This is a genomic window from Collimonas sp. OK242, from assembly GCF_900107095.1.
Classification (GTDB): domain Bacteria; phylum Pseudomonadota; class Gammaproteobacteria; order Burkholderiales; family Burkholderiaceae_D; genus Collimonas.
The window spans coordinates 56866-114391 of sequence record NZ_FNOR01000017.1 but is presented as its reverse complement, the minus strand read 5'-3'; the positions used below and the strand labels follow the sequence as shown (position 1 = coordinate 114391).

General features: G+C 56.5%; 53 protein-coding genes, 1 tRNA gene and 1 pseudogene (2 of these 55 running past the window's edge). 21 read left to right on the top strand and 34 right to left on the bottom strand.

Annotated elements, in window-relative coordinates:
* Positions 1-191: the start of an RNA polymerase sigma factor RpoD gene (gene rpoD, locus BLV81_RS18620; protein ID WP_092359034.1), read on the bottom strand. The gene continues 2047 nt to the left of window position 1, outside the view; only the first 191 of its 2238 coding nucleotides appear in the window; it begins with the start codon at positions 189-191; the stop codon falls past the left edge of the window.
* On the opposite strand from rpoD, the gene BLV81_RS18615 reads away from it, so the two are divergent.
* The gene (locus BLV81_RS18615) at positions 181-468 is read left to right on the top strand and encodes a hypothetical protein (RefSeq protein WP_143036374.1); all 288 of its coding nucleotides are present in this window, start codon (positions 181-183) and stop codon (positions 466-468) included. The genes rpoD and BLV81_RS18615 overlap by 11 nt on opposite strands.
* Before the next feature lie 281 nt (positions 469-749).
* Here BLV81_RS18615 and dnaG read toward each other — a convergent pair whose 3' ends face one another.
* The 8 genes from dnaG to ybiB all read right to left on the bottom strand — a co-directional run bounded on the left by dnaG (position 750) and on the right by ybiB (position 9544).
* Positions 750-2546: a DNA primase gene (gene dnaG / locus BLV81_RS18610; RefSeq protein ID WP_092359030.1), complete on the bottom strand. Its 1797-nt coding sequence runs from the start codon at positions 2544-2546 to the stop codon at positions 750-752.
* A gap of 52 nt (positions 2547-2598) precedes the next feature.
* Entirely contained in the window at positions 2599-3048 is a 450-nt protein-coding gene (locus tag BLV81_RS18605) for a GatB/YqeY domain-containing protein (RefSeq protein ID WP_092359028.1), read from the bottom strand.
* A gap of 197 nt (positions 3049-3245) precedes the next feature.
* Positions 3246-3458 (bottom strand): 30S ribosomal protein S21, encoded by a 213-nt coding sequence (rpsU, locus tag BLV81_RS18600; protein WP_005665410.1) that lies wholly within the window; start codon positions 3456-3458, stop codon positions 3246-3248.
* 122 nt (positions 3459-3580) lie between these two features.
* A complete protein-coding gene (locus tag BLV81_RS18595; RefSeq protein ID WP_092359026.1) occupies positions 3581-4459 on the bottom strand; it encodes a Wzz/FepE/Etk N-terminal domain-containing protein in 879 nt (292 codons plus the stop codon).
* 93 nt (positions 4460-4552) lie between these two features.
* Complete coding sequence (locus tag BLV81_RS18590) at positions 4553-5749, bottom strand: BaiN/RdsA family NAD(P)/FAD-dependent oxidoreductase (RefSeq protein ID WP_092359024.1); 1197 nt, start codon at positions 5747-5749, stop codon at positions 4553-4555.
* A 32-nt stretch (positions 5750-5781) separates the two neighbouring features.
* On the bottom strand, positions 5782-6933 hold the full coding sequence (locus BLV81_RS18585; RefSeq protein WP_092359055.1) for a YbdK family carboxylate-amine ligase: 1152 nt from the start codon (positions 6931-6933) through the stop codon (positions 5782-5784).
* Positions 6934-7004: 71 nt separating this feature from the next.
* Positions 7005-8213, bottom strand: a complete 1209-nt coding sequence (locus BLV81_RS18580; protein ID WP_092359022.1) for a cation:proton antiporter — start codon at positions 8211-8213, stop codon at positions 7005-7007.
* 320 nt (positions 8214-8533) lie between these two features.
* Positions 8534-9544 (bottom strand): DNA-binding protein YbiB, encoded by a 1011-nt coding sequence (ybiB, locus tag BLV81_RS18575; protein ID WP_092359020.1) that lies wholly within the window; start codon positions 9542-9544, stop codon positions 8534-8536.
* A gap of 188 nt (positions 9545-9732) precedes the next feature.
* Between ybiB and BLV81_RS18570 the strand changes: the two genes are divergently transcribed.
* The 4 genes from BLV81_RS18570 to BLV81_RS18555 all read left to right on the top strand — a co-directional run bounded on the left by BLV81_RS18570 (position 9733) and on the right by BLV81_RS18555 (position 13477).
* On the top strand, positions 9733-10311 hold the full coding sequence (locus BLV81_RS18570) for a sigma-70 family RNA polymerase sigma factor (RefSeq protein ID WP_092359018.1): 579 nt from the start codon (positions 9733-9735) through the stop codon (positions 10309-10311).
* 127 nt (positions 10312-10438) lie between these two features.
* Complete coding sequence (locus tag BLV81_RS18565) at positions 10439-10630, top strand: zf-HC2 domain-containing protein (RefSeq protein WP_092359016.1); 192 nt, start codon at positions 10439-10441, stop codon at positions 10628-10630.
* Between the two features lie 70 nt (positions 10631-10700).
* Positions 10701-11726 carry a tRNA (adenosine(37)-N6)-threonylcarbamoyltransferase complex transferase subunit TsaD gene (tsaD, locus tag BLV81_RS18560; RefSeq protein ID WP_092359014.1) on the top strand — a complete coding sequence of 342 codons (1026 nt, stop codon included), beginning with the start codon at positions 10701-10703 and terminating at the stop codon, positions 11724-11726.
* A 257-nt stretch (positions 11727-11983) separates the two neighbouring features.
* Positions 11984-13477, top strand: a complete 1494-nt coding sequence (locus BLV81_RS18555; protein WP_092359011.1) for a DEAD/DEAH box helicase — start codon at positions 11984-11986, stop codon at positions 13475-13477.
* 5 nt (positions 13478-13482) lie between these two features.
* On the opposite strand, the gene gluQRS is transcribed toward BLV81_RS18555, so the two are convergent.
* Both gluQRS and BLV81_RS18545 read right to left on the bottom strand, forming a co-directional pair.
* A complete protein-coding gene (gluQRS, locus tag BLV81_RS18550; protein WP_092359009.1) occupies positions 13483-14376 on the bottom strand; it encodes a tRNA glutamyl-Q(34) synthetase GluQRS in 894 nt (297 codons plus the stop codon).
* Positions 14369-15328: a LysR family transcriptional regulator gene (locus BLV81_RS18545; protein ID WP_092359007.1), complete on the bottom strand. Its 960-nt coding sequence runs from the start codon at positions 15326-15328 to the stop codon at positions 14369-14371. The genes gluQRS and BLV81_RS18545 overlap by 8 nt, the downstream gene beginning before the upstream one ends.
* Before the next feature lie 361 nt (positions 15329-15689).
* Here BLV81_RS18545 and BLV81_RS18540 point away from each other — a divergent pair, with 361 nt between their 5' ends.
* Positions 15690-16265, top strand: a complete 576-nt coding sequence (locus tag BLV81_RS18540) for a flavodoxin family protein (RefSeq protein ID WP_092359005.1) — start codon at positions 15690-15692, stop codon at positions 16263-16265.
* Between the two features lie 131 nt (positions 16266-16396).
* On the opposite strand, the gene BLV81_RS18535 is transcribed toward BLV81_RS18540, so the two are convergent.
* Positions 16397-17275 (bottom strand): sulfurtransferase, encoded by an 879-nt coding sequence (locus tag BLV81_RS18535; RefSeq protein ID WP_092359003.1) that lies wholly within the window; start codon positions 17273-17275, stop codon positions 16397-16399.
* A 106-nt stretch (positions 17276-17381) separates the two neighbouring features.
* On the opposite strand from BLV81_RS18535, the gene dnaE reads away from it, so the two are divergent.
* From dnaE to BLV81_RS18520, 3 genes are all read left to right on the top strand, one after another.
* Complete coding sequence (dnaE, locus tag BLV81_RS18530; protein ID WP_092359001.1) at positions 17382-20849, top strand: DNA polymerase III subunit alpha; 3468 nt, start codon at positions 17382-17384, stop codon at positions 20847-20849.
* Between the two features lie 127 nt (positions 20850-20976).
* Positions 20977-22734, top strand: coding sequence for a lipid A export permease/ATP-binding protein MsbA (gene msbA, locus BLV81_RS18525; RefSeq protein ID WP_092358999.1), 1758 nt, complete (start codon positions 20977-20979; stop codon positions 22732-22734).
* Between the two features lie 95 nt (positions 22735-22829).
* Positions 22830-23954 carry a glycosyltransferase family 9 protein gene (locus tag BLV81_RS18520; protein ID WP_092358997.1) on the top strand — a complete coding sequence of 375 codons (1125 nt, stop codon included), beginning with the start codon at positions 22830-22832 and terminating at the stop codon, positions 23952-23954.
* Here the strand turns inward: BLV81_RS18520 and BLV81_RS18515 are convergent.
* The 10 genes from BLV81_RS18515 to BLV81_RS18470 all read right to left on the bottom strand — a co-directional run bounded on the left by BLV81_RS18515 (position 23929) and on the right by BLV81_RS18470 (position 33219).
* Positions 23929-25008 (bottom strand): glycosyltransferase family 9 protein, encoded by a 1080-nt coding sequence (locus BLV81_RS18515; protein WP_092358995.1) that lies wholly within the window; start codon positions 25006-25008, stop codon positions 23929-23931. The genes BLV81_RS18520 and BLV81_RS18515 overlap by 26 nt on opposite strands.
* A 116-nt stretch (positions 25009-25124) precedes the next feature.
* On the bottom strand, positions 25125-26117 hold the full coding sequence (locus BLV81_RS18510; protein WP_092358993.1) for a glycosyltransferase family 8 protein: 993 nt from the start codon (positions 26115-26117) through the stop codon (positions 25125-25127).
* Positions 26118-26124: 7 nt separating this feature from the next.
* The gene (gene rng, locus BLV81_RS18505) at positions 26125-27588 is read right to left on the bottom strand and encodes a ribonuclease G (RefSeq protein ID WP_092358991.1); all 1464 of its coding nucleotides are present in this window, start codon (positions 27586-27588) and stop codon (positions 26125-26127) included.
* Positions 27585-28205 (bottom strand): Maf family protein, encoded by a 621-nt coding sequence (locus BLV81_RS18500; RefSeq protein ID WP_092358988.1) that lies wholly within the window; start codon positions 28203-28205, stop codon positions 27585-27587. Before BLV81_RS18500 ends, rng begins: the two co-directional genes overlap by 4 nt.
* A 103-nt stretch (positions 28206-28308) precedes the next feature.
* Positions 28309-28779: a 23S rRNA (pseudouridine(1915)-N(3))-methyltransferase RlmH gene (rlmH, locus tag BLV81_RS18495; protein WP_092358986.1), complete on the bottom strand. Its 471-nt coding sequence runs from the start codon at positions 28777-28779 to the stop codon at positions 28309-28311.
* A gap of 23 nt (positions 28780-28802) precedes the next feature.
* Entirely contained in the window at positions 28803-29432 is a 630-nt protein-coding gene (gene rsfS / locus BLV81_RS18490; protein WP_092358984.1) for a ribosome silencing factor, read from the bottom strand.
* The gene (locus BLV81_RS18485; RefSeq protein ID WP_092358982.1) at positions 29433-30113 is read right to left on the bottom strand and encodes a nicotinate-nucleotide adenylyltransferase; all 681 of its coding nucleotides are present in this window, start codon (positions 30111-30113) and stop codon (positions 29433-29435) included.
* A gap of 14 nt (positions 30114-30127) precedes the next feature.
* Positions 30128-31066: an oxygen-dependent coproporphyrinogen oxidase gene (gene hemF, locus BLV81_RS18480; RefSeq protein WP_092358980.1), complete on the bottom strand. Its 939-nt coding sequence runs from the start codon at positions 31064-31066 to the stop codon at positions 30128-30130.
* A 141-nt stretch (positions 31067-31207) separates the two neighbouring features.
* A complete protein-coding gene (gene purD / locus BLV81_RS18475) occupies positions 31208-32482 on the bottom strand; it encodes a phosphoribosylamine--glycine ligase (RefSeq protein WP_092358978.1) in 1275 nt (424 codons plus the stop codon).
* Positions 32483-32493: 11 nt separating this feature from the next.
* Positions 32494-33219 carry a YebC/PmpR family DNA-binding transcriptional regulator gene (locus tag BLV81_RS18470; protein ID WP_092358976.1) on the bottom strand — a complete coding sequence of 242 codons (726 nt, stop codon included), beginning with the start codon at positions 33217-33219 and terminating at the stop codon, positions 32494-32496.
* A gap of 416 nt (positions 33220-33635) precedes the next feature.
* Between BLV81_RS18470 and BLV81_RS18465 the strand changes: the two genes are divergently transcribed.
* Positions 33636-34610 (top strand): quinone oxidoreductase family protein, encoded by a 975-nt coding sequence (locus BLV81_RS18465; RefSeq protein ID WP_092358974.1) that lies wholly within the window; start codon positions 33636-33638, stop codon positions 34608-34610.
* 7 nt (positions 34611-34617) lie between these two features.
* Complete coding sequence (locus BLV81_RS18460; RefSeq protein WP_092358972.1) at positions 34618-34797, top strand: hypothetical protein; 180 nt, start codon at positions 34618-34620, stop codon at positions 34795-34797.
* Between the two features lie 109 nt (positions 34798-34906).
* On the opposite strand, the gene BLV81_RS18455 is transcribed toward BLV81_RS18460, so the two are convergent.
* The gene (locus BLV81_RS18455; protein WP_092358970.1) at positions 34907-35539 is read right to left on the bottom strand and encodes a DUF4136 domain-containing protein; all 633 of its coding nucleotides are present in this window, start codon (positions 35537-35539) and stop codon (positions 34907-34909) included.
* A 539-nt stretch (positions 35540-36078) separates the two neighbouring features.
* Between BLV81_RS18455 and pepN the strand changes: the two genes are divergently transcribed.
* From pepN to BLV81_RS18430, 5 genes are all read left to right on the top strand, one after another.
* Complete coding sequence (gene pepN, locus BLV81_RS18450; RefSeq protein WP_092358969.1) at positions 36079-38790, top strand: aminopeptidase N; 2712 nt, start codon at positions 36079-36081, stop codon at positions 38788-38790.
* 94 nt (positions 38791-38884) lie between these two features.
* Entirely contained in the window at positions 38885-39886 is a 1002-nt protein-coding gene (locus BLV81_RS18445; RefSeq protein WP_092358967.1) for a class 1 fructose-bisphosphatase, read from the top strand.
* Positions 39887-40037: 151 nt separating this feature from the next.
* Positions 40038-40322, top strand: coding sequence for a hypothetical protein (locus BLV81_RS18440; protein WP_092437670.1), 285 nt, complete (start codon positions 40038-40040; stop codon positions 40320-40322).
* 297 nt (positions 40323-40619) lie between these two features.
* Complete coding sequence (locus BLV81_RS18435; protein WP_176992890.1) at positions 40620-41177, top strand: DUF2726 domain-containing protein; 558 nt, start codon at positions 40620-40622, stop codon at positions 41175-41177.
* Between the two features lie 250 nt (positions 41178-41427).
* On the top strand, positions 41428-41838 hold the full coding sequence (locus tag BLV81_RS18430) for an SRPBCC family protein (RefSeq protein WP_092358961.1): 411 nt from the start codon (positions 41428-41430) through the stop codon (positions 41836-41838).
* A 254-nt stretch (positions 41839-42092) separates the two neighbouring features.
* Here the strand turns inward: BLV81_RS18430 and BLV81_RS18425 are convergent, their stop codons facing one another.
* Positions 42093-43496, bottom strand: coding sequence for a GGDEF domain-containing protein (locus BLV81_RS18425; protein ID WP_092358959.1), 1404 nt, complete (start codon positions 43494-43496; stop codon positions 42093-42095).
* Positions 43497-43725: 229 nt separating this feature from the next.
* Here BLV81_RS18425 and BLV81_RS18420 point away from each other — a divergent pair, with 229 nt between their 5' ends.
* On the top strand, positions 43726-44100 hold the full coding sequence (locus BLV81_RS18420; protein ID WP_092358957.1) for a nucleotide pyrophosphohydrolase: 375 nt from the start codon (positions 43726-43728) through the stop codon (positions 44098-44100).
* Positions 44101-44124: 24 nt separating this feature from the next.
* On the opposite strand, the gene BLV81_RS18415 is transcribed toward BLV81_RS18420, so the two are convergent.
* Positions 44125-44544, bottom strand: coding sequence for a MerR family transcriptional regulator (locus BLV81_RS18415; protein ID WP_092358955.1), 420 nt, complete (start codon positions 44542-44544; stop codon positions 44125-44127).
* 66 nt (positions 44545-44610) lie between these two features.
* Between BLV81_RS18415 and BLV81_RS18410 the strand changes: the two genes are divergently transcribed.
* On the top strand, positions 44611-45825 hold the full coding sequence (locus tag BLV81_RS18410) for an NADH:flavin oxidoreductase/NADH oxidase family protein (RefSeq protein ID WP_218134294.1): 1215 nt from the start codon (positions 44611-44613) through the stop codon (positions 45823-45825).
* Here the strand turns inward: BLV81_RS18410 and BLV81_RS18405 are convergent.
* A complete protein-coding gene (locus BLV81_RS18405) occupies positions 45812-46675 on the bottom strand; it encodes a PhzF family phenazine biosynthesis protein (RefSeq protein WP_092358953.1) in 864 nt (287 codons plus the stop codon). The two genes, BLV81_RS18410 and BLV81_RS18405, sit on opposite strands and share 14 nt — an antisense overlap.
* A 179-nt stretch (positions 46676-46854) precedes the next feature.
* Here BLV81_RS18405 and BLV81_RS18400 point away from each other — a divergent pair, with 179 nt between their 5' ends.
* Both BLV81_RS18400 and BLV81_RS18395 read left to right on the top strand, forming a co-directional pair.
* Positions 46855-47862, top strand: coding sequence for a M14 family zinc carboxypeptidase (locus BLV81_RS18400; RefSeq protein ID WP_092358951.1), 1008 nt, complete (start codon positions 46855-46857; stop codon positions 47860-47862).
* Entirely contained in the window at positions 47855-48676 is an 822-nt protein-coding gene (locus tag BLV81_RS18395) for an alpha/beta fold hydrolase (RefSeq protein ID WP_092358949.1), read from the top strand. The genes BLV81_RS18400 and BLV81_RS18395 overlap by 8 nt, the downstream gene beginning before the upstream one ends.
* 3 nt (positions 48677-48679) lie before the next feature.
* Here the strand turns inward: BLV81_RS18395 and BLV81_RS18390 are convergent.
* The 8 genes and pseudogenes from BLV81_RS18390 to BLV81_RS18350 form a co-directional block, all read right to left on the bottom strand.
* Positions 48680-48755: transfer RNA gene (locus BLV81_RS18390), tRNA-Thr, on the bottom strand.
* A gap of 145 nt (positions 48756-48900) precedes the next feature.
* Positions 48901-50391 carry a xylulokinase gene (gene xylB, locus BLV81_RS18380; RefSeq protein ID WP_092358945.1) on the bottom strand — a complete coding sequence of 497 codons (1491 nt, stop codon included), beginning with the start codon at positions 50389-50391 and terminating at the stop codon, positions 48901-48903.
* A gap of 97 nt (positions 50392-50488) precedes the next feature.
* A complete protein-coding gene (dalD, locus tag BLV81_RS18375; RefSeq protein WP_092358943.1) occupies positions 50489-51895 on the bottom strand; it encodes a D-arabinitol 4-dehydrogenase in 1407 nt (468 codons plus the stop codon).
* A 51-nt stretch (positions 51896-51946) separates the two neighbouring features.
* On the bottom strand, positions 51947-53101 hold the full coding sequence (gene ugpC / locus BLV81_RS18370; protein WP_092358941.1) for a sn-glycerol-3-phosphate ABC transporter ATP-binding protein UgpC: 1155 nt from the start codon (positions 53099-53101) through the stop codon (positions 51947-51949).
* An 87-nt stretch (positions 53102-53188) separates the two neighbouring features.
* Positions 53189-53878: an HAD-IA family hydrolase gene (locus BLV81_RS18365; RefSeq protein ID WP_092358939.1), complete on the bottom strand. Its 690-nt coding sequence runs from the start codon at positions 53876-53878 to the stop codon at positions 53189-53191.
* 20 nt (positions 53879-53898) lie between these two features.
* Positions 53899-54681, bottom strand: a pseudogene (locus BLV81_RS18360) (carbohydrate ABC transporter permease); the annotation flags it as partial.
* 29 nt (positions 54682-54710) lie between these two features.
* Entirely contained in the window at positions 54711-55640 is a 930-nt protein-coding gene (locus tag BLV81_RS18355; protein ID WP_092358935.1) for a carbohydrate ABC transporter permease, read from the bottom strand.
* Positions 55641-55732: 92 nt separating this feature from the next.
* Positions 55733-57007 (bottom strand): ABC transporter substrate-binding protein, encoded by a 1275-nt coding sequence (locus tag BLV81_RS18350; RefSeq protein WP_176992894.1) that lies wholly within the window; start codon positions 57005-57007, stop codon positions 55733-55735.
* A 413-nt stretch (positions 57008-57420) separates the two neighbouring features.
* On the opposite strand from BLV81_RS18350, the gene BLV81_RS18345 reads away from it, so the two are divergent.
* Positions 57421-57526, top strand: the beginning of a protein-coding gene (locus BLV81_RS18345; RefSeq protein WP_092358931.1) for a sugar-binding transcriptional regulator. It continues 860 nt past the right edge of the window; 106 of the gene's 966 nt are visible here — the first part of the coding sequence; its start codon is at positions 57421-57423; its stop codon lies beyond the right edge, outside the window.

The window sequence follows — 57526 nt, the reverse complement described above, 5'->3', positions numbered from 1 at the left end:
CGACCACGACGTCCCGGTACCTTCACCGACGGCAAGATATAGCCGGAAGTATCAATCGCCGCCAGTGTTGCGGCATCCGTGGTTTGACTTACGCCTGATCCAATCATCACGCTGACGTCGGCTTTTACTGGAGCCGCCGCTGCGTTTTTGGATGATTTGACGACTTTGAGTTGAGGTTTCTTGTTTGTCACAGGGGCTTTCGATTTCACAGATACTGGTTTTGCAACAGCTCTTGATGCATTCGTGGTCGTTGCAGTTGCTTTAGAAACTACCTTCTTGCTAACGGGCTTGACTGCCGTTTTGGGTGCAGCTGCCGTCTTTTTAACGGTGGATTTCGCGCTTGAGGAAGAGCTGCTTGTTTTGGCCTTAGCCGCTGCCGGCTTCGTATCTTTTACAGAAAGTGTCAGGGGTTTCGCTGGTCTCTTCATTGCATTCGCCATGGAATCAAATACCAATTGGTTACACTGATTTGCTTGCAGCAGCTGCCTGTACTCTGTCCGTTGAATTTTGATAAGCCTGAATCGCTGACAGAATCACCTGAGCGCCGGTTCTTTCCTCGTTACGTCCTATCCATCTAAATCAATCTGGTGCTACTATCAATTCAACGCCCAATTTGGCTATGCCTAAGGTGTTGAATCTAAAGCCTTTAATTATAGCATACGGAGGGCCTTTCCTCCAATGGAAGCGGCCGCATTGTGCTGCCGGATTCCCCTCTTTTGCATAGCTCCGCTTATATTTTAAGCAAATTTTTAACGCAAATTCATTTCCGCTTCAGCCTCGCGCCGCAACTGTTCCTGTTTTTGCATCAATTCCCGATAGCGATTGCGCGCTTCTTCATTGCCAAGTCCGGTTGCCGCCAACTGATCGAGTTCGTCTTTCAATATCTTCATTTTAGTCTGGCGAATTGCGCCCGCCAGTTCTAATCGCGCTGCTTCGGTTTCGGATTCCGATTCTGCTGCAATTTCTGCAATCAACGATTCGAAATCCTCGCCGCCTTCGCGTAAATGTTCAGCCAACGTTGCAAAATTGGCTTGTTCGCCCATCGCATGACTTGCGCTGATCAGGCGTGCCAGCATTTCTGCGCGATCCGGCGCAAAGTGCGCCACCGCATCCAGCGCCGCATCATCCAGTTCCGAGGCGAACGCCGGGTGGGCGACCAGCAAACGGATGATTTGCCGTTCCAGCCCGACTGGCGCCGGCCGGTTGCTGCGCGGTGGGGCGCGGCGCGCGGTAGCGATCGGCTTGGCCAGTTCGAACAAGGACTCGATTTCATTGGGCGTCGATTGCGTCAGCTGCGCCAGGCCGCGCACTATCTGCAGCCTCAATGACGAGGGTGGCATCAATTGCAACAATGGCTTGGCGTCGTATTGCGCCCGCGCCCGTCCTTCGGACGTGTTCAAATCGGCTTCGGTCGTGACCTCGTTCAGTAAAAATTGCGATAACGGCATGGCGTCATGAATCTGGCGCTCGAATGCCTCCGCTCCCATTTCCCGCACAAAACTGTCCGGATCGTGTTCCTGCGGCAGAAACAGGAATTTGATGACTTTATTGTCGGTCGCATGGGGCAGGCAGGCATCCAAAGCACGCCGCGCCGCTTTGCGACCGGCGCGATCGCCATCGAAACTGAAGACTACATGATCAGTCTGGCGCAGCAATTTATGCACATGGGTCGGTGTGCAGGCGGTGCCCAATGTGGCCACTGCCTGCGGGAACCCGAGCTGAGCCAACGCCACCACGTCCATATAGCCTTCGGTTACCAGCACGTAACCCGCGTCGCGGATGGCCTGGCGCGCTTCGAACAAACCATATAGCTCGTTACCCTTCTGAAATAAGGGTGTTTCCGGCGAATTCAAGTACTTCGGTTCACCGCCATCCAATACGCGGCCGCCAAAACCGATAACTTGCCCTTTGGTATTGCGTATGGGAAACATGATGCGATCGCGAAAGCGGTCATAGCGCTTGCGATTGTTGCCTTCTTCGTCAGTGCGGTCGATCACCAGGCCGGATTCGACCAAGGCGGTCACTTCATAGTCAGGGAACACCTGGCGTAAGCTATCCCAGTTGTCCGGGGAATAACCTAGCCCGAACTTTGCTGCAACCTCGCCAGTCAGGCCGCGTCGCTTCAAATAGTCGACAGCATGTGGTGCAGTGCGCAAATGCTGCCGATAAAAATCGCAGGCAGCGCTCATTGCATCCGACAGGGCCAGGCTTTTTGCCTGGTATTCGGCGCGTTGTGCCGGCGGGATCTTGTCGTCGTTATCCGGCACCGTCATGCCGACGCCTTGCGCCAGGTCTTTCACTGCTTCCACGAAGCCAAGGCCGGAATATTCGATCAGAAAGCCGATCGCCGTGCCATGCGCGCCGCATCCAAAGCAATGGTAAAACTGTTTGGTCGGACTCACCGTGAAACTAGGCGATTTTTCGTTGTGGAAAGGGCACAGGCCCATCAGGTTTGCGCCGCCTTTTTTCAATTGCACGTACTTGCCCACCACATCGACAATGTCGACGCGGTTGAGCAGGTCTTGAATGAAGGATTGAGGGATCACGTAGACTTGACGGCGGGCGGTCTGTTGGCGTGTTTATCGGACAATCAAGCGATCAGGCTTTAGTCAATGCGACTTTCACCAGCGCCGAGACCGCAGTCATGTCGGCGCGGCCGGCCAGCTTAGGCTTCAAGATGGCCATGACCTTGCCCATGTCCTGCGGGCCGGCGGCGCCGCTGGCCGTGACGGCGGCCGCCACCTCGACCTGGATTTCCGCATCTGTCAGGCCTGCCGGCATGTAGTTGGCGAGGATAAGCAGTTCGGCTTTTTCGATATCGGCCAGATCCTGGCGGCCGCCGGCTTCAAACTGGCTGATCGAGTCTTTGCGTTGCTTGATCATCTTTTCAATGATGGCGAGCACATGGGTGTCGCCCAATTCGATGCGCTCATCGACTTCTTTTTGCTTGATTGCCGCGGTGATCAGGCGGATGGTGCCCAGTTTTGCGGTCTCTTTGGCACGCATCGCGGCCTTCATGTCTTCGGTGATCTGTTCTTTCAAGCCCATGCGGTTCTCCATTCGGTGGTGTTTTCATCTGAAATCAGAAAAACAAAAATACTCGATGACGATGGCGGCCGTGTAACGCTGCCGTTGATGGTGTGAAAAACGGCAAAACCCGCTGCGGAGCAACACCGGAGCGGGTTTGTAACGCGATTCAGTCAGCCGCATCAAGATTTGTATGCGGTGAAGAATTAGTACAAATATTAGTACAGTTTTTTCGGCAATTGCTGGCTGCGAATGCGCTTGTAATGACGTTTTACAGCAGCTGCCAGCTTGCGCTTGCGCTCTGCAGTTGGCTTTTCGTAAAATTCACGTGCACGCAACTCAGTCAGCAGACCTGTTTTTTCAATAGTGCGCTTGAAGCGACGCATCGCAACTTCGAAGGGCTCATTTTCTTTAAGACGAATTGTGGTCATGTAAATTCAAACCAAGTTTGTGTAGGGAAGAACGAGATTATAGCGGGGAAAACCAATAAATGGAAGTCTTATCCCGCGATGTTTTAATCTTGCCGCTTATTTTGCAACATCATTTACAGCGCCTACGGCGATATTTTAGGGCGATTGCGATCTAAAAAGAGGGCAATTGCAGCACCTGCTATCGCTCCAAGAATCAGTCCGATGGCGAGAAATATCGAAAGTTTCGGGAAGTAAGGTTTTACCGGCACGAAAATGGCGTCCACCAACATGGTCGGGAAACTGTCGGTTTTGGTGCGAAGATCCACCAAGGCGGCTTGTTCGCTTGTCAGGGCGCGTATCAACTCATCCTGTTTTGCCAGCACATTAATAGCCACCACACTTGGCTCAAATCTGGCGCCGGCGGAGGAACTTGATGCATTCTTGAGATTGGCTTCCATGCGGGCTTTCTCGGTTGTTGCCTGCAGCATTTCGCGCGTATTGACTCCAAGGCGATCATTCAGGTTTTTCACCATTGGCGTCAAGCGTACGTTATGCGCATTTATCAGTGCTTGTACCGCCGAGTTCAAGTTGTTTTTGGCGTCTGTCGGGGAAAAGCCGGCAACGTTGATATCCACAAAATCGGTGTTTTTCCCGGGAGTAGCTTTAAGTGTTTTGCGGAAAAGACGGGTACGGTCGTCACGGTCTTCATCTAAAGGAAGACCGATCGCAGCCAATGCCTGATCTTGCAGTTGGCGCTGCTTGAAGCGCTCGGCGGCTTGTGCAGTAGGTTCGATCAAGGTCGTCGGATTGACTGGCAATTGACCAATTTGTATGGTCGCCGCTGCCTGCCATTGGGGTTGTACGGCGAATTTGAATGCGATTGCAGCGATCAGGGCGACAATGATGCATCCCAGCAAAACCAGCCAATGGCGTTTGAAGCTGCCCCATATTGCGGCCAGATCAATCTGTTCGGTATCTTCGAGTTGTGTTGCGTCAGTACGGGGCGAAAAATTATTGGGCATGGGAAAGTATTATCTTTAATGGGTTTTATTAACTGTATTGATATTTAGCGGTGATTTTACTGCTTGCGAGGCTCCGGATGTCCATTTTCATGGTTAGATTGTTAATCCTGCCGCAGTAGCCGAGGCCCAGGCCCATTGAAAGTTATAGCCGCCCAGCCATCCGGTGACGTCAACTGCCTCGCCGATGAAATACAAACCGTTGACCTTCTTGGACATCATGTTCTGCTGCGATAGTTCCCTGGTGTCGATGCCACCCAGGGTAACTTCGGCTTTGCGATATCCTTCAGAGCCGTTGGGCAAGATGGTCCAGCGATTGATCGCATCCCCCAAATTTCGCAGCAGGCGGTCCGGCATGTCCGCCAGGCGCGCCGCCGGATCCAGTTGGTTGGCCTCGATGATGCCGTGCGCCAGCCGTGTCGGCAGCCATTGTGCAAAGACGTTGCCAAGATTCTTTTTAACTGAGGTTTTGCCGTCAATTAAAGTGCTGACGACGTCGATTTCAGGCAGAAGATTCAATGACAGGGGGGTGCCAGCCTTCCAAAAGCTGGAAATCTGCAGGATCGCCGGCCCCGATAGCCCGCGATGCGTGAACAGCAAGTCTTCCTTGAATTCGCCGCGGGTTTTCTTAGCGCCGGTTTCCACTTCAACCGGCAAGGCAATGCCGGCCAGCGGCAAAAATGGCTGCCAGGCTGTTGCATCGAAAGTCAGGGGCACCAGGGCGGGCTGAGGTTCGATCACGTCCAAATCAAATTGACGCGCGATGCGATAAGCGAAATCGGTGGCGCCAATTTTGGGAATGGACAAGCCGCCGGTAGCAATGACGACATTGCTCGCAAGTATTTCTCCGGCGCTGCTGTCTATCCGGAACAGATCGCCGCTCTTGCCCACGTTGGCAACGCTGCAAGGCATGCGCCAGCTGACATTGCCCAGATCGCACTCTGCTTTCAGCATGGCGATCACCTGCTCCGAGGAATCGTCGCAGAACAATTGCCCTTTGTGCTTTTCGTGATAGCCAATCCGGTAGCGCTTCATCAAGCCAAGGAAATCCTGCGGCGTGTAGCGCGACAGGGCGCTTTTGCAAAAATGCGGGTTCTGCGACAGAAAATTTTGCGGTCCGGCGTTGATGTTGGTGAAGTTGCAGCGGCCGCCGCCCGAAATGCGGATTTTTTCCGCCAGCTTGGTGGCGTGATCGATGAGGACGACTTTTTTCCCGCGTTGCCCGGCTACTGCAGCGCACATCATGCCCGCGGCGCCGGCGCCGATGACGGCGACATCAAATTGTTTTTGCATCGATTTTTATGGAAATGATATTGAAAACCACGTTACTGGAAATATGGCGGCGGCTCTTGCCCCATCCATAGTTCCGACGACAGGCGCATCATGTCATTGAGCGAACCGCGTTGGGTAAATGTCTGTCTGAGCCAGCTGGCATCGCTGAGACGGTCTTCTGCCATGTGGCGCAAGCGCTTGATGGTCAGTTGCTCCGCTTCGTTCTGAGTATACCGCTGCAAGTCCTGCAGATGGTCCAGCAGATGCTGGTAGATCGGTAATTTTGACGAGTCGGCCGGGTTGTTGCCATGCAATGCCATGGAACCGTTCAGGCCGTAACGGCTGGCTTCGAAGCGATTGTATTGGTACAGCAGATAAAAATCGTTGGTGATGACAAACGGTCGTTCCGTCAAAATCCAGCGCGCCAGCAATTGCGCATAGCATCCCAGGTGTGCAGCGTGCTCTATCGTCAGCGGCGTGTCGCAAACGCGGATTTCAACCGTGCCGTATTCCGGCTTGGGCCGGATGTCCCAGTAAAAATCCTTCATGCTGCCGATGATCCCCATGCGCAGCAATTCATCGTAATACGATTCAAAGTCAGTCCATCGGGTCAGCGTCGGCGCAGTTCCTGACAGCGGAAATGCGCGCACCACGTTGCTGCGCGACGATTCGAATTTGGTGTCCGCACCTTGATAAAACGGCGAGGCCGCCGAGAGCGCAATGAAATGCGGTACGAAGCGCGAAAACGCATGCGTCAGGTAGAGCGCGTCGTCGCCGTTTGGCACGCCGATATGGATATGCTGGCCGAAGACGGTGAACGTCTTTGCCAGATAACCGTATTTTTCATGCAGATGATGGAAGCGCTCGCTAGGAGTAATCCGTTGTTCGTTCCAGTGCTGGAAGGGGTGCGCACCGCCGCCGGAGACATCGATATTCAGATATTGCGCGCCCCGGTTCAGCGCAGCGCGCAGTCCTTTCAGTTCCTCGATCAGATGGTCGACCCGGGTGTGCACGTCTGAATTCAGCTCGATCATGCCTTGCGTCATTTCCAGCTTGATCTGTTTTTGCAGGTCGCGCGGTTCGATCCAGGTCAGCAGATCAACGGCGTCGCTGGCCAGGTTGTAGTTGCGGCGATTTACCAGTTGCAGTTCGAGTTCGATTCCCATCGTGAATGGGTTGGAACTGGTGAAAGGCAGGCTCTCCATTTTTGCTGCTTCGGATTGCCTGTTCCCGTCTTTGGCGCCGCCTTCGGTATTTTCATTCATGGCCTTATCCATCATTCGCGTCCGCTTTCTCCAGATTTGATCAAGGCAAACTGGGTCGCTATCGGTCCCAGCAATTCCAGCACAATCAGGCAACCGGCCAGCAGCGGCAAGACATCTGCAGTGGTGCTCGGATAGAGATAGGCGGCCGTTTGCATCAATCCTAATCCAGCCTCCGTCATGGGTAAGGTTCCCAAGGTAATGAGCGCCGCCTGTTTCCATTTCATCTTGGCAAAATGCGCAAACGCAAAGACCCCGCAAGCCATGGCGAGAAAGCGCGCCGCGATGAGTACGGCAACCGAGGCGCCCACCATCGACAGGTCGGACAAGCGGATCGAAGCGCCTATCGTGATAAACAACATCACGATGAACAATTCATTGGCGACGCCAAACTCAAGCTCCATCAGGTCATACTGATGATCAAGGTTCTTCGACATGATGGCGAAGATCAGCATGGTAAGCAATATAGGCAATTGCAGTGCATGCGCGGCGCCTATCGCCAGCGTAATGACGGCGATCACCAGCACAAACTGACGGCTCGGCTGGCGTCCAAGCAAGCGCGCCAGCGGGATCATCAGGCGATAAGTCAGATACGCCAATATCAGTGAGCCGCACAGTGAATAAAAGGTATGCGCCAGCAGCGTACCGAACGGAGTGGCGCTTTCATGTGCGACTACCGGCAGCAAGGCATAGGCGGCCAGCAGCGCAACAAAATTATTCAGCGCCGTCATGGCGACCAGGCGACGCGTCACCTGGCCTTCCGCCTTGAGGTCGCGCACTACCACCATGACTACCGCAGGCGCAGTGGCAATGGCCAGCACACCGCCCAGCAATGCCAGTACCTTGGAAGTGCCAAACCAGATCAATGCGCCGCTGACGAACCCGAAACACAATACGGCGCTCAGGACGACCGTCGCCAGCAGCCATTTTTCCCGGCGCAGCCAGCCGATATCGACGTAGCGCCCCAGCTGATATACCACCAGCGCCATCGCCATGTCGGCAAAAATATTCGCCAGTTTGAGCACGTCGCCGGACAACAAATCGAGTCCGCCGACGCCTAGCAAAAAGCCGACGATCAAGTAACCGGTGATGCGTGGAAACCAAGGGTTTTTTGTTACGATATGACCGCCCACCAGCCCGAACAGCAGCAAGCTGCCGAACAGTAACAGCGCATTCCATTGAATGGGCTGTGCCAGCGCAAAGGGCGGAAGAGTCCAATCCATGGATCCTCCAGAAAGTTAGTCTTGCAGCAAAGGACGACTGCTGGACAAGTTGCCGTATGGGCAGATGAATGGGGTTGCCGCCGAATTACACGCTTAACAGCCAGGCGCACTCTCCTTGCTTGATTATATTTGCGTTGCGCTATCGAATCTGTTTAAGCTTTAACCTAAGGAATACCCACAATATGAAACGCGTAACGACAACACTTTGAGCGGTCGACTGACTGCCAGATAGTACATGTATCCGCTCTTGGCATTGTCAATCAATGGGTTTGTTCTTCCTCGTAAGAATTAGTTCCCTTGGGGGAATTACTGTTTGTTGCTTACCGCGATTCATTGTATTGCATGTGTAGAGCTTGGGAAACCCTCAAGCATTGTTCGACCTGTTCGGCAATCGGTTTCGGAATCATTTCCTTTCGCACCAGTGCCTGCTGGATCCAGCTAGCGGTAGTAGCGGCGTCGCGCTGCTCAGGCAGGGCCGGGATTTCGTCGGCGATGTTTTGTTTCTCTACCAGCGTGGTTTGGGTGCCGCCATGCAGCCAGTCGATTTTTTGCGCCTTCCTGGCATTGGCTACCGTTTCACCTTCGGTGCCGCGCATTAAAAACACATCTCCGCGTTCAGCCGCCGCGGTAGTCGTGAAATAAGCAGTCAGCATTGTCAGGTATTCCGGATGCGTGTACGAACTCAGGCGCAGGGCAGGAATCACAAACGGTTGCATGATTTTGACCAGCGTGTGCGTTGAGTTACGGACGCCGAGAATCCGCCGCATGGCGAGCAGCCTTGCCATTTTCGGCGCCAGTGCATCAACCGGCATGAAGGCCGGCAGGTGTTTGGCAAAACACTGCTGTGCCCGCTCGATGCTGCTGCAGATCGGCTGGCCCAGCGCTTGAAACACTTCCGCACTGGTGACGCGGCCCGGATCTGTCAAAACCCCATGCAACAGCACCGGCACACCTTCGCGCGCCAGCAACATCGCCAGCAAGGGGGTGAGGTTGGCCATGTGGCGCGCGCCATTGTAGCTGGGGATGACTACCGGCGCGTACTGCCAGGCGCTTGCAGCGTTTGCATCGGCATCGGCCGCTAGCGCTATTTGTGTAAATGACGCTTCCGCTGCTTCCAGAAAGCCGGCGATTTCCTCTACCGATTCACCCTTGATGCGCATCGCCAGCAGGATGCCGCCCAGTTCCAGGTCGGAGACACGGCCGTCCAGCATGGCAGCGTATAAATCATGCGCATCGTTGCGCGACAGGCTGCGCGCGCCATCCTTTCCGCGTCCGATTTCCTTGATGAAGCGAGCGGCGGGGAATGGTTCGGCCGGTGGAATATTTTTCATGTATGGATAACGATCGAGGTTTGCGGGCAATGAATGAAGATGGACACAAGCGGGGCAGATATGCAGCGATTTTACTTTAACAGGCCCTAGTTCATGGCCTTCAGGTAAAATCGTCGCCTGTCGAACAGGCCTGCCAGGAGTTTGACTGATGCTGGTGCTCGTTCCTGACTTCTCCTATCCGGGTTTATATGGCATTTGATCCAAGCCAGCTTGAAACATTGCGGCCGCAACTGCTGCGTTTTGCCGTGCTGCAGTTGCGCAATGACGCCCTGGCCGAAGATGCTGTCTCTGAAACCATCCTCGCGGTGCTTGAGCATCCGGACCGTTTTCAACAGCAGTCTTCATTCAAAACCTATGTCGTCGGCATCCTTAAACACAAATTACTGGATCAGCTGCGACGGGGCAAGCGCGAAGTGCAGCTGAACACACAGCTGGATATCGGCGATGACGGCGACCGTAGCGACGCCGAGATGATCGATGCTTTATTTACATCTACAGGGCATGCAGTGGAAACCGCGCCCAGCTGGGGAAATCCTGACCAGACCCTGGAGCGCAAGGAGTTTTTCGATATTTTGCAATTGTGCATCGACAAATTGCCTGCCAAAACCGGACGCATTTTCATGATGCGGGAATGGCTGGAACTGGATACCGAGGCGATTTGCAAGGAGTTGGATATCACCGCCGCGAATGCATGGGTATTGCTATATCGGGCGCGTGCCCGGCTGCGGGAATGCCTGCAATTGAACTGGTTCGGCGCACAATCTTGACCCGCCTGCGTTCATGCACAATTTAATAACATAATGCGGATAATGCGAGTTTCATTGTAAGTATTGCATCCGTGGCGCGACTATTCATGGATACCGAAGAGTTTGCCGGGTCAGTTAATTTATCTCTATGTCATATAAACGTTTGATTCCCCATTGCCGCGATACGCAACTGCTCCTGTCCCAGGCGCAGGATAGCAATTTATCGCCGTTAACCCGGATTCGGGTGCGCATACATCTGTGGACTTGCACCGCTTGCACCCGATTTTCGCAGCAACTGGCTTTCATGCGCCAGGCGATGCAGCAGCTCGGCAAGGATTAATCGGCGCCTGCAACGGGCGTCGGCCGCGCTTTCCTTTACAATGCGGCATTGTATAAATTTTGCCCCACCCATGATTGTTCTCGGCGTTGAATCTTCCTGTGACGAAACCGGCCTTGCGCTCTACGACACCGAGCAAGGCTTGCTGGCCCATGCCTTGTATTCGCAAGTAGCGATGCATGAGCAATACGGCGGCGTCGTGCCGGAGCTGGCTTCGCGCGACCACATTCGGCGTGCGATCCCTCTGTTGCAGCAGGTGCTGGCCGAAAGCGGCATCGCGCGGCAGGATATCGATGCCATCGCCTATACCCAAGGGCCGGGCCTGGCCGGTGCGCTGCTGGTAGGCGCATCGATTGCTTGCGGCCTTGGACTTGCGCTGGATAAACCCATGCTGGGCGTGCATCACCTGGAAGGGCATTTGTTATCGCCGCTATTGGCTAGCGATCCGCCCAGCTTTCCGTTTGTTGCCTTGCTGGTGTCCGGCGGCCACACGCAATTGATGCGGGTCGACGGTGTCGGGCAATATAGTTTGCTGGGAGAAACACTAGACGATGCTGCCGGCGAAGCCTTCGATAAATCGGCAAAGCTGTTAGGCCTTGGCTATCCTGGCGGCCCCGCGATTTCACGCCTGGCTGAATTCGGCGATCCATCGGTGTATCAGTTGCCGCGGCCGATGCTGCATTCGAAAAATCTGGATTTCAGCTTCTCCGGCCTCAAAACGGCAGTACTGACCCTGGTCAAAAATCATACGACCAATATTTGCGATCAGGACAGAGCCAATATCGCACGTGCCTTTGTCGATGCATTGGTTGAGGTGTTGCTGGCCAAATGCCTGGCCGCTCTCAAGCAGACCGGTCTCAAACGCCTGGTGATTGCGGGCGGAGTGGGCGCCAACCAGCAATTGCGCAGCGCCCTTAATGCGGCAGCTGAGAAGCGGCGCTTCCGGGTGTACTACCCGGAACTGGAATTCTGTACCGACAATGGGGCCATGATCGCCTTTGCCGGCGCGATGCGCTTGCAAATCAATCCGCAGGCGGCGCAGCGTACATATGGATTCAATGTGCGGCCGCGCTGGCCGCTCAACGAACTCGGGATCTGAACCTGAGCAAATTCCCGGCTAGGCGTATAATGCGCGTCTGTGGTATAAAACATGTCGGCAATGATGTCAAAGTAATAATCCGACTTGTCTTGCCTGTTATGGCACATCCACAATCATTTGGCTCGAATGGCGGCGCTGTTGTTGGTCCTGGCAAGGACTGATCGTCGTCAATGAGCCGACACGAAATTCACGCATTCAATTGAGAGCAAATAGTGCCTTTGTTGGAGTGCATATTGCACCGAAGGCCGCCAACTACCATGTCCGACATACAGTCCGAGATTCAAGCTGATCCAGCAGTGCCAACCACGCCCTCCGTCCGTTTTGCAGACTTCGGGTTGTCCCCGGATATCCTGCGCGCGTTGAGCGATCAGGGTTATGTCCATCCAACCCCGATTCAGGCGGAAGCGATTCCGGTGGTATTGCAAGGGCGCGATGTCATGGGCGCGGCACAAACAGGAACCGGCAAGACTGCCGGTTTTTCCTTGCCTATCATTCAGTTGCTGCTGGCGCATGCCAGCAACAGCGCCTCGCCGGCGCGACATCCGGTACGCGCCCTGATCCTGACCCCTACGCGCGAACTGGCCGATCAGGTGGCCGAGAACGTCAAGGCGTATTGCCGCCATACTCCTTTGCGCTCGACCGTGGTGTTCGGCGGTGTCGATATCGCGCCGCAAACTGCCGCTTTACGCTCAGGCATCGAAATCGTGATTGCGACGCCAGGACGCCTGCTGGACCATGTCCAGCAAAAAACGCTGAACCTGTCGCAAACGCAAATCCTGGTGATGGATGAAGCCGATCGCATGCTGGACATGGGTTTCCTACCTGATTTGCAACGCATCATCAACCTGTTGCCGAAAGAGCGGCAGAACCTGATGTTCTCTGCCACGTTCTCCGGCGAAATCAAAAAGCTGGCGTCCACTTTCCTCAGAAATCCCGTGACGATCGAAGTGGCGCGCAGCAACGCCACTGCCGACAACGTGACGCAAACCATGTACCACGTCAATGAGCAAACCAAGGCGGAGGCGGTGTCGTACATTATTCGCGAGCGCAACCTGAAGCAGGTAATCGTTTTTTCAAATACCAAGATCGGCGCATCGAAACTGGCCCGCCATCTGGAAAACGAAGGTGTCAAGGCATCGGCGATTCATGGCGACAAGACGCAGAATGAACGGATGGCGGCGCTGGAAGCGTTCAAGCAAGGCGAGATCGAAGTGCTGGTGGCGACCGATGTCGCCGCGCGTGGGCTGGATATCGCCGAACTGCCATGCGTGATCAATTTTGATTTGCCCTATAACGCAGAGGATTATGTGCATCGGATCGGCCGTACCGGCCGTGCCGGCGCTTCAGGCGATGCTATTTCCTTGTATGCCGACAAGGACGAGCGCTTGCTGGTTGATATCGAAAAGATGATCAAGTACAAATTCGTTCGCGCCGAGCTGACTGGATTCGTGGCCAAGCCGTCGAGCGGCGAGCGCGAGCGTTCCGGGCGCAGTTCCGATGCACGCAGCGATCGTAGCGGCGACGGCCGCGGTGCGCCGTCTGGCCGTAGCTTGCAGCACACACGTAGCGCCTACACTTCGACTCCTTCGCCTGCGCGCAGGGAAAAAATCGATCCATGGTTCCTCAAGCCTTACGAACCGACGCTCGTGGCTGAAGTGGCGGCATCTGACGCAGCGCCGACAGGCGGCGCGATCAAACCGCCAAAAGTGAAATTGGCAGCCTTGCTGGGTGGTTTGCCAAAGCGCCAGTAAATTTTTCAGCTCTGGCGAGTCGTTTCGAGATTCGCCCATGCTGTCGTCGCCAGCGGCCAGAACGCGGCGACGCTGTCTACCTGTCCGACATCCAGTCCCAAGAACCAGGCAGCCTTGCTCAGCGCAAGCAGCGGCTGCTTGATGTCGATAGCTTGCGCACCGTTCTGTTTGGATAGTTTTTCGCCGTCTGCATTGGTGATCACCGGAACGTGCAGGTAACGCGGCGTTGCCAGTTTCAATTGGCGCTGCAGGTAAATCTGGCGTGCGGTCGAGTCCAGCAAATCGGCGCCTCGTACCACGTGCGTAATGCCTTGATCGGCATCGTCGACCACCACCGCTAGTTGGTAGGCCCAAAAACCATCCGCGCGTTTCAGCACGAAATCTCCCACTTCTATCGCCAGGTGCTGCTGCACGCGGCCAAGCCAGCGATCTTCGAAAATAATCAGTTCATCGATATGTCCTGGATCCGGTACCCGCAGGCGGTAAGCGCGTGCCGGCTTGCCAACCGGCAGGCCGTCGCGGCAAGTGCCCGGATAGACCGCTGCACCGTCGGCCGCCACACAGATGCGGGAATCGACAATCTCGCGGCGCGTGCAACCGCATGGATAGGCTAATCGTCCGAGCCGATCGAATGCCGCTTCATACAATCCCGTACGCTGGCTTTGAAACACTACTTCGCCATCCCAATGCATGCCTAATGCGTCCAGATCTGCCAGGATCGAATCCGCCGCACCTGCCGCGGTGCGGGCTTCATCGACATCTTCCATCCGCAACAGCCAGCGGCCGCGATTGGCCTTGGCATCCAGGTAGCTGGCCATCGCCGCGACCAGCGAGCCGGCATGCAAAGGCCCGGTGGGGGAGGGGGCGAAGCGGCCGATATAGCTTGCTTGATTAGACATGGTTGATCGATTCGTGATGATATGGCGCCGGTGCCGGCGATCCAAGCAGGGCTTGCTGCATCGCCGGGTCGCTGAGTTGCGCAATGAACCATTTGAGAGATTTTCCCACGACTGGCGTCCGCCAGGCGATTTGCGTCTTGTCGCTGGGTTTGGCTTCAATGGTTGGTTTTTCAATCAATGCGCCTGATGCAAAATATGGCGCTGCCATCCAGCGTGGCAAATGGCCGCAGCCAAGGCCGCTCAGCTGGGCTTGCAGTTTGGCTGGAATGGACGGCACGGTCAGGATATCTTGTCCGCTTAACAGGCCGGATGTGATGCTGGGCAGGGTGCGGCCGGTGTCGCCAACCGCTACCGCGCGATATCGCTGTATCAGGCTGGCGGTAAGCGGTTCCGGCGCGTTTGCCAAGGGATGGCTGGGGGCGACCGCGAAGACCCAGTCAATCGTACCCAGCTGGCGGATCTGGAAACCGCCGCTCATGCGGATACTGTCGGGGCCGCTGTGAGGTGCGCCAATCGCCAGGTCGGCGCGATCCGATAATAAAGCTTCCCATACGCCTGACAAAGCCTCGTGCGAAATGCGCAGGCGGGTGCCGGCATTCTGACTATCGAAGGCAGCGATCAGCGGCAGCAGGCTGTCAAACGGGATGATGCTATCGAGGACGATGCGCAGCTCCACTTCCCAGCCCGTAGCGGCACGTTTGACGCGCCGTTCCAGCTCTTGCGCGGCCAGCAGCAAATGACGTCCTTCGGTCAGCAGCTCCAGGCCGGCGCTGGTCAATTTCGCGCGATGGCCGCGGCGGTCGAACAGCAAGACGTCCAGGTCTTCTTCCAGCTTGCGGACACTGTAAGTAAGCGCCGAAGGAACACGATCCAGTTCAATGGCGGCGGCGGCAAAACTGCCCTTGCGGGCTATCGTATCGAGAACTTGCAGTGCTTCTAGCGTCAGGTTCATTGCTGCTTGGCGAGTAAGAATTTTACAAAAAACGTTGCAAGAATTTCATTCAGATAAATTGAATGATATATCGGAATTTAGCTTCTGTCTTAAGCCATTCCGTAAGCCTATAGTGCCAAATAATGCAGTGGATCCATATAACGTATTTCTATAGTGAAATAAATTTATGGATATATCATGATCCAATGACATGAAAGCGCAGATACAGTTCGGAGCAGCCATGCTTCGCTTGACTGTCATTTCGGATTTTCGTTCGCTGGATATCGTGACCCGCTGCAATTCAGAAATTTGTTGCGTTGCTAGTTTTACTTGCTTACTTACTTATTTTTTAATCGGACTCCTACTTAAAAAGGGCATTGTCATGACTAAAGTTGCTATTGTTTATCATTCGGGCTACGGCCATACTAAAAATCAGGCTGAAGCCGTACGCGCTGGCGTACTGCGGGCAGCGGGCGCCACTCCTGAACTGATTGCCATCGACGCCGAAGGCAATCTCAGCGAGGCTGCCTGGGCTTCACTGGAAGCTGCCGACGCCATTATCTTTGGTACGCCGACATACATGGGCACCGTTTCCTGGCAGTTCAAGAAATTTGCCGATACATCGTCGAAGCAATGGTTCGGCCAGAAGTGGAAGGACAAGGTAGCCGCCGGCTTTACCAATTCGGCGACCATGAATGGCGACAAGGGCACTACCATGAGCTATCTGATTACATTTGCAATGCAGCACAGCATGGTCTGGGTCGGCACGGGCCTGATGCCATCGAACAGCAAGGCAGCACAACGTAACGACGTGAACTTCGTCGGCGGTTTCTCCGGTGCATTGGCGCAAAGTCCGTCGGACTCCTCCCCGGAAGAAGGCCCGGCGGCCGGCGATCTTGAAACCGCCAAACAGTTTGGCAAGCGTGTTGCCGAGACTGCGCAGAAATTCAAGAAATGAACCGGCAAATAAGCGCTGCATAGTCGCTGCGGACAGGGAGGCGAATTCAAACTCGCCGCCGATCGTATCCGCTGGAAAAAGTAAAAAGCCCGCTTGCGCAATGCAAGCGGGCTTTTTATTGGCCGTTACAATTAAAGTGCGGTCGTGGCTTCGATAGTCGCCGCGACGACTTCCGGCTGGCAGTGCGGACAGGACTTGCCTGCCACGTACTGCGGCGACAGTTGCTGACGTGGCGTTACCACCGCACGGCAAGCGTAGCATTGCACGGTAGCGGTTTCCTGCAGTTGCGGATTGAGTGCGGTACGATAGTCGAACACGAAACAATCGCCGTCGTAATGGGCGCCGCCGCATTCTTCGAAATATTTGAGAATCCCGCCTTCCAGCTGATAGACGCTGTCGTAGCCGATATTTTGCATGTGGATCGCAGCTTTTTCGCAGCGGATGCCGCCGGTGCAGAAAGTGACAACTGTCTTGTCCGCCAATTCATCTTTATGCTCGGCGACCACAGCGGGAAATTCGCTGAATTTTTCGATGCGGTAATCAATGGTGTTTGCAAAGGTGCCGACATCGACTTCAAACGCGTTGCGCGTGTCGAGCATGACCACCGGCCGGCCGTTATCGTCATGCCCTTGGTCAAGCCAGCGTTTCAGGGTTTGGGCTTGTACCGCCGGGGCGCGGCCCAGTTCCGGCTTGATCAATGGGTGCTTCATCGTAATGATTTCAGATTTCAGCTTGACCAGCATGCGCGTGAAAGGTTGTTTTTCGGAATAACTTTCTTTCACTTCCAGATCGGAAAAACGTTCGTCAGCGCGCAGCCATGCCAAAAACTGATCGATTTGCTCACGCATGCCGGCCAGAAACAGGTTGATTCCTTCCGGAGTGAGCAAGATCGTGCCTTTTAGCTGCAATTGTTTGCAAATTGCAAGAAATTCAGGACGTTTCTGTTCTGTGTCTATGAAGGTGATGAATTTATAGGCGGCGATATTGACAAAAGGATGACTGGACTGCATGGCTTATTTCTCGGTAAGTCGTTGATTTATCAGTATTATAAACGCCCGCGACAGGATTGCCCAATTTTGCCCATGACCAGCAGGGCCTCGGGGTAAAATACCGCCCATGACGACACCGCAATTCATTCATCTCCGCCTCCACTCTGAGTACTCTATTGTCGACGGCTTGGTACGCATCGACGACGTCGTGAAAGCCGCAGCCAAGGATAAGCAGGCAGCACTTGGCATCTCCGATCTGGCCAATTTGTTTGGCATGGTCAAATTCTACAAGGCTGCACGCGGTAAAGGCATCAAGCCGATTGTCGGCTGCGATGTCTGGATCACCAATGATGACGAGCGCGACAAACCATCGCGCTTGCTGTTGCTGGTCAAGAACCGCAGCGGCTATCTGCAATTATGCGAACTGCTGTCCCGCGCCTGGCTGGAAAACCTGCACCGCGGCCGCGCTGAAATCCGCGCCGAGTGGCTCGCCGGCTTGCAGGAACAGAGCGGCGGCAACGGCCTGATTGCCTTGTCCGGCGCGCACTTCGGCGACATCGGCATTGCTATCGATAACGGTAATGCGGGGCTGGCCGAGCGCTGCATTGAACGTTGGGCGACTATTTTCCCCGATAATTTCTACGTCGAGATCCAACGCGCCGATCAGCTCAACATGGAAGCGCATGTGCGCCAGGCGGTGGCGCTGGCGGCCAAGTTCAATGTGCCGGTGGTGGCTACCCATCCTATCCAGTTCCTGGATAAAGAAGAATTCATCGCGCATGAAGCGCGCACCTGTATCGCTGAAGGTGAAATGCTGGCCAATGCGCGCCGCGTGCGTCGCTTCAATGACCAGCAATCGTTCAAGACCCAAGCCGAAATGGCCGAGCTGTTCGCCGATATGCCGGCGGCTTTGCAGAATTCGATCGAAATTGCCAAGCGTTGTAACCTGATACTGCAGCTGGGCAAGCCGCAATTGCCGGATTTCCCTACGCCGGACGGCATGACGATCGGCGAATTCCTGATACAGCAATCGCAGGAGGGCCTGGAGCTGCGCTTGCTGCATCTGTTTCCTGACGAAGCCAAGCGCGAGCAGCAGCGTCAGCGCTACCAGGACAGGTTGAAATTCGAAACCGACACCATCATCAAGATGGGTTTCCCCGGTTACTTCCTGATCGTTGCCGAATTTATCCGCTGGGCCAAACAGAACGGCGTACCGGTTGGACCGGGACGGGGTTCGGGGGCAGGTTCGCTGGTGGCGTATTCGCTGCAGATTACCGACCTCGACCCGCTCAAATACAATTTGCTGTTCGAACGTTTCCTGAATCCTGAACGGGTATCGATGCCCGACTTCGATATCGACTTTTGCCAGGAAGGCCGCGATCGCGTCATCCAGCACGTCAAGGATTTGTACGGCAAGGATGCGGTGTCGCAGATTGCCACCTTCGGTACGATGGCGGCCAAGGGCGCTATCCGCGACGTCGGCCGGGTGCTCGATTTTGGCTACAATTTTTGCGACGGCATTTCCAAGCTGATCCCGTTCAAGCCGGGCAAGCATGTGACGATTGCCGACGCCATCCAGGAAGAGCCGATGCTGGCGGAGCGCCTGGAGAATGAGGAAGAGGTCAAGCAGCTGCTCAACCTGGCGCAGCAAGTCGAGGGCATCGCACGTAACATCGGCATGCATGCCGGCGGCGTGTTGATCGCACCCGGCAAACTGACCGATTTCTGCCCGCTGTATACGCAGGGCGGCGATGCCGGCGTTGTCTCGCAATACGACAAGGACGACGTCGAAGCCGTCGGTCTGGTGAAGTTCGACTTTTTGGGTTTGACCACGCTGACGATTCTTGATCGCGCAGTGCGCTACATCAAGCAGCTCGATCCGGCCATGGCTGATTTCAGTCTGGAAAAGCTGCCGCTCAACGATCGGGCATCCTATGAACTCCTGACCGCAGCCAGAACGGTCGCCGTGTTCCAGCTGGAAAGCCGCGGCATGCAAGGCATGCTGAAAGATGCGCGTCCCGACCGCTTTGAGGACATTATCGCGCTGGTGGCGCTGTATCGTCCGGGGCCGATGGATCTGATTCCGGATTTCTGCAAACGTAAGCACGGCGAACGCTTCGACTACCCTGACCCGCGCACTGAAGGCATCTTGTCTGAAACTTACGGCATCATGGTGTATCAGGAGCAGGTGATGCAGATGGCGCAGGTGGTCGGCGGCTACTCGCTGGGCGGCGCGGATTTGCTGCGGCGGGCGATGGGTAAAAAGAAAGCGGAAGAAATGGCGGAGCACCGCCAGATTTTCCGCGACGGTGCAGCCAAGGATGGTCTGACCGAAGCCAAGGCCGACGAGATTTTCGACTTGATGGAAAAATTCGCGGGCTACGGCTTTAACAAGTCGCACGCTGCCGCTTACGCTTTACTGTCGTATCACACCGCTTACCTGAAAGCCCATCATCCCGCTGCGTTCATGGCCGCCAACTTGTCGCTGGCGATGGACGACACGGAGAAGGTCAAGATCCTGGTGGAGGATTCGCTGGTTGTGTGCAAGCTGACCTTGCTGCCGCCGGACATCAATCTGTCGGATTATCGTTTTACGCCTGAAGGCGAGCCGGGTAAAAAAGCCACTTTCATCCGTTACGGTCTGGGCGCGGTAAAGGGCTCGGGGCAAAACGCGATTGAGGCCATCATCGCCGCGCGCAAGGAGAAACCTTTCGTCGATTTGTTCGATTTCTGCCTGCGGGTCGACAAGCGCCAGATCAATCGCCGCACCATCGAATCGCTGATACGCGCCGGTGCGTTCGATTGTTTCAAGGTTGACCGCGGGATTCTGCTGGCTTCGGTGGCGCGTGCGATGGAAGCGGCAGATCAGAAACTGGCATCGGCCAATCAGGTCAGCCTGTTTGGCGGCGACGACAGCGATCTTGAAGCGCCCATCGAATACGTGCAGGCGACGCCGTGGACTGACAAGCAAAAATTGACCGAAGAGAAGATCGCGCTGGGTTTCTATCTGTCAGGTCATTTGTTCCATGCCTACGCTGCGGAGGCGCGCCGTTTTGCGCGCACGCCGCTGGGCAGTCTGGAACCTTCGCGCGAACCGCGTACCCTGGCCGGCATCATTTCCGGCTTGCGGACGCAAATGACCCAGCGCGGGAAGATGATGATCGTCACGCTGGACGATGGCAGTGCAACTGTCGATGTCACCGTTTACAACGAACAGTTCGAGCCGAACAAGGCATTTTTCAAAGAGGACGAATTTTTGGTAGTGCAGGGCAAGGTCTCGGAAGATCGCTTTAATGGCGGTTTGCGGGTATCGGCAGAAAAGGTGATGGATATCGCCACCGCACGGATTCAATACGGTCGTCAAATTGTGCTGTCCCTGTCGTCGCCGTCACAGAAAATCGATGCCGTACAGCTTAAGGAAATGCTGTCGTCGCATCGCTCAGGCAGCGGCTTGCCGCTGACGCTGCGCTACACTGGCGACGGGGTCGCTTGTGAAATATTGCTCGGCGACGAATGGCGAGTGTCGCCCAGTGATGGCTTGCAGCTGGTCCTGGCGGAAAAAATGGGGAAGGAAGCGGTCGCCGTGGAGTACTAAGGTACGGTCGTGCTGTGCCCTGCATTTGCCGATTGGCTGTGTCCTCCATATCACTTGGCTCTACTTTTGGAGAAGAAATTTTCCATGATAGTAAAGTGTAAAAAAAGAACTTAAAGCAGACTGACTTATGAGCGCATTTTCCTATACAACAATTTTCAAGCGCCTTGCGGTATTGCATCGGCCCTATAAAAAGCGATTGATCCTGGGTCTTCTTGGGATGGTTGTGACTGCAGCGACGGAACCGCTGGTCGCTTACATTTTCAAGATCCTGCTGGATAACGGCTTTGTGCAAAAACCTACGTTTCCGCTGTGGCTGGTGCCGATAGCCGTGATTGGCGCATTTGTCGCGCGCGGCGCCTCGACTTTCTTGACAACCTACATGACCAACTGGGTGTCTACCCGCGTGTTGACGACATTGCGGCAGCAAATGTTCAATCGCATCTTGGGCGTGTCGATTGATTTCCATGCCACCCATACGGTCGGGCGCGTGATCAATTCGATCATGTTTGAAGTGCAGCAAATCATAGAGATGATCAGCAAGCTGTTTACGTCGATTGTGCGTTGTGTGCTGACGGTAGCGGGTTTGCTGGGCTACATGCTGTTCATCAGCTGGAAATTGACGATTGTAGCCTTGGTGCTGATGCCTCTGATGATACTGGTGGTGCGCACTACCGCCAAGCGCTTGAAAAAGCTGAACAAGGATTCCCTCGACGTCAATGCGCAACTGACGCAGGTAATCGAAGAAACCACGCGCGCGCAGCAGGTCGTCAAAGTGTTTGGCGGCGAGGCTTATGAGAGGAAGCGATTCGCAGAATCGGCCGAGCATATCCGCCACTACAGCATGCGCATGACCAGCACCTTTGCCGCCACCGTGCCGGTCACGCAGATCATGATGGCTTGCGCGATGTCGGCGATGATCACGATGGGATTGGTGCAAGCAAGTCACGGACAGCTTACCGCCGGCGATTTCGTATCATTTTTGGCGGCGATGATCGCTTTGCAAGTGCCTCTCAAACAGCTGGCTGAAGTGAATGGCCCGCTGCAACGCGGCATGGCTGCAGCAGAGGCAGTGTTTAAACTGATCGATAGTCCGATCGAGCGCACCGGCGGCATACAGCTGGACAAGCGTACCAACGGGAAAGTCGAATTTTCCAATGTCGGCTTTTCCTATCCGGGGCAGGACAAACCAGCGTTAACCGATATTAACCTGACCGTGAAGCCTGGCGAAACCATTGCCTTTGTGGGGATGTCGGGCGGTGGCAAGTCCACCTTGGTGAATTTGATTCCCGGATTTTATTCGGCGACCGAAGGCCGTATCCTGCTGGATGACTTGGCTATCGAGGACATATCTTTAAACAGCCTGCGGGCGCAAATAGCCATGGTCAGCCAGAATGTCGTACTGTTCAACGATACGATCGCCGCCAATATCGCCTACGGCGACAGCGCAGCTGATCGGCCGCGGATTGAAGCTGCCGCCAAGGCAGCGCATCTGACTGAAATGATCGCCGCTTTGCCTGAGGGTTACGAAACGCACATCGGCGACAACGGTTCGCGCTTGTCCGGTGGCCAGCGCCAACGGCTGGCGATGGCGCGCGCTATCTACAAGGACGCACCTATCCTGATTCTGGACGAGGCGACTTCGGCATTGGATACCGAGTCGGAGCGGGCGGTGCAGTCTGCGCTCGACCAGCTGATGCAGGGCCGCACCACTTTCGTGATCGCGCACCGGCTGTCGACTATCGAGCGCGCCAGCCGTATCGTCGTACTCTCGAAGGGCAGCATTGTTGAAATCGGCAGCCATGAGGAATTGCTGAGCAAGCACGGCGCATACGCAAATCTGTATCACCTCCAGTTTTCCAAGGATGCGGCACATGTAGAGATGTAGAGCTGCAGTGCCGAGATCTCAGGCTTCGTACTTGAGATCGCCGGCCCGCCTCATCTGAAAATATCGTCTGCAAGAAAATCAAAAAAGAAAATCCCATGACAGCACAACTCGTTCCGGCCGAAATTTTAAAAAAAACGGATAAGATCCTGTTCATCGCCCATCTTGCCCTTGGCGATTTCACTTATCTGCAAAACTGTTTCCAAGCTTTCGCACAGGCCTTCCCGCATATCAAAATCCATATCTGGGTAGATGAGGTCAGACGCAGCAATAACACTGCGGCATGGCCGTATCTGAAGAAATATGCCTTATACGACTGGCTGGCTGAATGCCCGTTCGTTGCCAAGATTTATCAACAGACCTACAGTCCGGCCTTGTTTGAACAATCGATCGCCGAGGCGCAACAACAGGATTATCCCTTGGTAGTGTCATTGGCGACGCTGAGACCGCCCATGTATGCAAAGCTGGCGCGCCAGATCAGTCCACGTGGTTTTGTTGCGGGTATGCAGAAACCGGCAGGAATTTTTGCCCTGCATAAGCGTCTTGCATATCGGCAGCTGGATGCCGGCTTCGATCCGGATGGCGTGGCCGAGCGGGGAGTGCATATCAGCGCGGTCTATGCGGCCTGGTTCATTCGCTTGTTCGGTATGCAGAGCGCGCCATCTTCACGGCTGCCTTTCGTGCGGATTCCCGAGCAATGGAACCGGTATGCGCAGGAACAGCTGAAGCGCTGGGGCTTCGAGCGAGACAGGCGACAATCTGTCAATCCGGCCAAGCTGGTTTTCATCAATCCCTACGCCAAGACTCCCAAACGCTGCTGGCCGCTGGAGCGGGTAGTCGAGCTCGCTGCGGCGATACGCGCGCAGGATGCCTGGAAAGATACCCGCTTCATCGTCAACGTGGTGCCTGAGGAAATGGCGCAGGCTAAAGCATTTTTCGATGTTCACGCTCTCGATCGATTGCAGTTGTTTAGCGCTCAGGACAATTTTTTTCAGCTGCCGGCAATATTGCGTGAATGCGATCTGATTATCTCGGTTGAAACTGCGGTAATGCATTTGGCGAATGCCGTGCAGGTACCGGTGATCGCATTGATGCGCCAGAAAAATCCTGAATGGGCGCCGATCGACAAGGAGAATAGTATTGTAATCACCGCCGCCAATCGTCGAGATTGGGTGAAGGCGATTACGGTAGCGCAGGTTATGGCTGTATTGAATCGGAAATAAGAGCGTCCGGGGATTGCGTTGCCTGTTCTGCCTGCGCCTCCTGGCGCCACTGCAGCACGATGTCAGCGACACTTTCCGGAGTGATGTTCTCCATGCAATCGCAACTCGCAGCCTTGCTGTCTGCGCAGCCGTTACAGCTGACCGGCATGCACAACGCTTGTGCCCGCTTTCCCAGCGGAGCCCATCGGCCCGGATGCATTGGGCGCGTCGGCGGGAACAAGCCGAGCGTGCGCTGGCCCAGCGCGGCGGAAACATGAAGCGGGCCGGTGCCGCTTGCGATCAAGCCATCGGCCGCTTTAATCAATGAACTCAGCTGGTCAAGCGTGAACTTGCCGCAGACGTTGCCCACATTTTGCAATTGCAATAATTCCGTAGCATTGTCAGCGAGCCATTGCCCTTCGGCCGGACTTCCCGTTAGCCATAGTTTGATATCCGGATATTTACTCAGCCGCCGGGCAAGCGCGATGTAATGCTTGATCGGCCATTCGCGCCCATGCCCATTCGATTTTGTATGAAGGATGAGATTGAATGGATGAGCCTGGAATAACTGGTTTATTTCCCGATTCTCCGGAACGTCGAAATCATAGAGGGCCGGAATTGCAGCAAGTTCAGGGACGGTGTTGAGGCCGAAAGGGCGCAAAAATTCGAAATTGAATTGCGCCTCATGGTGTGCCGAGTTCCCCTTCTTGAAGCGTACCCGACGATTGCAATACAGCATTTGGTACAGCTTATGACGCGCGTTGCCGATGCGGTTAGGGATACGTGCTTTGAAAGCCTCGATCGCCATGCGTTTATTCGGTTGCGCCAAGATGATGGTGTCGACGTTGGCGTGCGCAAAATAAGCAGCGGGGTCCAGCAAGAAACTCTCAAGCTCCACCACTTCATCGATACTGCGGCATTGCTTGACTACCGGCGCTGCATAGGCCCGGCACAGAAAGCTTATTTTCAGCGTTGGATAATGCTGCTTTAGAAAAGCGGCAATGGGTAATGTCAGGATAACGTCGCCGATATTGTCGGTGCGGCATATTAAGACGTGGGAACTGGTTATTGCCATTATTGGATCGGTGTAGGCTATATGTGAGCGATGAATCAGCGCTGAGTTGCAGAAATTATATCCGGCCGTCAGGACGGCCGGTGAGGTTCTCACTTTTTGTTACTTCTTGCACAAATTTACCTTGTGGCAAGATATTTCATATACCACTTGAAGCTATCAAGCAGCTGGCCTCGTTTCATCAGGAAACGGGAATACATCCTCATTTCCTTATAGTTTCTTGGCGCGGGATCGAGCGCCAAGTCGGCCCAGGGCGAAAGCGCCTGGTATTTGACGAACAAGTCCCTGGACGCATGCAAACACCAGTCGTTCCAGGGTTTTACCGCGCCGGCGAAATGAATGAAGACCACCTCGCCGATATCGCGCATCTGGCGTTTGTCTTTTTCCAGGTCATGGATCAAGTCGTAGAGGAAATTCCATTTCCTGTCGATATACTTGATTTTTCCTTCCAGCACCACGTTGAGCGCGTCCTGATCCGGGAATCTGTAGTCCTTGCCGTTTTCCAGGATGGCAAGGATGGTCTTTTCGGTGATTTCCTGGGCCATCCAGTTATCCACGTGCATGTACATCACGCCGGAATTGAAATATTTCTGCGATGACAATTGCAAGGCAGCGCAACGTCTTCTGGTGGTTTCATCGGCATCCGGCACGACAATCGCCGCGCTATCGCCGAAATCCATTTGCCGCAACTCAGCCAAGCTGCCAACGCACAGGATATCCGCATCCAGGTAGAGAACCTTGTCGCACATTCCGCGCAAGGTGGAGGGGATCAGCAAGCGTGTGAAGATGGTCGGCGAATAGTAAGAGAACTGCGAGATGTGCGCGAACGGCTGGAATACCGCCGGATCGATGATATGCACATGCGTCTTGAGCTGGTACATCTGCTCCAGCTCCTTGAAGCGCTTGCGGTTATCCGCGGAAAGTGAAAAGGCGAACACATGGAAGGTGAAAACCACGCCTGGGCTATTGGCGATGATGGAGGCGATCGTCGCTCCCATGCTGCGGCAATAGTGGTCGTCGACGCAGAAGGCGATATGGAAAGAATTGTCAGCTTCGGCCGGAGCGTCGGAAGCGCCAGGCAAGGCTGCAGAAATCGGTAAAGAACTATTCATGTAAACCTTACATAAGGATGATGTCGTATTGCTCCTGCGGATAAACCGTTTCCACTTGCAGGGAAATCGGTTTATGAATGAAATCGCCGAGCATGGCCAGATGCTGCGATTCTTCTTCGAGGAACATGTCGACCACCACCTGCGACGCCAGAATGCGGAATTCGCGCGGATTGAACTGTTTCGCTTCGCGCAGTACTTCGCGCAGGATTTCGTAGCAAATGGTGCGCGCAGTCTTGACTTGGCCCTTGCCGTTGCAGGCGGGGCAGGGTTCGCACAAGATATGCGCCAGCGATTCGCGCGTGCGCTTGCGGGTCATTTCCACCAGGCCCAGGGCGGAAAATTCCGACACCGATTTCTTGGTGCGGTCGCGCAGCAGCGCTTTATGCAACTCGGCCAGCACCGCGAGCTTGTGCTCGCTATTCTCCATATCGATGAAATCGAGAATGATGATGCCGCCCAGATTACGCAGCCTGAGCTGGCGCGCTATGGCGTGCGCTGCTTCCAGATTGGTCTTGAAAATCGTGTCGTCGAAATTGCGGCCGTTGACGAAACTGCCGGTGTTGACGTCGATGGTGGTCATCGCTTCGGTCTGGTCGACGATCAGGTAGCCGCCGGACTTGAGCGGCACGCGGCGGCTCAATGCTTCCTGGATTTCTTCCTCTACGCCGTACAGGTCGAACAGGGGACGCTCGCCGGTGTAATGCATCAGCCGCGCTGTGACAGACGGCGTGTAGCTGGCGGCGAACTCTTGCAGCTTCTGGAAATTCTCGCGCGAGTCGACCTGGATGGTGGTGGTCTCGTCGTTGACAAAATCACGCAGCACGCGCTGTGCCAAACTCAAATCCTGATGCAGCAAGGTCGGCGCCGGTTTGGTTTTTGCCAGCAGCGTGATGGACGACCAGGTCTTGCGCAAATACTCGATGTCCATCTGCAGATCGGCATCCGAGGCGTCTTCGGCCATGGTGCGGATGATGAAGCCGCCCTTTTCCTCGGGCGGCAGCAGCTTTTGCACTTTGTTCTTCAGCAGTTCGCGTTCGGCTTCATTTTCAATCCGCTGCGAAATACCGATATGCCGGTCTTGCGGCAGATACACCAGCATCCGGCCGGCGATGGAAATCTGGGTCGACAGCCTGGCGCCTTTGGTGCCGATAGGGTCTTTCACCACTTGCACCGTCAGCGACTGGCCGTCGAACAGCAATTTTTCAATCGGCGTCTGTTGTGCCGCCTGGCCATCGTGGGCACGGGTTTCCCAGATGTCGGCGACGTGCAGAAAGGCTGCGCGCTCCAGTCCGATATCGATAAATGCCGATTGCATGCCGGGCAGTACACGGACCACTTTGCCCAGATAAATATTGCCGGCCAGGCCGCGCGACAAGGTGCGTTCGATATGCAGTTCCTGCACTGCTCCCTGGAAAATCAGCGCAACGCGCGTTTCCTGGGGGGTGATGTTGACGAGGATGTCTTCGCTCATAAAATGCGGATGCCTGCCTGTTGTAGTAGTTGTGCGGTTTCGAAAAGGGGTAAGCCCATGATGCCGGAATGGCTGCCGCTTATGCTTTCGATGAAAATCGCTGCCGGTCCCTGGATGCCATAGGCGCCGGCCTTGTCGTAAGGCTCGCTGGTATTGCAGTAGGCTTCGATCATGGCCTCTGGCAGCTCCTGGAATAGGACATCGGACACTTGCGTGAGTTGCCAGGATTCTTCGCGATAAATGACGGCAACGCTGGTGAGGACCTGATGGCTGCGGCCCGACAGGAGCCGCAGCATGGCGACCGCCTCGGGCTTGTTGGCGGGCTTGCCTAGAATCCGGCCGTCGATCGTGACCGTGGTGTCGGCCGCCAGGACAGGGCGTACCGGCAAACTGCGCCAGATCATCATCTGGTATGCAGCGCGGGCCTTTTCCATGGTCACCCTGACGACATAATCCTGCGGCGATTCGTCCGGCAAGACTTCCTCGCTGACATCGGGGCCGCGCGGCGTCTGGTCGCGCAGCAATAGCAATTCGAATACGACGCCGATCTGTCGCAGCAACTCCCGCCGGCGCGGGCTTTTCGAGGCAAGGTAGATTTTCTGGTAAGGATTTTTCATTGCTGGCGGCTACGGCGGATGCGTCGTCTGATAATTCCAGCGATTATTACAGAGTTACCCGTGTATTGGGTGGCTTATTGGGGCGCTCAAGGGTGCAAAGGGGTCACACCCGGTGATACGGATGGTTCTGGGTAATCGACCAGGCCCGATACAGCTGTTCGGCCAGCAGTACCCTGACCATGCCGTGCGGTAAAGTCAGGCTGGAAATGCGCAGCAAGCTGTCGGCATTGGCCTTGAATTCCGGATCCAGGCCATCGGCGCCGCCAATGATGAAGGCGACATCGCGCCCGTCGCGCTGCCATTGGGTCAGCTGTTGCGATAACTGGACACTGGTAAGGTCTTTGCCGCGCTCATCGAGGGCGATGATGCGCACGCCTTTCGGCAGTACCGCTTCGATACGGCTGCGTTCCAGCGCCATGGCCGTTTCGGCGGTCTTGCTGCCGGAGCGTTCGACTGGCTTGATTTCCTTGAGGACGATGCGGCAATCCGGCGGCATGCGTTTCGCATACTCGCCGAAGCCGTTTTCTATCCATGCCGGCATCTTGTGGCCGACCGCAGCGATGATGAGCTGCATGCGTGTGCTATGGACGCAGCAGCTTATTCAGCCGCTTTGGTTTTTGCCGGAGCGCGCTTGACAGCGGGTTTCTTGGCAGGTGCTTTCTTGGGCGCCGCAGCCTTCTTCGGCGGCACCGAGCTCTTCGACGGCGCTACCTTGATGGTTTTGCCGACCGCTTTCTTGGCGCCGTCAGTCTTGACCGGCTTCTTGCGCGCTGGCGCTTTCTTCGGCGTTTCGTCTTCCGCCTTCAAGGCCTGCGAAGTAGTCAGATGGCGCGAGATCTTCTTCGGCGCTTCTTCTTCGGCAGCCGTGCGGGTGGAAACCCGTTTGGCGGCGCCGAACTTGACTTCCTTGTCGCCCCAGATTTCTTCCAGGCGGTAGTAGGCGCGGATCGCCGGCTGCATGATGTGCACCACCATGTCGCCCATGTCGACCAATACCCATTCGCCAGTGTCTTCGCCTTCGACGCTGAGAATCGTGCCGCCGTTTTCTTTGACTTTATCGCGTACCGAGGCGGCCAGCGCCTTGGTTTGGCGATTGGAGGTGCCGGAAGCAATCGCGATACGATCGAACAAACCGGTCAGGTGGACCGTGTCGTAGACGCGAATGTCTTGAGCTTTGACGTCTTCGAGTGCATCGATGACGAGACTTTGTAGTTTTTTGATATCCATTTAATTCTTATAGAGATGATGTTGTTCAATATAGTCCAGTACTGCCGCCGGGACCAGCGTGTCGGGTCTTTTTGCATTGTGCAGCGCGGAACGAATTTCTGTTGCCGAAATGTCTACAGCTAAATTTTTCGCCAGGTAGGTCAAACCGTGCGCGCTCTGACGAATCTGTTCCGGGGTGGCGGCGCGGCGTGTAAATTCGCGCGTAACCTCGGCTGGAACCCGTGATTCATCCATGGCAAAACCGGGCCGCGAGGCCACACCCAGATGGGCGTAGTCAAACAAGCGATCCCAACCCTGCCAGCTGTTCAAGTGCTGCAACTGGTCCGCCCCCATCAGGAACACGATAGACGCTTGCGGCCCAAGTTCGGTCCGCAATGCTTGCAACGTATCTATCGTATACGTCGCAGTCTGCCGCTGGATTTCCTGCTGGTCGATGACGACCGCTACGCTTTGCTGGCGGAACGCGCGCCTGACCATCTCCACCCGTTGTTCCGGAGTGGCTTCCAGGCCATGCTTTTGCCAAGGGTTGCCGGTAGGAATTACCCGCAACTCGTCTGGCGCCAGCAAGGTCACGAAGTATTTCGCCAGCGCCACATGACCATTGTGGACCGGATCGAAACTGCCGCCGAGGACTGCGATACATGGCCTGGGCGTGGGCCGGGAGGTTTGCTTGGATGTCATCGGGGAACTGCCCATCAAACCCACTCGCGATGGATCAGAAAATCGGTATATAGCTTGGCTTCCGGGCTTCCAGCCGCCGGTTGCCAGTCGTAACGCCACTTGACCACGGGCGGCATCGACATCAGGATGGACTCGGTACGTCCCCCGGATTGCAGACCGAACAAAGTGCCGCGATCATACACTAAATTGAATTCAACATAGCGGCCGCGACGATATGCCTGGAAATCGCGCTCGGTTTCACCGTAGGGAATATCCTTGCGGCGCGCCAGGATCGGGGTATATGCGGGGATGAAAGCATTACCGACGCTCTGCATCATGGCAAAGCTTCGTTCGAACCCCAAGCGGTTGAAATCGTCGAAGAAAATGCCGCCGACGCCGCGCGGCTCCTGGCGGTGTTTCAGATAGAAGTAGTCGTCGCACCATTGTTTGAAGTGCGGGTAGAGCGCCGCATCCTGGCCGCTGGCATCGTCAAACGGCGTCAGGGCGTCGCGGCAGCTGCGGTGAAAGTGCTCGACATCTTCCGTAAAGCCGTAATACGGCGTCAGATCGATGCCGCCGCCAAACCACCATACCGGCTCCCGGCCTTCTGCGCTGGCGATAAAGAAGCGCACGTTCATATGCACGGTTGGCGCATACGGGTTGCGCGGATGCATGACCAGCGACACGCCCATGGCTTCCCAGTGCCGGCCCGCAAGCTCAGGCCGGTTGGCGGCTGCCGACGGCGGCAGGCTTTTGCCCATCACGTGCGAAAAGCCGACGCCGCCGCGTTCCAATACATTGCCTTCTTCGATGATGCGCGAAATGCCGCCGCCGCCTTCTGCACGCTGCCATTGATCGCTGCCGAACGGCTTGCCGTCAATCTGTTCCAGCGCCGCGACGATGCGCGCTTGCAGGTCCACCAGATAGGATTTGACGGCCTCGGCGGGATGGTCGGGAGTGGTGTTTGAGCTCATCGGGAGACGGGGATAGTGCTTGCGCTAATAGGAGTTGGGTGGGCAGGTTCTAATGTCCGCGCTGAAATGCGTTGTGGCATTGTGTCGGTGCGAAGTCCCGCGTGGGCACGGGTGCCCACCCTACGTGTCATATATGCCTGATCAGGCATGCTTCTTGAGTGCCCGCCAGCCGATATCGCGGCGGAACTGCGCACCGCTGAAATGAATCGAGTCGACCACGCTGTAAGCCTGCTTCTGTGCCACTTTGACACTGTCGCCCAGGCCGACTACGCAGAGAACCCGGCCGCCGGAAGTGGTCAGGCGCCCGCCGTTAAGGGTGGTGCCGGCGTGAAATGTCACCGTGTCGGCAGTCTCGGCGGGAATCCCGGAAATCAGGTCGTCCTTGCGCGGAGCGTCCGGGTAACCGGCTGCGGCCATCACCACGCCCAGCGCGGTACGGCGATCCCATTCCAGTTCAATCGTGTCCAGCGTGCCGCTGACGGCATGTTCCATTACCGTCAGCAGATCGGTTTTCAGGCGTGCCATGATCGGCTGGGTTTCCGGATCGCCCATGCGGCAATTGAATTCCAGTGTCTTCGGGTTGCCTTTGTCGTCGATCATCAGGCCGGCATACAAAAAGCCGCTGAATGGAATGCCGTCCTTGGCCATGCCGTGCACGGTGGGCGTAATGATTTCCCGCATGACGCGCGCGTGCAATGCCGGGGTGACGATAGGCGCCGGCGAATAAGCGCCCATGCCGCCGGTGTTCGGGCCCTGGTCGTCATCCTTGAGGCGTTTATGGTCCTGGCTGGTTGCCAGCGGCAAGATGTTCTTGCCGTCGACCATGACGATGAAGCTGGCTTCTTCGCCCGCCAGGAATTCTTCAATCACCACACGTGCGCCGGCATCGCCAAGGCGATTGTCGGACAACATCATGTCGACCGCGCCATGGGCTTCTTCGATCGTCATGGCAACCACTACGCCTTTGCCGGCAGCCAGGCCGTCGGCCTTGATGACGATCGGGGCGCCTTTCTGGTCGATGTACTGATGAGCAGCGTCGACGTCGGAGAAGGTTTGATATTCGGCAGTCGGGATGTGATGCCGTTGCATGAACGACTTGGCGAAGTCTTTCGAGCTTTCCAGCTGCGCCGCTTCACGCGTCGGTCCGAAAATCTTCAAGCCGCGATCGCGGAAGATATTCACGATGCCGGCAGCCAGCGGGGTTTCCGGGCCGACTACGGTAAGCGCGACATGTTCCCGCACGACGAAATCGGCCAGCGCCGCAGGATCGGTAATGTCGATGTTTTCCAGCCGCTGATCCAGCGCCGTACCGCCGTTGCCAGGCGCCACGTAGACAGTTTGTATGCGCGGTGATTGGGCGATTTTCCACGCCAGGGCATGCTCACGGCCGCCAGAGCCCACTACCAGAATTTTCATAAGAACCTGAGTCAGTCTTCGATTATTGCGTTGCTGTAAATTTCTTGCACGTCGTCCAGGTTTTCCAGAGCGTCGAGCAGCTTTTGCATCTTGATCGCATCGTCGCCCGAAAACACAGTTTCGGTCGCCGGCTTCATGATGATTTCGGCCATTTCGGCCTTGAAACCGCCTTTTTCCAACGCTTCTTTGAGCGCTGCAAAATCATGTGGTGCGGAAATAACTTCAATCCCGCCTTCCTCGTCGGTAACGACATCCTCTGCGCCGGCTTCCAGCGCAGCTTCCATCAGGGCGTCCTCATTGGTACCGGGCGCAAACAGCAACTGGCCGCAATGCTTGAACATGAAGGCCACCGAGCCTTCGGTGCCCATGTTGCCGCCGAACTTGGAAAACGCATGGCGGACTTCGGCCACGGTGCGGATTCTGTTGTCAGTCATGCAATCGACAATGATGGCGGCGCCGTTGATGCCGTAGCCTTCATAGCGCACTTCTTCATAGTTGACGCCATCCAGGCCGCCGCTGCCGCGCTGGATGGCCCGGGTGACGTTATCCTTTGGCATATTGGCGTCGGATGCCTTGTCGATGGCCAGCCGCAGACGCGGATTGGCGTCGACATCGCCGCCGCCCATGCGGGCCGCGACGGTGATTTCCTTGATCAGTCGGGTCCAGATTTTGCCGCGTTTGGCATCGGTGGCGGCCTTCTTATGTTTAATATTGGCCCATTTGCTGTGTCCAGCCATGATGTTTCTTTCTTGCTTGAGTTAGCTATAATCAAAGCGCAATTTTACCATATTGCACTTTCTTGAAATCGCCTGAAATCCACTTGCTTCCTCCTCAATCAAGCCTGCCGAAACATGTCAAACCCCCTCCCGATTGCCAAAAACGCCCGGCAAGACCTGACGCTTCTGCCTGCATTGGTGATTGCGCTTTCCCGGCGAGGCAGGGAGCGGCGTTTTCCTGTGCGTTCCTATCCGTTCTCTTAGCAACGCGATTTTCACATACCTATTACAATTCCATCACGGGCAAGCAATGAGCAGCAGGTTACACCCTGGTAGTAAGAGTAAAAACAAGAGTAAAAACAAGAGCAAGAACAAAAACAAGAAAAAAAACGGGGATTTGAGGAAGTCAGACGCAATATTTGGAGGTGATAACAATCATGGTAAAAGCAATCAGGATGTCGAGGACCGGTGGCCCGGAAGTGATGGAGTATGTCGATGTGGAGGTCGGCGAGCCAGGGCTGGGCGAAGTGCGTATACGGCATGTCGCTTGCGGCCTGAATTTTATCGATGTCTACTTTCGCAGCGGCTTGTATCCGCAGCCGTTGCCAGGCGGTCTGGGACAGGAAGCTGCCGGCGTGATCGAGGCGGTCGGCGCCGGCGTGCAGCATGTCAAAGTGGGCGACCGGGTGTCGTATGCCACGCGTCCTAACGGTGCGTATTCTGAGGCGCGCGTGATGCCTGCCGCGTTCCTGGTCAAACTGCCTGACTCCATCAGTTTCGATACGGCCGCAGCGATGACGCTGCAAGGACTGACGGTGCAGTACCTGTTTCGCCGTACCTTCCCTTTGCGCGGCGGCGAAACCATCCTGTTTCACGCCGCTGCCGGCGGCGTCGGCCTGATTGCCTGCCAATGGGCCAGGGCGTTGGGCGTGACCATGATAGGCACGGTCAGCTCAGCAGAAAAAGCGGCGCTGGCGACAGCGGCCGGTTGCACCCATGTGATCAATTACAAAACCGAGAATTTCGTCGAGCGGGTCAGGGAAATTACCGGCGGCAAAGGGGTGCCGGTGGTCTACGACTCGATCGGCAAGGATACTTTCATCGGCTCGCTGGATAGCCTGGCGCCGCTGGGCACCATGGTCAGTTTCGGCAACGCTTCCGGTGCGGTGCCGCCGTTCAGCCTGAATGAGCTGGCTGCGCGCGGCTCGCTGACTATCACCCGGCCTTCGCTGCCGAGTTATATTTCCAGCCGGGCCGATCTGGATGCGGCGGCGGCGGACCTGTTCCAGATGGTGGACAGCAAGAAAATAACGATTGAAATCAATCAGCGATATGCCTTGAAAGACGTGGCGCAAGCGCATATCGATCTGGAGTCGCGCAAAACCACCGGCTCCACCATTTTGATTCCCTGAGGCAGTTATGAATGACCCTTTGAAGCAGCAGCCGGATGCACATCCGGACAACCCCATGAATCATCCGGAAGAGCAAGCGACCGGCAGTGACGGTTCGCCCAAGTTTGGCCGCTTGTTGATCGTGCTGGTGCTGTCAGTGATACTGATCGGCTTCATCACGTTTGCCAGCGAATGGTTTTATAGCTGAAAATATTCCAGCGCAATACAAAAACGGCCTGTGCTCTCACCGAAACGAGAGCACAGGCCGTTTGTCGTGGTGGCCGCGTATCGGATCCCTGGCGATTGCCGGCGAACTTCTATTTTTGATCTTCAACCTTTAACTTAACCTGATGCGTGGCGCCGCTTTTCCCCGGGAAATCGGTGAATGCGCTGCGTATCAGATACGGCATCACGGCTGGCAGCGAATTCATCTTGCCTTCGCTGGTGACGGTGACGTCGTACAGTTTTTGGCCGTTGCCGGCGCGCGTGATCGCGATATTCAGGCGACGCTGGAATAATTGATAGTTGTATTCGCGTTGGCCCACTACCTGCGGTGCGTACCAGAACGGATCGTAAAACGGGCTGTAGAACCCTGGCCGTCCCCAGCCGTAAGGTCCGTAAGGACCGTACCACATCGGGTCGGCAACCACCGGCTCCACTACACGGACGTCGCGCGCGGCGATGTCATAGCGAAGGGCGACTTTCAATTGCGGGGCAGTGTCGCCAGCAGGTATGAATCCCAGGCGTTGGAGTTCGGCGCCCACCAGATTTTCATAATTCCGATATTCCAGATCATTGCTCTGTGCTGCCATGTGTTCGAACACATAGGATTTATTCGGTAAATCGGCCGGCCATTCGTTGAAGGCGGTAACGTCGCTGCGGATGACTGTGGCACAGCCGCCCAGCAGCAGTGTAAGTGCAGCTAAACCGAGACTAATGATGCGTTTCATGTAATTCCTCTTCGTGGGGGGTGTGCAGGCCCGTTCCATGGCTTGCCTGATAGGCGGCATCTGGAATTGGCAGCGTCAATTCTGTCTGTCTGTCTGTCTGGCCGGCTGCGCCGGACTGTTTTCATTTTAGCCAAGTCCTCATAGTGCTGCTCTATCACTTTGTCACACTCTGTAACTTCAGCGACCGGCGCACAGTTTGATAGAAATGAAATGGTGATTTTATGGCAATTTTGACGGGCTTGCACTCCAGGCTTTGATTTACAGCTTGATTTGCAGTTTGATATAGTCAGATCCGGCCAGATCGCCGTTAAGGTTGCCGTCCCGCCGCAATTCCGCTGCAAATTGCATGAAGCTTTGCGCTTTGATTGGTAGAATCACAGTCTGCCCGAATATTGAGACTGACCAGCCACGTTATTAAGCAAGTCACTGAGCGATCCTTAGCAGACCCAATTAGTTGCCGACTGTAGTTACCAGCCATAGTTATCAACCGTAGTTACCTATCGCAGTTATCAAAATTAACCGTAACCAGACTACTTCCCATGCGCACAGACACTTCTGCCACACCACTAACCATCCTTCGTAAGGATTACACCGTTCCTGCCTTCCTGGTCGACACCGTCGACATGGGCTTCGATCTTGATCCCGCAGCGACCCGTATCGCCACCCGCATCGCGATGCGGCGCAATCCAGCCAGCAGCAGCAAGGAAATCGTCTTGTTCGGCGAGGAGCTGGAATTGGTGCAGTTGCGCCTCAACGGCAAGCAATTGAAACCTGGCCAGTACCAGCTGGAAGCCGGAAAATTGCGTATCGCGTCGGCGCCGGCCAAGGTCGTGCTGGAAATTGAAACGCTGACCAGTCCGGAGAAAAATACGTCGTTGATGGGTCTGTATGTGTCCAACGGCAATTTCTTCACTCAGTGCGAAGCTGAAGGTTTCCGCAAGATTACCTATTTCCCGGACCGTCCCGATGTGATGGCCAAATACACCGTCATGCTGCGCGCCGACAAGAAAAAATATCCGGTGCTGCTGTCGAACGGCAATCTGATCGAAGAGGGCGATCTGGCCGATGGCCGCCACTACGCCAAGTGGGAAGATCCGTTCAAGAAACCGTCCTATCTGTTTGCGCTGGTGGCCGGCAATCTGGTCTGCCAGGAACAAAAATACACATTGAAATCAGGCCGCGAAGTCTTGCTGCAAGTCTGGGTGGAAGACGGCAACCTCGACAAGACCCAGCACGCCATGGATTCGCTGATCAACAGCATTCGCTGGGACGAAGAGCGGTTCGGCCTGGAGCTTGACCTGGATCGCTTCATGATCGTCGCCGTCGGCGATTTCAACATGGGCGCGATGGAAAACAAGGGCCTGAACATTTTCAATACCAAATACGTCTTGGCCAATTCGCGTATCGCCACCGATGTCGATTACGCCAATATCGAGGCGGTAGTCGGCCATGAATATTTCCACAACTGGACCGGTAATCGCGTCACCTGCCGCGACTGGTTCCAGCTGTCCTTGAAAGAAGGCTTGACCGTATTCCGCGACCAGGAATTTTCAGCGGACATGGTCGGTACCGACAGCGGCCGCGCCGTCAAGCGGATCGACGATGTGCGCGTCTTGCGCCAGGCTCAGTTCCCTGAAGACGCCGGCCCGATGGCGCACTCGGTGCGGCCCGACTCCTACGTTGAAATCAATAATTTCTACACCGTCACGATTTATGAAAAGGGCGCCGAAGTAGTGCGCATGTACCAGACTCTGTTTGGCCGCGACGGCTTCCGCAAGGGTATGGACCTGTACTTCGAACGCCACGACGGCCAGGCGGTCGAATGCGACGATTTCCGTGCCGCGATGGTCGATGCCAACGGCCGCGATCTGAGCCAGTTCGAACGCTGGTACAGCCAGGCCGGCACGCCGCGGGTGCAAGCGCAGAGCAAGTACGATGCCGCCAAGAAAACCTATGAGCTGACACTGTCGCAGACCTGCGCCGCGACACCGGGCCAGGCCAAGAAATTGCCTTTCCATATTCCGGTTGCGGTCGGCCTGCTCGACGCTGACGGCAAGGACATGGCGCTGCGCCTGAGCACGGACCGTAAAGGCAGCACCGCGGGTGCAACCACACGTGTACTTGAGCTGACCAAAGCGCAGCAGACTTTCCGTTTCGTCGATGTCGCCGAAGCACCGGTGCCGTCGATCTTGCGTAATTTCTCTGCGCCGGTAGTGCTGGATGTCGAATACAGCGACGCCGAACTGGCCTTCCTGCTGGCGCACGACAGCGATCCATTCAATCGCTGGGAAGCCGGCCAGCGCCTGGCTACCCGCAGCTTGCTGGCGCTGACTGCAGCAGTCCAGGGCGCCTCGCAAGCCGGCCACGTGCTTGCGCTGCAAGACGTCTTGAACAATGTAGCCTCGAATAGCGGCGCCTTGGGCACGGCATTCGGATTGATACTCAACGATGCGACGCTGGACGCCGCTTTCCGTGAGCAAGCCTTGACGCTGCCGTCGGAAGCGCTGCTGGCGGAACAGACCGAAGTGATTGATCCGCAGGCGATCCACAGGTCGCGTCAATACCTGCGCGGCAAACTAGGCCAGGCGCTCAAGGACGATCTGCTGGCGGCATATCACGCCAATCAGACGCCAGGCGCTTACAGCCCTGATGCAGAGGCGTCCGGCAAGCGCGGATTGAAGAACGTCGCCTTGGCGTATCTGATTCAGGCCGACGATGCCGATGCGCAAGCACTGGCACAGCAACAATACGATAACGCCAACAACATGACCGACCGCCTGGCCGCACTGGTCGCGCTGACCAACAGCAGCGCGCCGGGGAAGGCCGCAGCCCTGGAAAAATTCTATAAGGATTTCGAGCAGGAAGCGCTGGTCATCGACAAGTGGTTCGCCCTGCAAGCCACGGCTTACACTGCCGACGTTGCGACTATCCGCACGTTGTCGGAGCATCCGGCCTTCACGCTGAAAAATCCGAACCGTGCGCGCAGCTTGATTTTTAGTTTTTGCAGCAGCAATCCGGTCAATTTCCATGCGGTCGACGGCAGCGGTTATGAATTCTGGGCAGACCAGGTGATAGCACTCAACGGCGTCAATCCGCAGGTGGCTGCCCGCCTGGCGCGCAGCCTGGATCGCTGGCGCAAGTATGCGCCTGCGCTGCAGGAAAAAATGCGTGCCGCTTTGCAGCGCGTCGCAGCAGCACCGAACTTGTCGAAGGACGTACTGGAGGTCATCGGCAAAGCGCTAGCCAATTGAGTTTTTGATTTCACTGGATTGCATGTATTTTATTTTTCAATCGCGGGTTTGCCCCGCGCTTGACAGTGAAGAGCCACAATAAAGAAAGAGCAATATGAAACGTATTAGCCTTACCCAGCATTTGATAGAGCAGCAACGTTTGCACAACAGTATCCCGGCAGAACTGCGCCTGCTGATCGAAGTGGTCGGCCGCGCCTGCAAAACCATCAGCCACGCTGTCGGCAAAGGTGCGCTAGGTGAAGTGCTGGGCAGCGCCGACAGCGAGAACGTGCAAGGCGAGGTGCAGAAAAAACTGGATATCATTTCCAATGAAATCCTGCTGGAAGCCAATGAGTGGGGCGGTCACTTGGCCGCCATGGCTTCGGAAGAAATGGAATCCATCCATCCGATTCCAAACCGCTATCCGCAAGGCGAATACCTGCTGTTGTTCGATCCGCTCGACGGCTCCAGCAATATCGACGTCAATGTCTCTATCGGCACTATTTTCTCGGTGCTGAAAGCGCCGGATGGCATGAGTTCGCCGACCGAACAGGATTTCATGCAGCCAGGCCGCAAGCAGGTCGCTGCCGGCTACGCCGTGTACGGCCCGCAAACCATGCTGGTGCTGACTACCGGTAACGGCGTGCATTGCTTCACCTTGGATCGAGAGATGGGTTCGTGGGTATTGACCCAGCGCGACATGCAAATCCCGGCCGAGACCAAGGAATTTGCGATCAACGCGTCCAACGCTCGCCACTGGCATCCGCCGGTCACGCGTTACGTCAACGAAATGCTGGCCGGCAGCACCGGTCCGCGTCAAAAAGACTTCAACATGCGCTGGATTGCATCGATGGTGGCCGACGTCCATCGTATTCTGAATCGCGGCGGCGTCTTCATGTACCCGGCCGATGCGCGTGAGCCGGACAAGCCAGGCAAGCTGCGCCTGATGTACGAAGCCAACCCGATGGCCTTCATCGTCGAACAAGCCGGCGGCGCAGCCACTGACGGCAAGCAGGCGATCCTGGATATCCAGCCGGAGAAATTGCACCAGCGGGTGCCGGTCTTCCTTGGTTCCAAGAGTGAAGTCGAACTGGTGACGCGCTACCATCAGGAATAAGCAGAAATCAGAAGGAACCCGCAGGAACCCCCTCCGCAAGGCCCGGTCAGATAAAGATCGGGCACTTTGCGGAGCGCGATGACGGCAAAATGCCAGACCTAGTAAAATCGCAGCTGCAGCAAAATTTATCAATGAGTACAAGAGGAACAGATTGAAAACAGCACTAGTCGGAGATAAGGATATCCCCGAGTTCGATCACGATATCATGACCAATCTACTGATCAAGACGGTAGAGCTGAACGTTGTCAGGCAAGAGCAGATATTGCTCGGCATCCGCAATGCAAAACAAGAAATCTACCGTGTTATCGGCGCTTCCAGCAGCAAGCAGTTCATCAACGCTTCGGAAGAGCTGGAAGACTTAGGCTTGAGCAATGAATTGGACGAAGCGGATCGCGCCAAGAACGGCTACGACGCGATTTTCGGTTTAAGCGAGTAACAGTTCAGCCTGATACTGTCAGCTCAGTTCAGCGGGCTGACAGGGTTTAAAGGGGAAGCTCGACGCTTCCGCTCTTCCTTCCTCCGCCTGTCACCAGGCAGCACGTTTGTACCCAGTCGTGCTTGCGTCCTGCGGTCAGCTGCGATTCGTTTAAATTCTTCCTTCCAATCGAGCATATCAATGCCAAGCTTGTGTCCGCGATTAGAGCAAACCTACGGGTAATACTGCATTTTTGACTTCATTATATTTCCATATGGAAATATAATGGCCGCTGCGTTCAACCAGGGGATCATAATAATGAAAGCAATCATTGCACTGACCGTGCTCACGATCATTGTCATGGCGGTTATCGCCGTGCTGACTCGGGAGAAGCAGACAGCCCAGCAGAAGCGCCGTGAATACATCAAGAAAAAACCCTTGTCGAACAACGAGCAAGTCATGTACTGGCGACTGGTCGGCGCATTGCCGGATTACATGGTGCTGGCACAAGTCGGCTTGAGCCGCTGCCTGGGCACTAAAGATAGCGGCGGCCTGGATACCCTGACATCGAAGAATCTGGATTTCGTGATTTGCGATAAAGCCAGTGACGTGGTTGCAGTAATTGAAATAGATAACAAGACGCATAACAACAAGATACTCAGCAAAGAGGATGAGCAAAAGTACAAGGCGCTGAAAAAGGCCGGCATCGACATCATCAGATGGCGCGCAAATTCTCTGCCAAGCGAAGCTGACATCAGAGAGCGGTTTACGCTATTGGATCCGAGCAAAAAGCTGCGGGTAGTGAAAAGCAAAAGCCATCAGACCAGCATTTTTGGCATAGGCATAGGCAAATATCGCAATACCGGGGCCGGCTGAGCTGTACCAGCTCAGTCTTGACCGCACACTACCTCTGTCAGGTCAAATCAAGTCTGGTTCGGCGTGCCGTGCAACTGGCTGCAACCGGCCAAATATAGTTAATCCATTCCATCTTTATCGCAGTAGGTCTGATGTCTGGTTTCAGGGCAAAGCAAACCGCTGATGTCGCCCATGAGAGCTAGGCAAATTTGCGGGGTTATCTGGAAGCTCTGTCCACTCAACCCCTTAACAGCAAACGAAAGGAAGAATCATGACCACGAAAATCACCGTCGAAACTCAGATCAATGCTCCCGTTGCCAAGGTCTGGAGTGCTTACACAACGCCAAGCGACATCAAGCAATGGAACACAGCTTCTGACGATTGGCACACGACCAAATCTACTGTCGATCTACGAGTCGGCGGCATTTTCTCATCACGCATGGAGGCCAAGGACGGTAGCTTCGGCTTTGATTTCGAAGGAACCTACACAAAGGTGGTGCCTCATGAATTGCTTGAGTTCTCGTTTGGCGACCGCGCTGCGTCGGTGGAGTTCATAACAGGAGCAAAGGGCGTGACGGTTCGTGTTGTGTTTGATGCTGAATCGGAAAATCCTATCGAACAGCAGCAGCAAGGGTGGCAGTCCATATTGAATAATTTTGCAAAATTCGTTCAAGCGAGGTAGTAAAGGGACGTCAACAGACAAACGACCGATGCGTTTCAAAATCGTGTGTCATTGAGAAACGCGACCGGCGGCTTTGAGCCGATGCTGTGTGAAAACGCAAAAGCATGAAGTTTTCGTGGCTAGGGCGAGCATTGCCGATATCGAGAAAATCGCGTAGCGGTCGTTTCAGGATGAGGCGTCGTACAGCGGATACCTGCTCAAGTCAGAACCAGTACCGCTGAGCCGCGTCGGCAGCCTGGCTGCAACGATGCGCCTTATGCCGTAACCACGCAGTTACGGCCATGGTTTTTTGCGCGATAAAGACGCTCGTCCGCAGCACGGAAAATCGTGTCGATGGTGTTGCCATCGTGGCCAAACTGCGATACGCCGATACTCACCGTGAGTATCACTTTTGGGACGGCGCCGCTGGTAAACTCGGTGTTTTCCGTGGCTGACCTGATGCGTTCGCCAATCGCCATTGCTACTTCCAGCGTTGCCTGCGGCAGTAAAATCATGAACTCCTCGCCGCCCATGCGCGCCACGCTGTCATAGGGGCGGATCTCTTCCAGGCATTTCTGCACGAAACCCTGTAACACTTCGTCGCCCACCTGATGGCCGTAATGATCGTTGATCGACTTGAAATTATCCAGATCGAGCGCCAGCAGGGAAAACGATAGATTGTCCCGTTTTGCCCTGGCGATTTCAGCGTCCACGCGTTCGATAAAATGACGCCGGTTGGCGGCGCCGGTCAAAGGATCGGTGGATGCCAGATGCTCCAGCATCTGGTTGCTATGCTTCAATTCTTGCAACGCATTTTCCGTCCTCACCATCGACATCGCCAGGCTGTTCACCATTTGTTCCTGATTGTAGATATTGGAGAACGAGCGGGTGGTGTGAAATGCCTGGATGATGCCGTAACTGAGGAAGAAAAAGCCGCCGGCAAAGATGGCATGCGCCAGCCACCACATATGATTCCACGGGCGGCCCAGGATAAATGCCAGCGATGACAAACCGAACAGGGCGATCGAAATGCCGAAAATCGTCATCAGCGGCGAGCGGATGCGCCCGGCCAGCATGATAGTCAGGTTGAGCGCGGAAAAGAACAGCGCACCGCCTTCCAGCGTCAGGCGCACCGCTGGATTACCGGCAATTGGCGAGTAGGCGAGTATCGCCACCGCGATGTCGATCAGCAAGAACAGCGCTACCCATATCAGCCATGAGCGCGGATTGACGCGTTGTTGTGGCGTGTCCGATTCCAGGTTGAACGACAGCAGGCCAATCAGCAGCAGGATCGCCATCGCCAGACGGGATGCCGGGCCGTACAACAGGAATAGCCAGATGTTGTGATGCGCCATGCCGGTAAATGCGCCGTGCAGGGCATAGATCAGGGTAAAACCGAGGAAACTCAAGGTCAGCCAGCGCAACAGCGGCTCACCGGACGACAGATAGCAGCGCCAACTCACATAGGTAACAAAGAGTCCTTCAAGGGTGGCCGCGGCAATGGCGATTTCATGGAACAGGTGATTGTCGAATTTGAGCGCCGGATCCTGGAAGAAATACAGGTAGGCGATCAGAACAGCGGGAGATAGTGCGAAGGCGGCCAGCAAGAAAGCCGCATAAATTTTGGTCACCCGGCGGATTGGCTCTGGCCGCATGCCGATTGTTGCGCTCATGTCCATATGCACCCTCAACCGTGATGATGATTCCGTCATTTCCGTCACTTAGCGGCGGCACGTCAGTTCACCAAATTTACAGCCGAAAACATATTCCTACAAGCAAGGTAGCAAACATTCTTGTTATGCAGTAGCTTTATCTGGAAAATCTTTCAAGAGTGGCTAGATTTCTTGCCAAATCTGGCCGTACATTAGTTGTCATCGCAGTTTGAAAAACTCAACACGGGGTACTACCATGCTTAATCCGGCAGATAGTGGTGATTTCGCCAAGCTACGCGAAGAAATTCGCCAATTCGTTGCCGAACGCGACTGGGATCAATTTCATACCCCCAAAAATCTGTCCTCCGCGCTGTGTGTGGAAGCGGCCGAACTTCTTGAGCACTTTCAATGGCTGCCAACCGGCAGCGGCGACGAGCTCAATCCGGCCAAGCTGCAGCAGGTCCGGCATGAAATGGCTGATGTGCTGGTTTACCTGATTCGCCTGGCCGATAAACTCGATGTCGATCTCAGTGCAGCTGTATCGGAAAAAATGGTCCTGAACCGAAGCAAATATCCCGCCGATAAAGTACGCGGCGATGCGCGCAAGTACTCGGAATACGAGGACGATTAGCAGCAGCCGTCAGCGGCAATCCGCTCAGTGTTTTCCTTGCTTTCCTGGTTTGGCAAGCTTGCCATTTATCAAGGAAGCGGTGTTCAGGCATTCCCCTTCGGCCCAGGTTTCGCGCAGCGTGGTGCGCAGGCTGCGCAAATGCTGTTGCTGCTCGCGCAGCGTATCCATGAGCTGTTCTATCTCCTGCAGGCGGCCATCCAGCTTGCGCAGCAGATCGTCTTTGGATAGTTCTTCATGGCTGGCAAATACGCTGCGGATGGCTTCCAGCGAAAACCCCAGGCTTTGCGCCATCTGGATCCGGCGCAGGCGTTCGACGGCCGCTTCGGAATAGTCGCGATAACCGTTGGCGCCGCGTTCAGGTTTGGGCAGCAAGCCGCTTTGCTCGTAATAGCGGATGGCTGAGGAAGCCATGCCGGTTTTGTCCGCCAGTTCACCAATCTTCATATCGCTTGACCTTCAAGTTGACTTCAAGCTTAGGATACAGTATTTCCACCTTTTACCAGATCAGCCATGACTTCGACCATGTTTTCATCTTTGCAACTGCCGAACGGCAGCGTCTTGCCCAATCGCATCGCCAAAGCCGCGATGGAGGAAAACATGGCCGACAGCGGCCAGTTGCCGGGCGCCGCAATTCATCGGCTTTACCGCACTTGGGCCGACGGCGGCGCCGGCTTGATCATCACCGGCAATGTCATGATCGATGGGCGGGCCTTGACTGGCCCGGGCGGCATCGTGCTGGAAGCTGATACTCCCTTGGCGCCCTTTAGGCAATGGGCCGAGGCGGCAAAGCGCAAGGGCGCGCAAGTGTGGATGCAACTCAATCATCCTGGCCGCCAGGTGATGGCCGCCATGGGCGGCACCGCCTGGGCGCCGTCAGCGTTGGCGCTCGACATGGGCAAGCACAGCAAGCTCTTTGTACAGCCCAAAGCCATGAATGATGCTGAAATCCGGGACGTCATCGCGCGCTTCGCCGCCAGCGCCGCTGCCGCCGAGCGGGCAGGATTTACCGGGGTCGAAATCCACGCCGCGCACGGCTACCTGATTTCACAATTCCTGTCGCCTCTGAGCAATCAACGCGAGGATGAATGGGGCGGCAGTTTGCCTAACCGGGCGCGCTTGCTGTTGGACGTGGTGCGTGCTGTACGAGCGACCGTCTCGCCAGGCTTTTGCGTGGCGGTGAAGCTCAACTCCGCCGATTTTCAGCGCGGCGGCTTTAGCGAGGACGACGCCAGGCAAGTCATTCTGTGGCTCAACGAATTGCAAGTGGATCTGGTCGAGCTGTCCGGCGGCAGCTACGAAAGTCCGGCGATGCAAGGACGCACCGCGGATGGCCGCACCCTGGCGCGCGAAGCTTATTTTCTGGAGTTCGCCAAGGAGCTGGCCGCCGTCGCCCATATGCCCGTAATGACCACCGGCGGCATCAGCCGCAAGGCGGTGGCGGGGATGGCTACGGCGCTGGCGATTGTTCCCGACTTGCCTGCGCAATGGCTGGCCGGCGGCGACCAGACCGCCCGCAGCCAACCAGTCGAGTGGAAGGATCAGGTCATGGCGGCAGTGGCGCGCATGGCCCTGGTAAAACGCCGTTTGCGCTTGCTTGGCGCCAGCCGCACTGCAGCTGGCAATCATTCAGCGCTGCTGAGCTTGATCCTCGACCAGATGCGCACCCGGCGCCTGACGCGGCGCTACCGGCGCTGGTCGCAGGCGCGGTTGATCACTCCAGGCTGATCTTGCCGCGGCCGATTTCGATGACTTTGCCGCCCACCTGGATCGCGGCGTCAGGCGTCACCTTAAGCCGCAACAGGCAGGGGCGTTGCACCGCCTCGCCTTGTTCGATTTGATATTCGGCAGGCAGCGCATGGCCATTGGCGATCAGCCAGCCGCCGAGATTGGCGCAAGCCGATCCGGTGCCGGGATCTTCGACTACACCGCCGCCTTGCTTGGCAAAGAAGTAGCGGGACAGGACGCGGTCGGGGCGCTCCGGATCGAAAGCAAACACATACACGGTCTTGCGTTCCAGGCTGCTTTCAGGCCAGGCATCGAGCTGCGCGCTATCTGGACGGGCGCGGCGCACCGCGTCCGTGCTGCGCAGCGCGACCAGCAACTGATCGGTGCCGGTGTCGACCCACAAAGGCGCGGCCAGCAAGTCGTCTTCGTTCAAGCTGAGTAATGCGGCCATTCCGGCCCGCGTCAGATTTGCCGCTGCCGTCTTCAGTCCGCCAGGTTGCGGCGCCGTGAAAGTCCAGACATTGCCCTCGGCAGACACCGGAACCACCCCCGCTGTGAATTCCAGCGAGAGTGCGTCGCCGCTATTGGCAAGGTCACGCACCACATGCGCGCTACCCAAGGTGGGGTGGCCGGCAAACCGCATTTCATAGCCGGGAGTAAAGATGCGCACACGGGCGTCGGCACGCTCGGAAGGCAGGATAAAGGTGGTTTCCGACAGATTGAACTGCAGCGCCAGTGCCTGCATGGTGGCGTCATCCATGCCACGGGCATCTTCAAACACGCATAGCTGATTGCCGCCGAAAGTGGATTCGGCAAAGACGTTAAGGATGCGAAAGCGGTAAGCGGACATGGAAAACCTGCTGATCTGACAAGAAGCAAATTTTAGCAGGTAAATTGCGCCGGGCCAGTCACGATCAAGGCACAGTTTTTAGATATGCCCTTGACAATGCCTCAAACAAGGAGCAAAAGTTTTCCTTGCCCCGATCCGTTTTCGATTCATCATGTAAGCGGGGCAGCGGGGGCGCCGAAATGGATTTTGATTTGCCGGAATTGACCGAACTGGAACGCATCATTCAGGAGGGACAACCTCACCTGGAAGGCCGATCCGTGTGCGAAATCGAATTGAAGGGCCGTCATTTCCCGGTCTATGTCTTGGCTATCGGCAGCAAAGATCCGCAAGCGCCGGCGGTCGGTTTCTTCGGCGGCGTTCACGGTCTCGAACGGATCGGCACCCGAGTTCTCCTGGCCTTCTTACGCAGCTTGCTGGCACGCTTGAAATGGGATGCAGCATTGCATCATCAATTGGCGACGGTACGTTTGATTTTCATGCCATTGGTAAATCCTGCAGGAATGTGGGACAGTACCCGCTGCAATCCGAGAGGCGTGGACCTGATGCGCAATGCGCCGATAAATGCCAGCGAAAAAGTTCTTTTCCTGCTTGGCGGGCAACGCATCAGTTCTCGTTTGCCTTGGTACCGCGGGGCATGCGACGCGCCGATGGAAGCCGAGGCCCAGGCACTGTGCAGCGTCGTGCAGCAAGAGCTGTTGAGCCGTGAATTCAGTATCGCGCTGGATTGCCATTCCGGTTTTGGATTGAAGGATAGGATCTGGTTTCCTTACGCACACAGCAGGACGCCAATCCGGCACTTGCCGCAAGTTCTGGCGCTCAAGGATCTGTTCAATGAAACCTACCGTGAACACAATTATTTGTTCGAGGCGCAAAACTGTCAGTATCTGACCCATGGCGATTTGTGGGACTACCTCTACCTGCAAGTACCGGCCAGCAGCGATCAGGTGTTTCTCCCGCTCACGCTGGAGATGGGCTCCTGGCGTTGGGTAAAAGAAAATCCGCGCCAGCTGTTTTCCCGCCTGGGCATGTTTAATCCAAAATCGCCCGGACGTCTGCACCGCGTGCTGCGCAGCCACCTGGTATGGCTAGATTTCCTGACCAGAGCTGCTGGCGCCCATCAGTATTGGATGCCAGACAGTCCAGGACCGCAAGGGCAACAGGAAAGACACGGGACGCATCATGAGTAAATGGGTGTTTCTGCGTGGGCTGATGCGGGAGACGCGGCACTGGGGAAAATTTCCAGAGCTGTTCCGTTCGATGCTGCCGGAGGCTGAGGTCACGCTTCTCGATTTGCCCGGCAACGGCAGCCTGCACACGCTCAAAAGTCCTGTACGCGTGGAGGAGATGACCGATTCCTGCCGGCGCCAGCTCTTGAGCCGGAATATCGCGCCGCCTTATCATTTGTTGGCCTTATCCTTGGGTGGAATGGTCGCGACCGATTGGGCCATGCGTTATCCGGATGAAATAGCTGCTTGCGTTCTGCTCAATACCAGCTTACGCCCTGTCAACCCTTTCTATCGGCGCTTGAGGCCGCGCAATTATCCGGCGCTGCTGGCGCTTGGCCTATCAGGTTTGCTTAACCGCAATGTAGGGCGGCAGGAAAGTCTCCTGTTGCGCTTGACCAGCAATCAGTGCGCGCAACAAGCCGATGTGCTGGCAGACTGGATCAGTTATCAGCGCGACCATCCGGTCACATACCAGAACGCCCTGCGGCAGCTATACGCGGCAATCCGTTATCGCGCGCCTGCGCAGCTGCCCAAGCCGCCGCTGCTGATTCTCGCCGGCAGCGCGGACCGGCTGATCGATCCACGCTGCTCACAGCAGCTGGCGCATCAATGGCAGGCATCGCTGGCGACACAAGCCAGCGCCGGTCATGACCTCGCACTGGATGCGGGGTATTGGGTGGCGGAACAGGTGCGGGATTGGCTTGCGAGCTCTGCTAATGCATATAGCGAATGTCGCAACCCTCCCTGGAAGATAGAGGCCAGGAAGCGCTCTTGAAATTGGTGCCGATGACCGGAATCGAACTGGTGACCTACGCGTTACGAGTGCGTTGCTCTACCAACTGAGCTACATCGGCGTCCTGCCATATCTGGCTGCGTTGTCAATTGTAGCAAAAAAACTGGGCGGAAATCGGCTTAAGACGACACCGGCCAAAGAGCATGAAAGTCAAATGAGATTGGTCGACGATGCCGCATTGATCGCAGATAAATCGTCGTATCGAATCATCGGTTGGCCTGCTTGATATCTGCGACCCGTGCCGGACGACAGCGATAAATCTCTCGGAACGCCGCCAGCCGCGGCTGCAGCGCTGCGTGGCGTTGCGGTCGCGGGGTGAAGGCTTCGCGTAACGGCGGCTTGGCGCAGATGATGGCTTCCTGGCCTGGCTGGTCGTTGGCTGCCAGCCAGGCCAGGCGGGCGGCGCCCAGCGCGCCGCCGGTTTCGCTGCCGACGTGGGTCACCATGCGCACATTCAGCGCATCGGCGATCAGTTGCGCCCAGTAGGGGCTGCGCGATCCGCCGCCTACCAGCGATAATTCGGTGACTTCAGTGCCGGCCGTGTGCAGGGCGGCGAGGCCGTCCGCCATGCCGAAGGCGACGCCTTCGATCACGGCATAACCGAGGGCGGCGCGGCCGTGGGCGTGCGACAGGCCATGGAATACGCCTTGCGCATAGGGATCGTTGTGAGGCGTGCGTTCGCCGGACAGGTAGGGCAGGAATAGCGGTGCGTTTTCCAGCGCGGCGGCGTCGAGCTCGGCGATTTCGCTCAGCAATGTCGCCTCGTCTACACTGACCAGCCGGCAGAACCAGCGCAGGCTGCTGGCGGCTGACAGCATCACGCTCATCTGGTGCCAGCGGCCGGGCAAGGCATGGCAGAAGGCGTGCACGGCCTGGGCTGGATTCGGGCGGAAGCGGTCGTTGACGACGAACAGTACGCCCGAGGTGCCGAGCGAGACAAAACCGTCGCCGGGGTTTACCGCGCCTATGCCTACTGCGCTGGCGGCGCCGTCGCCGCCGCCGCCGGCCACGATGACTTCTGGCGACAGGCCCCAGGCGTCTGCCACTTCAGGCAATAGCGTGCCGGATGATTCTCCGCCTTCCACCAGGCGCGGCATGTGCGAGCGGCGCATGCCTGTCGCTGCCAGCATTGCATCCGACCAGTCTCGTTTGGCGACATCGAGCCAAAGGGTGCCGGCGGCATCGGATGGCTCGGATACCTTGTTGCCGGTCAGTTTCAGGCGCAGCCAGTCTTTGGGCAGCAGCACCATCTGCATGGCGGCAAACACTTCCGGCTCGTGCCGCGCCAGCCATAGCAGCTTGGGGGCGGTAAAGCCGGGCATGGCCAGGTTGCCGGCGATCTGATGCAATTGGGGCGCAAGTTCGGTCAGTTCGGCGCATTCGCTGATGCTGCGCAAGTCGTTCCATAAGATCGCCGGACGCAAGACGCGATCTTGTGCGCCGAGCAGCACCGCGCCATGCATCTGGCCGGACAGGCCGATGGCGCGCACGGCGCGAAACTGCGCCGGCGCTTTTGCGCGCAGCTTGGCGATCGTTTCGCAGGTTGCCAGCCACCATTGCTCGGGATCCTGTTCCGACCAGCGCGGCTGCGGGCGGGAGACGGTTAATGCGGTACCGGCATCGGCAAGCAAATTGCCAGCCTGATCCATCAGAACTATCTTGACTTCCGAAGTGCCCAAATCGATGCCCAGATACATGTCTCCATCCTCATGGTATTTTTTTCGCGTGCTTTTGCGTGTTTTTCACGTATTGCGTGCGCGTTGCGGCAACTGATGCTGGTCGCGCAGCACCCATTCAGGTTTGCCTTGCAAGCCAATCCTGGACATGAACCAACGCTTCACGCAGCGGCAACTCAAGCTGCAAGCTGCCAGCTAGTGTGCCCCATAAGGCGGGATCGGCGCAATAGGCGCGCACCGGGTCGGCGCTGTTTAGCATGACGCGGGTGGCGGTTTCGTCGAAGACGCCGTCCTGATAAGCATAGGGCAATTCATCTTTGGCCCAGCGTTGCAAGAACAGGAAGAATAGCGCCGGCAGGACGAGGGTGGCATGCGGTACGACGCCGCGCGCGATACATTCCTGCAAGGTCGGCACGATGAAGCCGGGGATCTTCGAGAAACCGTCGGCGGCAACCCGCTGGTTGCTGTCCTGGATATTCGGATTGCCAAAACGTTCCAGCACGACGTCGCGATAATTCTCCAGGTCGAGCGGGCTCGGCGTCAGGCAAGGGATGACGTCTTGCGTGACATAGTCGTAAGCCATTTTGCGAATATCAGCGCGCGCGCAACCTTCATGGATGTAGTTCAGTCCGAGCAATGTACCGGCCCACGCGATGCAGCTGTGGGTGGCGTTGAGTATGCGGATCTTGGCTTCTTCATAGGGCTGCACCGAGCGCACCATCTCGACCCCGGCTTGTTCCAATGCCGGCCGCCCAGCCGCAAAATTATCTTCGATCACCCATTGGATGAACGACTCCGCCATCAGCGCGCAGGGATCGGCCCGGCCGCAGGCTTGCGCCACGCGCGTCCGGACTTCTTCGGTGGGACGCGGCGTGATGCGATCGACCATGGAGTTGGGGCTGCTGGTGTGTTCTGCCACCCATTGCTGCAAAGCGGTTTCGCCGCGCAATGCCAGAAACTGCAGCAAGCCGTCATGAAAGCGTTCGCCGTTGTGACGCAGGTTGTCGCAATTGAGCAGGGTGAGCGGGCCGCCGTTGGCGGCAGCGCGAGCGCGCAGGATGGCCGTGAGGGCGCCGTAGATCGTATTCAGCTCGCCTTGCAGGTCGGCGGCCAGATCGGGATTGCTGGTGTCCAGGCGGTGATGGTGATCAAGATAATAACCACCTTCGGTGACGGTGAATGAAATTATCCTGGTAGCGCTTCTCGCGCCGAAGCTTGTCAATTCAAGCAGTGCCGCATCCCAGGGTACGATGGTCTTGATCGAACGGATCGTTTCGTAATTGCGCACACCGGCGGGCGTCACGGTTTCTAGCGTATATACGCCGCCCTGGCGCTCCAGCGCATCCAGCAGCGGCGTCATGTCGTCGCGGATATTGGCCAGCGCGAGCGACCAGCCGGTAGCGCCCGCTTCCATCAGGTGATGCAGATATACGGCCTGGTGCGCGCGGTGGAAAGAGCCTGCGCCTATGTGCAGCCAGATGTTGTCGGCAGGCTCGGCAGCGGAAGCGGAGGAAGTGACTTGCATGGTGTGTCCTGGATAAATAATGGCGAGCGCCGTTTTTTTATAAATAATGTTTTATGCCGTCTGTGAAGCCGCCTGGTGCGCCTGGCCAGTCGCAGCATGCGGGGCGGAGGCCGCCGAATCCAGCCGGCGCAAGGCGCGGCCGCTTTGATCGAACAGGTGGCAGCGTTGCGGATCGGCGGACACGCCGATTTCGCTGCCGTGCTGCATGTTCACGGTATCGGCCACGCGCAGCACCAGCGGTTCTTCGGACAGTGTGGAATCGGCGTACAGATAGGAAAAATCGCCGAGCGCTTCCAGCACCGTGAATTTTGCCTTCAGCATAGGATTGTGCGGATCAAGCATCAGGTGCTCGGCACGTACGCCGATGCTGACAGGGGCGCCGATCTGCAGGCTGGCGCCATCAACCGCAACCGATTGGCGGCCGCCGCTGGCCAGTTCGACCAGCACGCCTTGGCTGGCTATCGCAGTTACCTTGCCATCAATGAAATTCATTTTTGGCGAGCCGATGAAGCCCGCAACGAAGCGATTCGCCGGATGATGATAGAGCTGTTGCGGCGAACCGACTTGTTCGACCCGGCCCGCAGACAGCACCACGATCTTGTCGGCCAGCGTCATGGCTTCGATCTGGTCGTGGGTGACGTAGATCATGGTGGTCTTGAGCTGGTCGTGCAGCCGTGAAAATTCGAGGCGCATCTTGACCCGCAGCGCGGAATCCAGATTCGACAAAGGTTCGTCGAACAGGAACACGCTCGGCTCACGCGTGATGGCGCGGCCGATGGCCACCCGCTGGCGCTGGCCGCCCGACAAGGCCTTTGGCTTGCGATCGAGCAGATGATCGATGTGCAAGGTCTTGGCGGCACGCTGGACCGCAATGTCGATCTCAGACTTCGATTTGCCGGCGATCTTGAGGCCGAAGGCCATGTTGTCGTACAGCGTCATGTGCGGATACAGCGCGTACGACTGGAACACCATCGCAATGCCGCGCTTGGCTGGCGGCACATCGTTCATGCGGGCGTCGCCGATGAACAGGTCGCCGCTGCTGATATCTTCCAGGCCGGCGATCATGCGCAGCAACGTCGATTTGCCGCAGCCGCTGGGGCCGACGAAGACGACGAATTCGCCGTCGTCAATGTCGAGATTGATGTCGCGCATGACTTCATTGTCGTCGTAGCTCTTGATGAGATTTCTGATCGTTACGCCTGCCATGATGGTCTCCTTCTGTTTTTTTCGTAGATCGCCGCCATGGATCAGGGATGGCGGCGACGCAATCGAAATGCGTGGAAATGCGTGGAATTACGCTGTCTGTCTGCCGAGCAGCTGTGCCAGCTGCTGCATGTCGTCGAATATCCATTCGGCGCCCGCCGCCAGCAATCTTGCGCCGGCGCGTTTGCGATCGTGTGCAACACCGGTGAAGCCTATGACCCGGATGCCGGCGGCAACTGCAGAACGGACACCGGTGACGCTGTCGTCAATCGCGATGCATTGTTGCGGCAGCACGCCGAAGCCGGCGGCTGCGGCCAGGTAGACGTCGGGCGCCGGCTTGGGATTGCCTATCTCGTGACCGCTATGGATGTGGCCGTCGAACTGCTCCAGCATGTCGCAGCGACGCAAGCCGGCACGGATGCGGTCCAGGCTGCTGTTGCTGGCCACTGCCTTGGGTAACGGGATCGCGGCCAACGCTTGCCGGACGCCAGGGACGGGATTGACTTCCTCGCTGCAGGCACGGCTGACGATCGCGTTGATCGCGCCGTGCTCTGGCGCCGCCAGCCCCAGCTTGAACTCGCGATTGATCTCATCGAGCAGCTGATCGGTCATCATGCCCAGCCGTTCGGCGATTGCGGCGTGCAATGCGGGGCCGGCCTGCAACATCGAAGGCGGTAAATACGGCGTCAGCTGGCGATGCAGCACGCTGAGGGCGATGCTTTCGCTATCCAGCAGAACGCCGTCGCAATCGCAGATGAGGTGGCTGATGTGGGTAGTCATCGATGTATTCGGTGAATGCGTCATTTCACCGCGCCAAAGGTAAGGCCGCGCACCAGTTGCTTTTGTGCCAGCCAGCCGAGCACCATGATCGGCGCGATCGCCAGCAGAGAAGCGGCCGACAGCTTGGCCCAGAACAGGCCCTCCGGATTCGAGTAGGAGGCAATGAACACGGTCAGCGGCGCACCGCTGACGCTGGTCAGGTTGATGCTCCAGAATGCTTCGTTCCACGACAGGATGATCAGCAGCAGGCCGGTCGAGACCAGCCCCGGCATGGAGGTCGGCAGCAGCAGGTACGCCATTTCCTGCCAGGCGTTGGCGCCGTCGATCCGTGCCGCTTCCAGGATTTCCTTTGGCACGTCGTTGAAGTAGGTGAATGCCATCCATACCGCAATCGGCAGGTTGATCAAGGTGTAGATGATCGTCAGTCCGGTTACCGTATCGAGCAGGCCGGTATTCTTGGCTAGCAGATAGATCGGGATCAGTACGCCGACTGCCGGCATCATCTTGGTAGACAACATCCACAGCAACAGTTTCTGCGTGCGTGCGGTAGGGAAGAATGCCATCGCATACGCTGCCGGCACCGCGATCAGCAGTGCCAGCACGGTAGAGCCGAGCGAGACGATCAGTGAATTGACGACAAAATCCATGTAATTACTGCGCGCCATCACTTCATGGAAACTTTCCAGCGTCGGCCAGAAAATCAAGGTCGGTACGTAGGCTTGGTGCTCGCTCTTGAAGGCAGTGATGGCAACCCAGAAAATGGGGAAGAACAGGACGATGGCGCAGGCCCATGCCAGCAGCCCAAGCCACAGGCGATTCTTATTTTTGGCGTTCATTTTTCGTTCGCTCCTTTCAGGTTCTTGGCCATCATCCGTACCAGGAAGAACGACACGATATTGGCCAGGATCACAGCGATGATGCCGCCGGCCGAGGCGATGCCGATGTCGAACTGTTGCAGGCCGATCGAATACACCAGGTAAGCCAGGTTGGTGGTCGCCGTGCCAGGACCGCCGGCGGTGGTGGTGAAGATTTCGGCGAAGATCGACAGCAGGAAAATGGTTTCGATCATGATGACCACCGTGATGGCGCGCTTGAGATGGGGCAGCACTACGTACCAGAACACCCGGACCGGTCCGGCGCCATCCAGTTGCGCTGCTTCTTTCTGTTCCGTATCCAGCGATTGCAGCGCCGTCAGCAGGATCAGGAAGGCGAATGGAATCCATTGCCAGGCGACGATCATGATCACCGACAGCATCGGATATTCGGCCAGCCAGTCGATCGGCTCCAGGCCAAGCAGGCGCATGGCCCAGGCCAGCAGGCCGTACACTGGATGCAGGATCATGTTTTTCCAGATCAGGGCGGCGACGGTAGGCATGACGAAGAACGGCCCGATCACCAGCAGGCGGGCGATGCCGCGGCCGAAAAAAGGCTGGTCGAACAGCACCGCCAGCAGCGTGCCGGAGACCACACTGATGACCAACACCGAGCCGATCAGTAGCAGCGTATTAAGGATAGACGGCCAGAACGCCGGATCGTTGAACAGGAAGGCATAGTTGTCCAGTCCGACAAAGCCGCTTACGTCCGGCATCATCAAGTTATAACGGATGACCGAGAAGTACAGCGTCATCGCCAGCGGTACTATCATCCATAGCAGCAGCAAGAAGACCGAGGGCGTTTGCAGCAGCCGTACCGGCTTGAATTTGCTGGCGTTCGGCCGTACCGGCGCAGCCGCGTTGGCGACCTGTGAGGAAGGAATCGACATGATGATTTACCTCTTACATTTTTTTTCGCGCCGATTGGCGGGACGGGCAGGGCGGGCACATCGTGAGCACGATCTGCCCGCCGCACGGAGCATTACTTTATATAGCGCCCTTGACGCATCACCCGGTCCGCTTGCGCCTGCGATGTCTGCAAGGCAGCTTCGACGGTCGACTTGCCGGCCAGCGCGCCGGCAATCGCCTGGCCGACTACCGTGCCCAGCGACTGGAACTCGGGAATCGTCACGAACTGGATGCCGGTGTAGGGTACTTTTTGCAAGGTCGCATCTTTGGTGTCGGCTGACTGGATCGCGTTCAGCACGAACTCGGAGTACGGCGCCGCTTTTTTATATTCGGGCGAAGCGTAGGTCGACATGCGGGTGCCAGGAGGCACCAGACCCCAGCCTTTTTCCTTGGCTACCAGCTGCACGTATTCCTTGGAAGTCGCCCAGGCTGCAAATTTCTTGGCGGCGTCCTGCGATTTCGACGATTTCGGAATCGCCAGCGACCAGATCCACAACCAGTGCGCGCCCTTGGGCGTGACCGCCACCGGCGACGGCGCAAATGCGACCTTGCCGACTACTTTCGATTCCTTGCTGCTGTAGATCATGCCGGCCGCCACGGTAGCGTCGATCCACATGCCGCATTTGCCGCTGGAGAACAGCACCAGGTTTTCGTTGAAACCGTTGGAGGTAGCGCCGGCGGGGCCGTATTTGCGCAGCAGGTCGACATAGGTGGTGACCGCATTTTTCCACTCGGGAGAATTGAGTTGCGGCTGCCATTTTTCGTCGAACCAGCGGGCGCCGTAGGTATTCACCATGGTGCCCACCAGCGCCATATTCTCGCCCCATCCGGCGCGGCCGCGCAGGCAGATGCCGGCGATGCCGTTTTGCTTGTCGGTCAGCTTTTCAGCGAAACCGGCGATATCCTGGAAAGTCGGGTGTTCAGGCATTTTCAAGCCCTTTTCCGCAAACAGGTCTTTGCGATAATAAGTCATCGAGCTTTCGGCGTAGAACGGCAACGCGTACAACTTGCCGCCTTCAGTCAGGCCTTCGCGCACGGTCTTGATCAGGTCGGCTTCATCGTAGCTGGCAGGCAAGCCTTCCATCGGCGCCAGCCAGCCTTTCTTGGCCCAGATCGGCGCTTCATATGCGCCGATAGTCATCAGATCGAACTGGCCGCTGCCGGTGGCGATGTCGGTGGTGACCCGTTGCCGCAACACGTTTTCTTCCAGTACTACCCAGCGCAATTTGATGTCGGGGTTGGCTGCTTCGAAATTCGATGAGAGTTTTTGCAGTTCGATCATGTCCGGATTGTTGATCGTTGCGATGTTGACGGTAGTCGGTGCGGCCCAGGCGCTGCTGCAGAGCATCGCTATCGAGATGAGGCTGAACGGCGCCAGGACGGCTGCAAGCGAGCTGGCGCGAATGCTGCGACGTTTCATGTTTGTCTCCATGGTTGGAATGATCAATACGCCATGCCGACTTGCGCGGCTTCGCGTTATCACTTTCTCAGGCGGTAGTTTGGTTGCCGCTTGAAAAATTATTTAACGTTGTCTTTGTATTTTTGCATTGCCGATTTAAATATTCGGCATTGAGCAAAAGACTTTTCGTTGAGCAAATAATCAATCATGATTCAATGCGTGTCAAGATTTAGTTCTGCTGCGCTGCACTATCTGGGACAATTCCCAGGTCGAATGCCAACAAACAGGGTAGCAGCAGCGACGCTGGCGGTGGATGTTGTGGAGACGCGCGCCTAGCGATCCATGCCAAAAAAGGAAAACAGATGGCATCAAGAAATGAAAAGCTGGATCTGGCCGCGCGTGCGGCGTGGATGTATTACGTAGCTGGCAATACGCAAAACGAAATCGCCGATCACCTTGGCATTTCGC

Coding starts and splice junctions, on each gene's coding strand:
- BLV81_RS18605 (WP_092359028.1), bottom strand. CDS start 3,048: ATGGGCTTGAAAGAACAGATCACCGAAGACATGAAGGCCGCGATGCGT.
- rpsU (WP_005665410.1), bottom strand. CDS start 3,458: ATGACCACAATTCGTCTTAAAGAAAATGAGCCCTTCGAAGTTGCGATG.
- BLV81_RS18595 (WP_092359026.1), bottom strand. CDS start 4,459: ATGCCCAATAATTTTTCGCCCCGTACTGACGCAACACAACTCGAAGAT.
- BLV81_RS18590 (WP_092359024.1), bottom strand. CDS start 5,749: ATGCAAAAACAATTTGATGTCGCCGTCATCGGCGCCGGCGCCGCGGGC.
- BLV81_RS18585 (WP_092359055.1), bottom strand. CDS start 6,933: ATGGAGAGCCTGCCTTTCACCAGTTCCAACCCATTCACGATGGGAATC.
- BLV81_RS18580 (WP_092359022.1), bottom strand. CDS start 8,213: ATGGATTGGACTCTTCCGCCCTTTGCGCTGGCACAGCCCATTCAATGG.
- ybiB (WP_092359020.1), bottom strand. CDS start 9,544: ATGAAAAATATTCCACCGGCCGAACCATTCCCCGCCGCTCGCTTCATC.
- BLV81_RS18570 (WP_092359018.1), top strand. CDS start 9,733: ATGGCATTTGATCCAAGCCAGCTTGAAACATTGCGGCCGCAACTGCTG.
- BLV81_RS18565 (WP_092359016.1), top strand. CDS start 10,439: ATGTCATATAAACGTTTGATTCCCCATTGCCGCGATACGCAACTGCTC.
- tsaD (WP_092359014.1), top strand. CDS start 10,701: ATGATTGTTCTCGGCGTTGAATCTTCCTGTGACGAAACCGGCCTTGCG.
- BLV81_RS18555 (WP_092359011.1), top strand. CDS start 11,984: ATGTCCGACATACAGTCCGAGATTCAAGCTGATCCAGCAGTGCCAACC.
- gluQRS (WP_092359009.1), bottom strand. CDS start 14,376: ATGTCTAATCAAGCAAGCTATATCGGCCGCTTCGCCCCCTCCCCCACC.
- BLV81_RS18545 (WP_092359007.1), bottom strand. CDS start 15,328: ATGAACCTGACGCTAGAAGCACTGCAAGTTCTCGATACGATAGCCCGC.
- BLV81_RS18540 (WP_092359005.1), top strand. CDS start 15,690: ATGACTAAAGTTGCTATTGTTTATCATTCGGGCTACGGCCATACTAAA.
- BLV81_RS18535 (WP_092359003.1), bottom strand. CDS start 17,275: ATGCAGTCCAGTCATCCTTTTGTCAATATCGCCGCCTATAAATTCATC.
- dnaE (WP_092359001.1), top strand. CDS start 17,382: ATGACGACACCGCAATTCATTCATCTCCGCCTCCACTCTGAGTACTCT.
- msbA (WP_092358999.1), top strand. CDS start 20,977: ATGAGCGCATTTTCCTATACAACAATTTTCAAGCGCCTTGCGGTATTG.
- BLV81_RS18520 (WP_092358997.1), top strand. CDS start 22,830: ATGACAGCACAACTCGTTCCGGCCGAAATTTTAAAAAAAACGGATAAG.
- BLV81_RS18515 (WP_092358995.1), bottom strand. CDS start 25,008: ATGGCAATAACCAGTTCCCACGTCTTAATATGCCGCACCGACAATATC.
- BLV81_RS18510 (WP_092358993.1), bottom strand. CDS start 26,117: ATGAATAGTTCTTTACCGATTTCTGCAGCCTTGCCTGGCGCTTCCGAC.
- rng (WP_092358991.1), bottom strand. CDS start 27,588: ATGAGCGAAGACATCCTCGTCAACATCACCCCCCAGGAAACGCGCGTT.
- BLV81_RS18500 (WP_092358988.1), bottom strand. CDS start 28,205: ATGAAAAATCCTTACCAGAAAATCTACCTTGCCTCGAAAAGCCCGCGC.
- rlmH (WP_092358986.1), bottom strand. CDS start 28,779: ATGCAGCTCATCATCGCTGCGGTCGGCCACAAGATGCCGGCATGGATA.
- rsfS (WP_092358984.1), bottom strand. CDS start 29,432: ATGGATATCAAAAAACTACAAAGTCTCGTCATCGATGCACTCGAAGAC.
- BLV81_RS18485 (WP_092358982.1), bottom strand. CDS start 30,113: ATGACATCCAAGCAAACCTCCCGGCCCACGCCCAGGCCATGTATCGCA.
- hemF (WP_092358980.1), bottom strand. CDS start 31,066: ATGAGCTCAAACACCACTCCCGACCATCCCGCCGAGGCCGTCAAATCC.
- purD (WP_092358978.1), bottom strand. CDS start 32,482: ATGAAAATTCTGGTAGTGGGCTCTGGCGGCCGTGAGCATGCCCTGGCG.
- BLV81_RS18470 (WP_092358976.1), bottom strand. CDS start 33,219: ATGGCTGGACACAGCAAATGGGCCAATATTAAACATAAGAAGGCCGCC.
- BLV81_RS18465 (WP_092358974.1), top strand. CDS start 33,636: ATGGTAAAAGCAATCAGGATGTCGAGGACCGGTGGCCCGGAAGTGATG.
- BLV81_RS18460 (WP_092358972.1), top strand. CDS start 34,618: ATGAATGACCCTTTGAAGCAGCAGCCGGATGCACATCCGGACAACCCC.
- BLV81_RS18455 (WP_092358970.1), bottom strand. CDS start 35,539: ATGAAACGCATCATTAGTCTCGGTTTAGCTGCACTTACACTGCTGCTG.
- pepN (WP_092358969.1), top strand. CDS start 36,079: ATGCGCACAGACACTTCTGCCACACCACTAACCATCCTTCGTAAGGAT.
- BLV81_RS18445 (WP_092358967.1), top strand. CDS start 38,885: ATGAAACGTATTAGCCTTACCCAGCATTTGATAGAGCAGCAACGTTTG.
- BLV81_RS18435 (WP_176992890.1), top strand. CDS start 40,620: ATGAAAGCAATCATTGCACTGACCGTGCTCACGATCATTGTCATGGCG.
- BLV81_RS18430 (WP_092358961.1), top strand. CDS start 41,428: ATGACCACGAAAATCACCGTCGAAACTCAGATCAATGCTCCCGTTGCC.
- BLV81_RS18425 (WP_092358959.1), bottom strand. CDS start 43,496: ATGGACATGAGCGCAACAATCGGCATGCGGCCAGAGCCAATCCGCCGG.
- BLV81_RS18420 (WP_092358957.1), top strand. CDS start 43,726: ATGCTTAATCCGGCAGATAGTGGTGATTTCGCCAAGCTACGCGAAGAA.
- BLV81_RS18415 (WP_092358955.1), bottom strand. CDS start 44,544: ATGAAGATTGGTGAACTGGCGGACAAAACCGGCATGGCTTCCTCAGCC.
- BLV81_RS18410 (WP_218134294.1), top strand. CDS start 44,611: ATGACTTCGACCATGTTTTCATCTTTGCAACTGCCGAACGGCAGCGTC.
- BLV81_RS18405 (WP_092358953.1), bottom strand. CDS start 46,675: ATGTCCGCTTACCGCTTTCGCATCCTTAACGTCTTTGCCGAATCCACT.
- BLV81_RS18400 (WP_092358951.1), top strand. CDS start 46,855: ATGGATTTTGATTTGCCGGAATTGACCGAACTGGAACGCATCATTCAG.
- BLV81_RS18395 (WP_092358949.1), top strand. CDS start 47,855: ATGAGTAAATGGGTGTTTCTGCGTGGGCTGATGCGGGAGACGCGGCAC.
- xylB (WP_092358945.1), bottom strand. CDS start 50,391: ATGTATCTGGGCATCGATTTGGGCACTTCGGAAGTCAAGATAGTTCTG.
- dalD (WP_092358943.1), bottom strand. CDS start 51,895: ATGCAAGTCACTTCCTCCGCTTCCGCTGCCGAGCCTGCCGACAACATC.
- ugpC (WP_092358941.1), bottom strand. CDS start 53,101: ATGGCAGGCGTAACGATCAGAAATCTCATCAAGAGCTACGACGACAAT.
- BLV81_RS18365 (WP_092358939.1), bottom strand. CDS start 53,878: ATGACTACCCACATCAGCCACCTCATCTGCGATTGCGACGGCGTTCTG.
- BLV81_RS18355 (WP_092358935.1), bottom strand. CDS start 55,640: ATGTCGATTCCTTCCTCACAGGTCGCCAACGCGGCTGCGCCGGTACGG.
- BLV81_RS18350 (WP_176992894.1), bottom strand. CDS start 57,007: ATGCTCTGCAGCAGCGCCTGGGCCGCACCGACTACCGTCAACATCGCA.